This is a genomic window from Clostridium pasteurianum BC1, assembly GCF_000389635.1.
In the GTDB taxonomy this organism is placed as follows: domain Bacteria; phylum Bacillota; class Clostridia; order Clostridiales; family Clostridiaceae; genus Clostridium_I; species Clostridium_I pasteurianum_A.
The window spans coordinates 115,343-173,013 of sequence record NC_021182.1 but is presented as its reverse complement, the minus strand read 5'-3'; the positions used below and the strand labels follow the sequence as shown (position 1 = coordinate 173,013).

Annotated in this window: 34 protein-coding genes, 3 tRNA genes and 11 rRNA genes (2 of these 48 running past the window's edge); 10 read left to right on the top strand and 38 right to left on the bottom strand. The window is 35.3% G+C overall.

The features are described 5' to 3' along the window. From CLOPA_RS00825 to CLOPA_RS00815, 3 genes are all read right to left on the bottom strand, one after another. Window positions 1-2,440 (bottom strand): 23S ribosomal RNA (locus tag CLOPA_RS00825); it reaches 460 nt to the left of the window's first position. A gap of 239 nt (window positions 2,441-2,679) precedes the next feature. Continuing rightward, a 16S ribosomal RNA gene (locus tag CLOPA_RS00820) occupies window positions 2,680-4,186 on the bottom strand. The 16S and 23S rRNA genes sit together here, the layout of an rRNA operon. Window positions 4,187-4,769: 583 nt before the next feature. After that, window positions 4,770-5,516, bottom strand: a complete 747-nt coding sequence (locus CLOPA_RS00815; protein ID WP_015613572.1) for a peptidylprolyl isomerase — start codon at window positions 5,514-5,516, stop codon at window positions 4,770-4,772. Between the two features lie 298 nt (window positions 5,517-5,814). Here CLOPA_RS00815 and CLOPA_RS00810 point away from each other — a divergent pair, with 298 nt between their 5' ends. After that, window positions 5,815-7,155 (top strand): CCA tRNA nucleotidyltransferase, encoded by a 1,341-nt coding sequence (locus tag CLOPA_RS00810; RefSeq protein WP_015613571.1) that lies wholly within the window; start codon window positions 5,815-5,817, stop codon window positions 7,153-7,155. Window positions 7,156-7,202: 47 nt separating this feature from the next. On the opposite strand, the gene CLOPA_RS00805 is transcribed toward CLOPA_RS00810, so the two are convergent. Together CLOPA_RS00805 and CLOPA_RS00800 are read right to left on the bottom strand one after the other, a co-directional pair. Continuing rightward, window positions 7,203-7,547 (bottom strand): CPBP family intramembrane glutamic endopeptidase, encoded by a 345-nt coding sequence (locus CLOPA_RS00805; RefSeq protein ID WP_051115591.1) that lies wholly within the window; start codon window positions 7,545-7,547, stop codon window positions 7,203-7,205. A 55-nt stretch (window positions 7,548-7,602) separates the two neighbouring features. After that, a complete protein-coding gene (locus CLOPA_RS00800; RefSeq protein WP_015613570.1) occupies window positions 7,603-8,169 on the bottom strand; it encodes a biotin transporter BioY in 567 nt (188 codons plus the stop codon). Window positions 8,170-8,744: 575 nt separating this feature from the next. Here CLOPA_RS00800 and CLOPA_RS00795 point away from each other — a divergent pair. After that, window positions 8,745-10,778 (top strand): penicillin-binding transpeptidase domain-containing protein, encoded by a 2,034-nt coding sequence (locus CLOPA_RS00795; RefSeq protein ID WP_015613569.1) that lies wholly within the window; start codon window positions 8,745-8,747, stop codon window positions 10,776-10,778. 265 nt (window positions 10,779-11,043) lie between these two features. After that, a complete protein-coding gene (lepB, locus tag CLOPA_RS00790; protein ID WP_015613568.1) occupies window positions 11,044-11,589 on the top strand; it encodes a signal peptidase I in 546 nt (181 codons plus the stop codon). Between the two features lie 15 nt (window positions 11,590-11,604). Here lepB and CLOPA_RS00785 read toward each other — a convergent pair whose 3' ends face one another. The 4 genes from CLOPA_RS00785 to CLOPA_RS00770 form a co-directional block, all read right to left on the bottom strand. Beyond that, window positions 11,605-12,693, bottom strand: coding sequence for an HD-GYP domain-containing protein (locus tag CLOPA_RS00785; protein WP_015613567.1), 1,089 nt, complete (start codon window positions 12,691-12,693; stop codon window positions 11,605-11,607). A 703-nt stretch (window positions 12,694-13,396) separates the two neighbouring features. Further along, window positions 13,397-14,113 carry a pyruvate formate-lyase-activating protein gene (gene pflA / locus CLOPA_RS00780; RefSeq protein ID WP_015613566.1) on the bottom strand — a complete coding sequence of 239 codons (717 nt, stop codon included), beginning with the start codon at window positions 14,111-14,113 and terminating at the stop codon, window positions 13,397-13,399. A 176-nt stretch (window positions 14,114-14,289) separates the two neighbouring features. After that, window positions 14,290-16,512: a formate C-acetyltransferase gene (gene pflB, locus CLOPA_RS00775; protein WP_015613565.1), complete on the bottom strand. Its 2,223-nt coding sequence runs from the start codon at window positions 16,510-16,512 to the stop codon at window positions 14,290-14,292. Window positions 16,513-16,850: 338 nt separating this feature from the next. Then, window positions 16,851-17,702, bottom strand: a complete 852-nt coding sequence (locus CLOPA_RS00770) for a DUF6414 family protein (protein ID WP_015613564.1) — start codon at window positions 17,700-17,702, stop codon at window positions 16,851-16,853. 120 nt (window positions 17,703-17,822) lie between these two features. Between CLOPA_RS00770 and CLOPA_RS00765 the strand changes: the two genes are divergently transcribed. Beyond that, window positions 17,823-18,215, top strand: coding sequence for a zinc ribbon domain-containing protein (locus tag CLOPA_RS00765; protein WP_015613563.1), 393 nt, complete (start codon window positions 17,823-17,825; stop codon window positions 18,213-18,215). Between the two features lie 279 nt (window positions 18,216-18,494). Here the strand turns inward: CLOPA_RS00765 and CLOPA_RS00760 are convergent, their stop codons facing one another. The 14 genes from CLOPA_RS00760 to CLOPA_RS24660 all read right to left on the bottom strand — a co-directional run bounded on the left by CLOPA_RS00760 (window position 18,495) and on the right by CLOPA_RS24660 (window position 33,289). Beyond that, a complete protein-coding gene (locus CLOPA_RS00760) occupies window positions 18,495-19,781 on the bottom strand; it encodes an O-acetylhomoserine aminocarboxypropyltransferase/cysteine synthase family protein (RefSeq protein ID WP_015613562.1) in 1,287 nt (428 codons plus the stop codon). A 16-nt stretch (window positions 19,782-19,797) separates the two neighbouring features. Further along, window positions 19,798-20,715, bottom strand: a complete 918-nt coding sequence (locus CLOPA_RS00755; RefSeq protein ID WP_015613561.1) for a 4Fe-4S binding protein — start codon at window positions 20,713-20,715, stop codon at window positions 19,798-19,800. 192 nt (window positions 20,716-20,907) lie between these two features. Further along, window positions 20,908-21,591: an ABC transporter permease gene (locus CLOPA_RS00750; protein WP_015613560.1), complete on the bottom strand. Its 684-nt coding sequence runs from the start codon at window positions 21,589-21,591 to the stop codon at window positions 20,908-20,910. Then, window positions 21,566-22,576 carry an ABC transporter ATP-binding protein gene (locus CLOPA_RS00745; protein ID WP_015613559.1) on the bottom strand — a complete coding sequence of 337 codons (1,011 nt, stop codon included), beginning with the start codon at window positions 22,574-22,576 and terminating at the stop codon, window positions 21,566-21,568. The genes CLOPA_RS00750 and CLOPA_RS00745 overlap by 26 nt, the downstream gene beginning before the upstream one ends. A gap of 414 nt (window positions 22,577-22,990) precedes the next feature. After that, window positions 22,991-23,917: a glycine betaine ABC transporter substrate-binding protein gene (locus tag CLOPA_RS00740; RefSeq protein WP_015613558.1), complete on the bottom strand. Its 927-nt coding sequence runs from the start codon at window positions 23,915-23,917 to the stop codon at window positions 22,991-22,993. A gap of 27 nt (window positions 23,918-23,944) precedes the next feature. Continuing rightward, on the bottom strand, window positions 23,945-24,583 hold the full coding sequence (locus tag CLOPA_RS00735; RefSeq protein ID WP_015613557.1) for an ABC transporter permease: 639 nt from the start codon (window positions 24,581-24,583) through the stop codon (window positions 23,945-23,947). Window positions 24,584-25,050: 467 nt separating this feature from the next. Continuing rightward, window positions 25,051-25,854 carry an MBL fold metallo-hydrolase gene (locus tag CLOPA_RS00730; RefSeq protein WP_015613556.1) on the bottom strand — a complete coding sequence of 268 codons (804 nt, stop codon included), beginning with the start codon at window positions 25,852-25,854 and terminating at the stop codon, window positions 25,051-25,053. Between the two features lie 211 nt (window positions 25,855-26,065). Beyond that, window positions 26,066-26,974 carry a DMT family transporter gene (locus CLOPA_RS00725; protein WP_015613555.1) on the bottom strand — a complete coding sequence of 303 codons (909 nt, stop codon included), beginning with the start codon at window positions 26,972-26,974 and terminating at the stop codon, window positions 26,066-26,068. A gap of 260 nt (window positions 26,975-27,234) precedes the next feature. Beyond that, a complete protein-coding gene (locus CLOPA_RS00720) occupies window positions 27,235-27,561 on the bottom strand; it encodes a hypothetical protein (RefSeq protein WP_015613554.1) in 327 nt (108 codons plus the stop codon). A 432-nt stretch (window positions 27,562-27,993) separates the two neighbouring features. Further along, window positions 27,994-28,069, bottom strand: a tRNA-Lys gene (locus CLOPA_RS00715). Window positions 28,070-28,121: 52 nt separating this feature from the next. Further along, window positions 28,122-28,238, bottom strand: a 5S ribosomal RNA gene (gene rrf / locus CLOPA_RS00710). Between the two features lie 119 nt (window positions 28,239-28,357). Then, window positions 28,358-31,257, bottom strand: a 23S ribosomal RNA gene (locus CLOPA_RS00705). A gap of 239 nt (window positions 31,258-31,496) precedes the next feature. After that, a 16S ribosomal RNA gene (locus CLOPA_RS00700) occupies window positions 31,497-33,003 on the bottom strand. Between the two features lie 79 nt (window positions 33,004-33,082). Beyond that, entirely contained in the window at window positions 33,083-33,289 is a 207-nt protein-coding gene (locus CLOPA_RS24660) for a hypothetical protein (RefSeq protein ID WP_155241847.1), read from the bottom strand. Window positions 33,290-34,098: 809 nt separating this feature from the next. Between CLOPA_RS24660 and CLOPA_RS00695 the strand changes: the two genes are divergently transcribed. Beyond that, on the top strand, window positions 34,099-35,196 hold the full coding sequence (locus CLOPA_RS00695) for an SIR2 family protein (RefSeq protein WP_015613553.1): 1,098 nt from the start codon (window positions 34,099-34,101) through the stop codon (window positions 35,194-35,196). Window positions 35,197-35,215: 19 nt separating this feature from the next. Here the strand turns inward: CLOPA_RS00695 and CLOPA_RS00690 are convergent, their stop codons facing one another. The 4 genes from CLOPA_RS00690 to CLOPA_RS00675 all read right to left on the bottom strand — a co-directional run bounded on the left by CLOPA_RS00690 (window position 35,216) and on the right by CLOPA_RS00675 (window position 39,632). Then, complete coding sequence (locus CLOPA_RS00690) at window positions 35,216-35,878, bottom strand: NUDIX hydrolase (RefSeq protein WP_015613552.1); 663 nt, start codon at window positions 35,876-35,878, stop codon at window positions 35,216-35,218. Window positions 35,879-36,068: 190 nt separating this feature from the next. Beyond that, the gene (locus CLOPA_RS00685; RefSeq protein WP_015613551.1) at window positions 36,069-37,370 is read right to left on the bottom strand and encodes a metallopeptidase TldD-related protein; all 1,302 of its coding nucleotides are present in this window, start codon (window positions 37,368-37,370) and stop codon (window positions 36,069-36,071) included. Then, on the bottom strand, window positions 37,367-38,794 hold the full coding sequence (locus CLOPA_RS00680; RefSeq protein WP_015613550.1) for a TldD/PmbA family protein: 1,428 nt from the start codon (window positions 38,792-38,794) through the stop codon (window positions 37,367-37,369). The genes CLOPA_RS00685 and CLOPA_RS00680 overlap by 4 nt, the downstream gene beginning before the upstream one ends. Window positions 38,795-38,903: 109 nt before the next feature. After that, complete coding sequence (locus CLOPA_RS00675; protein WP_015613549.1) at window positions 38,904-39,632, bottom strand: HAD-IB family hydrolase; 729 nt, start codon at window positions 39,630-39,632, stop codon at window positions 38,904-38,906. A gap of 265 nt (window positions 39,633-39,897) precedes the next feature. Here CLOPA_RS00675 and CLOPA_RS25475 point away from each other — a divergent pair, with 265 nt between their 5' ends. Together CLOPA_RS25475 and CLOPA_RS00670 are read left to right on the top strand one after the other, a co-directional pair. After that, the gene (locus CLOPA_RS25475; RefSeq protein WP_015613548.1) at window positions 39,898-40,068 is read left to right on the top strand and encodes a hypothetical protein; all 171 of its coding nucleotides are present in this window, start codon (window positions 39,898-39,900) and stop codon (window positions 40,066-40,068) included. Between the two features lie 567 nt (window positions 40,069-40,635). Beyond that, window positions 40,636-41,091, top strand: coding sequence for a peroxiredoxin (locus tag CLOPA_RS00670; protein WP_015613547.1), 456 nt, complete (start codon window positions 40,636-40,638; stop codon window positions 41,089-41,091). 231 nt (window positions 41,092-41,322) lie between these two features. Here CLOPA_RS00670 and CLOPA_RS00665 read toward each other — a convergent pair. The 6 genes from CLOPA_RS00665 to CLOPA_RS00640 all read right to left on the bottom strand — a co-directional run bounded on the left by CLOPA_RS00665 (window position 41,323) and on the right by CLOPA_RS00640 (window position 48,967). Further along, window positions 41,323-41,398, bottom strand: a tRNA-Phe gene (locus CLOPA_RS00665). Window positions 41,399-41,407: 9 nt separating this feature from the next. Continuing rightward, window positions 41,408-41,524: ribosomal RNA gene (rrf, locus tag CLOPA_RS00660) — 5S ribosomal RNA — on the bottom strand. Window positions 41,525-41,643: 119 nt separating this feature from the next. After that, a 23S ribosomal RNA gene (locus CLOPA_RS00655) occupies window positions 41,644-44,543 on the bottom strand. A 239-nt stretch (window positions 44,544-44,782) separates the two neighbouring features. Beyond that, window positions 44,783-46,289, bottom strand: a 16S ribosomal RNA gene (locus CLOPA_RS00650). A 580-nt stretch (window positions 46,290-46,869) separates the two neighbouring features. Next, window positions 46,870-48,003: a pyridoxal-phosphate-dependent aminotransferase family protein gene (locus CLOPA_RS00645; protein WP_015613546.1), complete on the bottom strand. Its 1,134-nt coding sequence runs from the start codon at window positions 48,001-48,003 to the stop codon at window positions 46,870-46,872. A gap of 91 nt (window positions 48,004-48,094) precedes the next feature. Beyond that, a complete protein-coding gene (locus CLOPA_RS00640) occupies window positions 48,095-48,967 on the bottom strand; it encodes a hypothetical protein (protein ID WP_015613545.1) in 873 nt (290 codons plus the stop codon). A 323-nt stretch (window positions 48,968-49,290) separates the two neighbouring features. Here CLOPA_RS00640 and CLOPA_RS00635 point away from each other — a divergent pair, with 323 nt between their 5' ends. Both CLOPA_RS00635 and CLOPA_RS00630 read left to right on the top strand, forming a co-directional pair. Further along, window positions 49,291-49,887 carry a uracil-DNA glycosylase gene (locus tag CLOPA_RS00635; protein WP_015613544.1) on the top strand — a complete coding sequence of 199 codons (597 nt, stop codon included), beginning with the start codon at window positions 49,291-49,293 and terminating at the stop codon, window positions 49,885-49,887. Window positions 49,888-49,947: 60 nt separating this feature from the next. Further along, window positions 49,948-50,352, top strand: coding sequence for a LysM peptidoglycan-binding domain-containing protein (locus CLOPA_RS00630; protein WP_015613543.1), 405 nt, complete (start codon window positions 49,948-49,950; stop codon window positions 50,350-50,352). A gap of 191 nt (window positions 50,353-50,543) precedes the next feature. Here CLOPA_RS00630 and CLOPA_RS00625 read toward each other — a convergent pair. The 5 genes from CLOPA_RS00625 to CLOPA_RS00605 form a co-directional block, all read right to left on the bottom strand. Beyond that, window positions 50,544-50,619: transfer RNA gene (locus CLOPA_RS00625), tRNA-Lys, on the bottom strand. A gap of 52 nt (window positions 50,620-50,671) precedes the next feature. After that, a 5S ribosomal RNA gene (rrf, locus tag CLOPA_RS00620) occupies window positions 50,672-50,788 on the bottom strand. Between the two features lie 119 nt (window positions 50,789-50,907). Further along, window positions 50,908-53,807, bottom strand: a 23S ribosomal RNA gene (locus CLOPA_RS00615). Window positions 53,808-54,046: 239 nt separating this feature from the next. Then, a 16S ribosomal RNA gene (locus CLOPA_RS00610) occupies window positions 54,047-55,553 on the bottom strand. Between the two features lie 441 nt (window positions 55,554-55,994). Beyond that, window positions 55,995-56,933, bottom strand: a complete 939-nt coding sequence (locus CLOPA_RS00605) for a GNAT family N-acetyltransferase (RefSeq protein ID WP_015613542.1) — start codon at window positions 56,931-56,933, stop codon at window positions 55,995-55,997. Window positions 56,934-57,387: 454 nt separating this feature from the next. Here CLOPA_RS00605 and CLOPA_RS00600 point away from each other — a divergent pair, with 454 nt between their 5' ends. Next, on the top strand, window positions 57,388-57,671 hold the beginning of the coding sequence (locus CLOPA_RS00600; protein WP_015613541.1) for a class I SAM-dependent methyltransferase. Its footprint extends 883 nt past the window's final position; only the first 284 of its 1,167 coding nucleotides appear in the window; it begins with the start codon at window positions 57,388-57,390; its stop codon lies beyond the right edge, outside the window.

The window sequence follows — 57,671 nt, the reverse complement described above, 5'->3', positions numbered from 1 at the left end:
TAGCTTTTATCCGTTGAGCGATGGCCCTCCCACGAGGAACCACCGGATCACTAAGCCCGACTTTCGTCCCTGCTCCACTTGTTTGTGTCGCAGTGAGGCTCCCTTATGCCTTTGCACTCTACGCGCGATTTCCAACCGCGCTGAGGGAACCTTTGGGCGCCTCCGTTACTTTTTTGGAGGCGACCGCCCCAGTCAAACTGCCCATCTAGCAATGTCCCGTGACCAGCTTCATGGCCTCCGGTTAGAATTCCAGTACTGTCAGGGTGGTATCCCAAGGACGACTCCACAGCAGCTGACGCCGCTGTATCCCAGTCTCCCACCTATCCTGTACAGACAATACCGAAACTCAATGCTAAACTACAGTAAAGCTCTACGGGGTCTTTCCGTCCAATCGCGGGTAGCAAGCATCTTCACTTGCACTACAATTTCGCCGGATTCGTTGTTGAGACAGTGCCCAAATCATTACGCCATTCGTGCGGGTCGGAACTTACCCGACAAGGAATTTCGCTACCTTAGGACCGTTATAGTTACGGCCGCCGTTTACTGGGGCTTAAGTTCACCGCTTCGATTACTCTAACGGATCCCCTTAACCTTCCAGCACCGGGCAGGCGTCAGCCCCTATACATCAGCTTACGCTTTAGCAGAGACCTGTGTTTTTGCTAAACAGTTGCTTGGGCCTATCCTCTGCGGCCTACGTTAAGTAGGCACCCCTTCTCCCGAAGTTACGGGGTCAATTTGCCGAGTTCCTTAACAACGATTCTTCCGATGGTCTTAGGATTCTCTCCTCACCTACCTGTGTCGGTTTGCGGTACGGGCACCTTAATTCCTTGATAGAGGCTTTTCTTGGCAGTGTGAAATCAGATACTTCGCTAAAAATTAGCTCCCCATAACACCTCAACTAAGCAGGCGGATTTGCCAACCTGCACGTCTTAGTGCTTAGACGCACATCCAATAGTGCGCACATCTTATCCTTCTGCGTCACCCCATCTCTCAAAACGGAAAAAGGTGGTATCGGAATATCAACCGATTATCCATCACCTACGCCTTTCGGCCTCGGCTTAGGACCCGACTAACCCTGAGCGGACGAGCCTTCCTCAGGAAACCTTAGGTTTTCGACCACTAAGATTCTCACTTAGTTCTCGCTACTTATGCCAGCATACTCACTCCTGTATAGTCCACCGCTCCTTACGGTACGACTTCAATCCATACAGGAAGCTCCTCTACCGCTCTTACGAGCCCATAGCTTCGGTGGTAAGTTTTAGCCCCGGACATTTTCGGCGCAGGATCTCTTGACTAGTGAGCTATTACGCACTCTTTAAATGAGTGGCTGCTTCTGAGCCAACATCCTAGTTGTCTTAGAAATCCCACATCCTTTACCACTTAACTTACACTTAGGGACCTTAGCTGATGATCTGGGCTGTTTCCCTTTTGACTACGGATCTTATCATTCGCAGTCTGACTGCCGAAATAAAAGTATATGGCATTCGGAGTTTGATAGAGTTCAGTAACTGTTGTCAGCCCCTACCTCATTCAGTGCTCTACCTCCATAACTCAATTAATCGACGCTAGCCCTAAAGCTATTTCGAGGAGAACCAGCTATCTCCGAGTTCGATTGGAATTTCTCCGCTATCCACAGCTCATCCCATGGTTTTTCAACACCAATGTGGTTCGGTCCTCCACGGAATTTTACTTCCGCTTCAACCTGGCCATGGATAGGTCACCCGGTTTCGGGTCTACAGCATGCAACTAGTCGCCCTATTAAGACTCGGTTTCCCTTCGGCTGCGCACCAGAAGTGCTTAACCTTGCTGCATACCGTAACTCGCTGGCTCGTTCTACAAAAAGCACGTCGTCACACATAAAAAGTGCTTCGACCGGTTGTAGGCACACGGTTTCAGGTTCTATTTCACTCCCCTTCCGGGGTTCTTTTCACCTTTCCCTCACGGTACTGCTTCACTATCGGTCACTAGAAAGTATTTAGCCTTGGGAGGTGGTCCTCCCAGCTTCCCACAAGGTTTCACGTGTCTCGTGGTACTCTGGAATAGATCCGGCCATTTTCTCTTTTAATCTACAGGACTGTTACCTTCTACGGTAGAGCTTTCCAGAACTCTTCGATTAAGATATTAGGCTTTAATGATCTATCCACAACCCCAGGAACAAAGTTCCTGGTTTGGGCTCATTCCATTTCGCTCGCCGCTACTAAGGAAATCGATATTTCTTTCTCTTCCTCCGGGTACTTAGATGTTTCAGTTCCCCGGGTATGTCTCTATATACCTATGTATTCAGTATAAAGTACATGTCGTTAAGACATGTGGGTTGCCCCATTCGGAAATCTCCGGATCACAGGCTATTTGCGCCTACCCGAAGCTTATCGCAGCTTGTCGCGTCCTTCTTCGACTTCTAGTGCCAAGGCATTCACCATGCGCCCTTTGTAGCTTGACCTGTTATACTCTTAAGCGTTAGCTTTTCGAGTTTAGTCTTTTATTTTGTTTTAATCTTCATTTTATTAAAGATAAAGATTAATTATACAAAGGATATTTGTTTTATTATTTTACTTTACTTTTTGTTTCACTATGCAATTTTCAAAGTACATTTAAGAGATATTGATCTCTCAAAATTAAACAGAGATAAGAGTTAAACAACCATATCACAGTAGTTATCCTACCATGCTTACTCCTTAGAAAGGAGGTGATCCAGCCGCAGGTTCTCCTACGGCTACCTTGTTACGACTTCACCCCAATCACTAATCCCACCTTCGGCCGCTGGCCCCATAAAGGTTACCTCACGGACTTCGGGTGTTACCAGCTCTCATGGTGTGACGGGCGGTGTGTACAAGGCCCGGGAACGTATTCACCGCGACATTCTGATTCGCGATTACTAGCAACTCCAACTTCATGTAGGCGAATTTCAGCCTGCAATCCGAACTGGGATGAGTTTTCAAGTTTGGCTCCACCTCGCGGTATTGCATCTCGTTGTTCTCACCATTGTAGCACGTGTGTAGCCCTAGACATAAGGGGCATGATGATTTGACGTCATCCCCGCCTTCCTCCCGGTTAACCCGGGCAGTCTCACTAGAGTGCTCAACTTAATGGTAGCAACTAATGATAAGGGTTGCGCTCGTTGCGGGACTTAACCCAACATCTCACGACACGAGCTGACGACAACCATGCACCACCTGTCTTCCTGCCCCGAAGGGCTTCACGTATCTCTACGCTATTCAGGAGATGTCAAGTCTAGGTAAGGTTCTTCGCGTTGCTTCGAATTAAACCACATGCTCCGCTGCTTGTGCGGGCCCCCGTCAATTCCTTTGAGTTTTAATCTTGCGACCGTACTTCCCAGGCGGAGTACTTATTGTGTTAACTGCGGCACAGAAGGAGTCGATACCTCCTACACCTAGTACTCATCGTTTACGGCGTGGACTACCAGGGTATCTAATCCTGTTTGCTCCCCACGCTTTCATGCCTCAGCGTCAGTTACAGTCCAGAAAGCCGCCTTCGCCACTGATGTTCTTCCTAATCTCTACGCATTTCACCGCTACACTAGGAATTCCGCTTTCCTCTCCTGCACTCTAGATACCCAGTTTGAAATGCAGTCCCCAGGTTAAGCCCGGGGCTTTCACATCTCACTTAAGTATCCGCCTACACATCCTTTACGCCCAGTAAATCCGGACAACGCTTGCCACCTACGTATTACCGCGGCTGCTGGCACGTAGTTAGCCGTGGCTTCCTCCTTTGGTACCGTCATTATCGTCCCAAAAGACAGAGCTTTACAATCCGAAGACCGTCATCACTCACGCGGCGTTGCTGCATCAGGCTTTCGCCCATTGTGCAATATTCCCCACTGCTGCCTCCCGTAGGAGTCTGGACCGTGTCTCAGTTCCAATGTGGCCGATCACCCTCTCAGGTCGGCTACGCATCGTCGCCTTGGTGAGCCGTTACCTCTCCAACTAGCTAATGCGCCGCGGGTCCATCTCAAAGTGGATTACTCCTTTAATTACTGCTTCATGCGAAGCTGTAATATTATGCGGTATTAATCTCCCTTTCGGGAGGCTATTCCCCTCTTTGAGGCAGGTTACCCACGTGTTACTCACCCGTCCGCCGCTAGAAACCCGAAGGTTTCTCGCTCGACTTGCATGTGTTAAGCACGCCGCCAGCGTTCGTCCTGAGCCAGGATCAAACTCTCAATTTATAAGTTTGATGTTAGCTCATCGCTTCTCTTCATTTTACTGAAGAATTTGTTACTCTTGATTTTAATTTCTTAAAATCTAAAGAATTGCTGGTTTGTTTTATTCTTATACTCTGTTTAATTTTCAAAGATCAATTCCTGTCATCTGACAGCTTTTATAGTTTATCATCATCAATACAATTTGTCAATAACTTTTTCATGTTGATTTGAAGTTATTTCGTATATTGTTTTTCACAACGTCATTTATTGTATCATTAATAAATTAATTATTATATTTGTATATGTATAATAATTTAGCATTAAGTATAGATATCTAATTATTATACTTTATTCCTCCTAATTTCATATACTGACACACTAGGTATAGTATACTACAATTTATCATATAAAAAGTGAATTTTTAATTTTAAACCACAGTAAAGGCACTATGAAAATTTTTCTATAATAAAATTCTCATAGTGCCTTTACATATCCTCATGCATATTGTGAAAACAAGCTACTATAACTTAGCTTCCTAAAAATAAACAAAGTTTAAGATTAATTCCATAAATAATTAAATACAATTTTAATCTAAAAATGTGATTACTTATTTTATTTCTACTGGATATTTTTCCTTGAGTTCTTCCATATACTTAGTATATTTCATATTTTGTCTTTCTTTAGTTAATCCATTAATTATATTTTCTTTTACTTCTTCAAAAGTCTTAGGTATATCTTCAGTTCTATTCTCAACCTTTATAATATGATAACCATATTGAGTTTTTACAGGATCACCTACTATTCCTATTTCCTGTGTAAAAGAAGCTTCTTCAAACTCTACAACCATCTGTCCCTTTGTAAAAGTTCCAAGATTACCTCCCTCTTCTTTTGATGGACAAGTTGAATACTCTCTTGCAGCATCTTCAAAGGATTTTCCTGCCTTTATTTCACCACTTACTTTTAAAGCATCTTCTTCTGTATCTAATAATATGTGTTTAGCTGTTGCAGTTGCTGCTGTCTTAAACTTATCCTTATTTAATTCGTAATAGTCTTTAGCCTCTTGTTCAGTTACTACTGCAACTCCACTAAGAGCTCTCTTCATACCTATTTGAGTTAAAATTTCCTTTTTCATTGTTTCTAACTGACTCTTATATTCATCGTCATTCTCAAGACCCTTATCTTTTGCATCGTTATATATTAATTCAAAAGATACAAGTTGATCAAGTAATCTTTTTTTACCTTTTTCAGTTAACAATTGGTGCCTTTTATCTTGTGGAAAACTCAAAATAACTTGGTCAATATCATTTTCTGTAATTTCTTTACCATTTACTGATGCTAATATCTTATTCTCCATTTTAATTCTCCTCAAAAAAAATTTGAACTTTCTTTGCTCATATTATAGATGATAGCATTAATCTATTTTTACTACAAGAAAAAATACATAATATATAGCAAAGTTAGATAGTCATATAATATTTACTTTATTTATGAGAATATCTATAATTACACTTAGTAGACTTTACATAAAATATGAACTAAAATACTCTTTATGTAGTTCTAGGTAATTTGTTAGCTTATTCTATAGATCATAGAATAAAAAACCTATCTTTACCACAAAATATTATTAACACTTTAAAATAAGGAGGTCACCTATGAAAATAACTTTACCAAAAGATGTTGAATATATAATTGATACATTAAATAAAAATAATTTTTCTGCTTATGCTGTAGGTGGCTGCATTAGAGATAAGCTTATACATAGAGAACCTAAAGATTGGGACATAACCACCAGTGCCTTACCAAAAAATATAAGTGAAATTTTTGAAAATACCATACCTACGGGAATTAAACACGGAACCATAACTGTATTGATTAATAAAACTCCCTATGAAGTTACTACTTTTAGAATAGATGGCAAGTATAGTGATAATCGTCATCCAGATGAAGTCATATTTAGCAATTCTTTATATGAAGACTTAGGCAGAAGAGATTTTACCATAAACTCTATGGCCTATAGTCATAATGAAGGATTACAAGATCCCTTTAATGGCGAAAAAGATTTGGGAAATAGATTAATTCGCTCTGTTGGTAATCCCGATTTAAGATTTAGTGAAGACTCATTGAGAATACTTAGAGCCATTAGATTTTCCACAGAACTCAGTTTTCAAATAGATAAAAATACTGAGGATTCCATTAATAGAAACTATTTACTTATAAAAAATGTGAGCATGGAAAGAATTAGAGATGAAATTTCAAAAATACTTTTAAGTAATACTCCAAGCATAGGTTTTCATGAATTGAATAAGTCAGGGCTATTAAGAATAATTTTCCCAGAATTATATGTCTGTGTAGGCTTTAATCAGCGCAATCCCCATCACCATAAAGATATATTTGAACATACTATGCTGGTTTTAGATAATACACCTAATAATTTAATAATAAGAATTGCAGCTCTACTCCATGATATTGGTAAACCAGGTTGCTTCTCTATAGATGCAAATGGAATTGGCCATTTTTACATGCATGCTATAGAAGGAGCAAAAATTTCTCAGGAAATATTGAAAAGATTAAAATACGATAATAATACTACAAAAATAGTTTATAAACTTATAAAAGAACACTTAGTAAATAGAAACAACTTAAAATTACCCTCAATAAAAAAATTTATAAATAGAGTTGGTATAGATAATCTTAATTATCTATTTGATTTACAAATAGCAGATATAAAAGGGCACAACCCTCCCCATGATTTTTCACCAGTGATAAGTTTAAAAAATTCTGTACAAGAAGTTTTATCTAGAAAAGATCCTCTTTCTTTAAAGGATCTAGCTATAAACGGCAATGATTTGATAGATATAGGCTATCCAAAAGGCATTACCCTTGGAAAAACCTTAAATGAATTACTAGATCTTGTAATAAAAAATCCTGAATTAAATAAAAAAGATATATTAATTGATAGAGCAACTAAAAAATTAGATATCTTCAATAAATAATAATAGAATATTACGACATAACTATAAATGAAGATTATACTCAAAATCTACAACAAAATACAGCTTAATATCAATATATAAACATCATGGAGACCGTGAGCAATACCCAAGGATAATGTTGAACAGTTTTTAATTTTCAACATTGCTAATCCATATATTGCTCCAATTAATGCAGTCAAAATTACTTGTAAAAAATCTTGTCCATTGGGGAAATGCCAAATACCAAACATAAGAGCAGACATCACTACAGCCCATATCCATGAATCAGTCAGAGTGCGAAAGCGCTCCATAAAATAACCACGAAACAGCATTTCCTCACCCATCCCAACAAATAGCATATCAAAAACTATGTAATATATAATGATACAAATCCCATTCTTTTTTATACTCAATAATATCTCACTATTCCGAATTAAAGCTAGATATATTATAGTGAAATTACTATTATTACCTATTTTCTAACATTCCCTGCCTTCTAAGTATAGGTATTACCTTTACTGCTAGTAAAGAAGCTATTACAACCTTTAATAAATCTCCTGGTATAAAAACTAAAAATCCTATTTTAAGTGCATATTGAAAAGTTATTTCCTTAAATAAAACATTTTTTAATATTACATACAAATAAGGTATTCCTATAAGATAAATTATAATGATTCCCAAAATACAAATAGCAAACATTTTAATAAAAGTGATTTTCTCGCTGCGTTCAACTATTTTTCCTATGACAAAAGCTGAAATTATAAATCCAATCAAATACCCAAAGCTTGGACTAACAACATGAGTAAGTCCACCTGTTCCATCAGCAAATATAGGTAACCCTATAAGACCTAATAATACATATATAAGTTGTGACATAGCACCAACCCTTGCACCTAAAATTATACCCGCTAAAATTGTAAATAAAGCTTGCATGGTTATTGGTACTGGCCCTATAGGTATTCTAATGAATGCACCTACCGCTGTTAACGCCGCAAATAATGCTGTTAAAATCATTCCTCTTGTGTTAAACTTCAAAAATCTGCACCTCCGCACTAATTAATTTAATATAGAGTTTATTACTAGGTTTATATTAATATATTAAAGAAATATTGTCAACTATTATATATATATTAGTTGACAATATAAACATAATTATAACAAATCTTCTTTATTATCAATGAATCTTACTCAGTGGAAGTTTGTATTCCCACTGAGTTTAGATGAATTATCCAGGGACGTGCCGATGTTATCTCTACCTTTAGAAAAGTAGAGAACCAAAATCTTGATTTTGTGTGAATCGCTTTCGCTGTGTGCAAGCAGACAAAACAAAATTTATTTTGTATTTGGTCGCTTTCACAGAGTGCGGTGGAGTGTTACAGCGGCTAGCCATCGGATAAATGGATATCTTCCTAAAATTTTGTATTCATATACTATTTATTAAGTGTATATATATTTCAATAAATATTACAAAACTTAGCATTATTTTACATATAATCAGTATACCTTTACAAAATACAATTTTTGTGACAAACTGTATAATAGTAGTAGATAAATAGACCTTTAGACTGTACTTACAGTGAATTTTATAAGAAATGAGGTATCCCGCAACTATGAAAAAAAAAATTTTATTAAGCCTTCTATTAATCTCTGTTCTTATGCTTGTATTTGGATGCAGTAATACCAACACTGCTAAAGACTCTTTTGATAAATACGTAAAAGCTTGGAGTAAAAGTGATTTCAAAAACATGTATTCTTATTTAAGTTTAGATAGCAAAAAAAACATTACAGAAAAAGATTTTATTGAAAAGTACAAAAATATATATGATGGTATTGATTTAAGTAAAATATCTGTAACTCCTGAATATCCAAAATCTTTGAAGAAAGATGGAAATGGCAATGTAAGCATACCCTTTAAAGTATCAATGAATACCTCTGGTGGAGCAATAAATTTTGAGGATACTGCCTATTTAAAACAAGAAGAAATAAATAACTCAAAAGCTTGGACTATAGTCTGGAGTAATAAAATGATTTTCCCAGATTTAGGTGATGGAGAAAAAGTTAGAGTAGATAAAAAGCTAGGTAATCGTGGTGAAATCCGTAGTGAAAATAGTTCTTATCTTGCAAAGAATGGTTTTGTTGCACAAATAGGAATTATATCAGGAAAATTTAATGCTAATGACTCAAATACGAAAAATAATATTGCACAAATTCTAAATGTTACTTCAGATAGTATTGATAAAAAACTTTCCGCTTCTTATGTTAAGCCAGATATGTTTGTACCTATTGATACTATATCCAAAGATGACTCTGCTAAAATATCAGCCCTTTCACAGATTTCTGGTATTATGATACAAGATAAAGCTGCAAGAGTGTATCCATTAAAAGAAAAAGCAGCTTTCCTTACAGGTTATGTACAACCCATTAGTGCCGAAGAACTTACCAATCTTAAGAGCAAAGGATATACACAGGATGATGTAATAGGTAAAAGTGGATTAGAAAAAATATACGAAAACCAATTACGAGCAGAAGATGGTGCTGAAATATATATAGTAGATAAAAACGGTAATAAGAAAAAAACTTTAGCAAAAAAGGATCCTAAAAATGGTACTGATTTAAATATTACAATAAATACAGATATTCAATCTGCCTTATATGACCAATACAAGGGTGACTCTGGTACCTCTATTGCAATGCAGCCTAAAACTGGAGAAGTATTGGCTCTTGTAAGTTCACCCGCTTATGATCCAAATGATTTTGTATTAGGAATGTCCTCAGATAAATGGAATTCACTTAATAACGATCCTAAAAAGCCTCTTTTAAATAGATTTGAGTCTGCCTTTGCACCAGGCTCAACCTTTAAACCTATTACTGCTGCTGTTGGTTTAAAAACTAATAAGCTTGACCCTAATGCAGCTAAAAATATAAGCGGATTAAAATGGCAAAGAGATAGCAGTTGGGGAGGATATTTCGTAACAAGGACTGAGCAGTATTCGGAACCTTCTAACCTGTTAAACGCATTAGTACATTCAGATAATATATACTTTGCTCAAGCAGCATTAAATATAGGCAAAGATACTTTTGTTTCTGAAGCTAAAAATTTTGGAATAGGTGAAAAGATACCTTTTGAATATGGAATGACAACTTCAAAATTATCTAAAGACAATACAATTAATACAGATATTCAATTAGCAGATTCAGGCTATGGCCAAGGTGAGATGCTCATAAACCCATTACAGCTTACTTCCATTTATACTTCTTTTGTTAATGGAGGTAATATTATAAATCCTTATTTAAACGCTGACAAAAAATCCTCTTCTCAAAGTAAGATATGGAAATCTAATGTCTTTTCCCAGGATATATCCAATACAATATTAAATGACTTAAGTCAAGTTGTATCAAATCCTGAAGGCACTGGACACGGTGCATATATACCAAATATTCCTTTAGCAGGGAAAACTGGCACAGCGGAAATAAAAGCTAATCAAAATGATACCAATGGTACCGAAAATGGTTGGTTTATAGCCGTAAATACTAATAATCCAAAGCTACTAGTATTAGAAATGTATGAAGATGTTAAAAATAGAGGGGGTAGTCATTATGTGGTTCCTAAAGTAAAGGACATCTTCCAGCAATTCTGTAAATAATATAATTAAGGACTTATAGATATCCAAGTTGAAATATAAATCTTATATTTCTTAAATAATGACAGTAAGCTATTTGTGCTTATTAATATTTAATTACGAAATTGGATATCTATAGTTAAGAATTTTGATTTACTGCTTAACTAAGTCCTTCACTTTTAATAGTTATACTTTTATTTAATTTTTTCTATATTTTCATTATATTTACAAAAATAGTTGAATAATTACTATAACATTTGTTAATATATTAAAGTATAGGAGGGATTTTATGGAAAAAAATAATCAGCATAGAATTTTTAAAACTTCAACACAACTTATATTTACTCTTATCCTTGCAATATTATTTGCCATTGGAATAAATAAATACATATTAGCCAGGGCTGATATAGAGGGAACTTCTATGCTCAATACTCTTAATGATAAAGACATAACCTTTGTAGAAAAAATAAGTTCAATGGCTCATATTATAAAAAGAGACGAGATAATAATATTTAATTCTAGAGATGAAAACAATGATCTTTTTATAAAAAGGGTCATTGGCATAGCAGGAGATAAAATACAGATAAAAAATGAGAAAGTGTACATTAATGGCCATATTCTATCCGAACCATATCTAGCCAATAACACCATAACTGACTCTGGTCCATTTATTGGTGACAAAATTTATACTGTTCCAAAAGGCTACGTATTTGTGTTAGGGGATAATAGAGGTAATAGTACTGATAGTAGATTCTTTGGCCCCGTAAATATTAATGATATAAAAGGACATGCAATACTACGAGTTTATCCTTTTAAAAAGATATCACTATTATAAGATGCTAAGCTTAAATTATATTGATTCATAATAAACATCCTTAATTACTATATCAAGTTCTTTCTCTAGATCAATAACCCTATTAGTTCTTCTACTGTCACTGCTCCGTATAATTTTAACATTTGGTCTCAGTGGAAAATTTATATTTATCTTTTCAACAACTGCTATTTCTCCATTAGTTAGATTTACTAAAGTACCTTCTGCGTAAGGTACTATTATTTTCGAGAATACTTCTATATACTTATAATCAAATTGAATTCCACCACTGGCCATAAGATACTCTAGCGCTTCGTTGGGACTCATAGCTTTTCTATAAGGTCTATGAGCTGTTAATGCATCATAAGCATCTGCAATAGCTACAATTTTAGCAAATTTACTTATATGATCTCCCGCTTTACCAGTTGGATATCCTTGTCCACCTGTTCTTTCATGATGCTGTAATGCAATCAAAAGAGAGGTCAATGGAATTTCAAAACTCTCTCTTAAAAACTCGTAACCCTTTTTTGTATGTTGTTTTACTATTTCATACTCCTCATAAGTAAGTTCTGATTCCTTATTTACTATTTCAACAGGAACAAAAACCATGCCTATGTCATGTAGTATAGCTCCAATACAAAGGTCTATTAAATCAAATTTATGTAAATTAAGCTTTATTCCAATTATTAATGATATTATTGCTACATTTACACTATGTTGGAATATATAGTTACTACTACTTTTTATGTCTACCAAATTGATCATTATATCATCTTTTGATAATATCTCTTCAATCAATTCTTTTGTGATATAGACAATTGAATTAAACTCTCCTACCTTATCCTTATAATTAAATACTTCCAATTTATCATCATCAATATTTATGAAACTTTTCTTTATAGCTATTACTGCTTTTTCCCTTATTTCAGGTTTTATTACTTCTTCTATTATTTTATTACTATATTCATCAAATATATATATTGAATATATATCTAAATCTCTTATTTTTTTTATAATAGCATCTGTAAGTATAGCTCCCTTTTTTAGTAATATTTTCCCCTCATTATCGTATATAGATTTTGCCAATTTAGTATTTTCTTTTACACATTGTATAGGAATTAACCGCATCTTGCATCACCACCTAATGTAATAATCTATTAATTAAACTACATATGAATTACAATTTATCCGATGACTAGCCGCTGTAACACTCCACCTTGTAAAAAAGTGGAGATAACATCGACACGTCCTTGGATAATTCATCTAAACTCAGTGGGAATACAAACTCCCACTGAGTAAGATTCATTGATAAAATTGATTAGATTAATATCTTTTTTTACGTATATATCAGATAAAATAATCATTTAAATATATATGCTGCATTAAGATTTAAAGAACTATAAGAACTTTTTCTAAACAACTACATTATACATCAGATAAAAACAAATTTCTCTATATACTTTATTGATATTAATATTTACAAATAATTTTTTAATCTATATATTATAAATCGTTATAATATTAATAATAATTATACCTTTTATCTTACATTTAACACTTTTATCCGATGACTATCCCCTCTGGTACTCCCATCGTACTCTGTGAAAGTGGGAGTAAAGAGTGGCTATGTCCATGGATAACGATTTACCCTAAAGAACAACGATTTCTAAATATCAAAAATACCGATACTAAGAACTCTGTTTATACCATTTGATAAAAATTACATAATGAAAAATATTAATTGTCCCAAAATAGTGAATCTCTTTTTAGCTATTAATAACAGCATATTTTCAATATTATTGTATAATCTATAAAGAATAATTAGAATAACCTATTCCAGTAAATCCGTTAAATACTTTTCAAGTTCTTTACATTTTTCTCTATCCATAGCTTCAATATCCTTAAGTCTATAATCTATACCTAATTTTTCGTATTTATTTATACCCAAGGTATGATAAGGCAAAAGCTCCACTTTCTCTACATTTTTTATGTTTTTAATTATATTAGCTAATTTTTTTATATGATCTTTAGAATCAGTTAAATTAGGAACTACTACATGCCTTATCCAAATTTTTGTACTTGTATTTTCTAATGCTTTTAAAAATTCATTCAAATCCTTTTTTCCTTTACCTGTAATATTTTCGTATCCCTTTTCATCTACATGCTTTATGTCAAGTATAACTAAATCCGTATATTTTAAAATTTCTTCATAATTATCCTCTCCATAGCCAGCAGTATCAATAGTTGTATGAATATTATTTTCTTTGCATAATTTCAATACTTCCACTAAAAATTCTGGTTGTAAAAGTACTTCTCCTCCTGAAAAAGTTACTCCTCCTCCTGACCTTTCAAAATATGGTTTAAATCTTAATATTTTTTTCAATAATTCTTCCGCAGTTATCTCTTCTCCTCCTGATGTATTCCATGTATCAGGATTATGACAGTATGCACATCTTAATCTGCAACCTTGAAAAAATATAACTGTTCTAATACCAGGGCCATCAACCAGTCCCATACTTTCTATTGAGTGAATTCTCCCTCTTATCATAATTACTTCCCCTTCTTATTAATAAATCTTACTTAATTGCAGTTTCTATTTTCTATATCCTACTAGGCTTAGGTAGATTATCTAGAGACTTTTCGTTATTATATATACCTAAAAAAATCTTATTATAGAAACTAGCTGTAGAAGAAATTAAGCAGGCTAATAGCCTGCTTTAATAATTACAATTTTTCGTGGAAAGTTCTGCTTATAACTTCTTTCTGATGCGCCTTTGAAAGCCTATTAAAATTAACAGCATATCCTGACACTCTTATAGTAAGTGTTGGATATTTATCTGGATGATCCATAGCATCTATTAATGTTTCTCTATTGAGCACATTAACATTTAAATGGTGGGCACCCTGACTAAAATATCCTCCCATAACACCAACTAAGTTGTTTATTCTTGCATCATGATCATTTCCCAACGCATTTGGTACTATAGAGAAAGTATTTGAAACACCATCTTCACAGCAAGCATAAGGAACTTTGGCCACAGAATTCAAAGATGCTAATGCACCTTCCATATCTCTTCCGTGCATTGGGTTAGCTCCTGGTGCTAATGGTTCTCCAAGCTTTCTTCCATCAGGAGTTGTACCTGTCTTCTTACCATACATTACATTTGATGTAATAGTAAGTACTGAAAGTGTGTGCTTGGCATTTCTATAAGTTGGGTGCTTCTTTAATTCGGCAGAGAATTTTTCAACAATTTCTCCAGCAATGCTATCTACTCTATCATCATCATTACCATATTTAGGGAAATCCCCCTCTTTAACAAAATCTACGGCAATTCCATTTTCTCTTATAGGCTTTACTTTAGCATATCTTATTGCACTTAGGGAATCAGCAGCTACAGAAAATCCCGCAATACCAAAGGCCATAAGTCTTCCAACCTTCGTATCATGTAATGCCATTTGACTACCTTCATAGGCATATTTATCGTGCATAAAATGTATTATATTCATAGTATTCACATAGAGACCTGCCATATATTCAAGAACCTTAAAATAATTAGCTTTTACCTTTTCATAATCTAATATGCCATCTGTAATAGGTTCAATGTCCGGAACAATTTTTATGCCTTTCTTTTCATCTATACCACCATTTATTGCCAGGAGAAGACATTTAGCTACATTACATCTTGCTCCGAAAAATTGCATCTGTTTTCCAACCTGCATTGCAGATACACAGCAAGCAATTGCATAATCATCTCCATAAATAGGTCTCATTATATCATCATTTTCATACTGAATTGAGTCAGTTAAAATAGACATTTCTGCACAGAATTTTTTAAAACTTTCTGGTAAATTTTCTGACCAAAGTACTGTCATATTAGGCTCTGGTGCAGATCCAAGATTTATAAGTGTATGCAAATATCTAAAGGAATTCTTTGTAACAAGAGTTCTTCCATCTACTCCAACACCAGCTATGGATTCAGTAACCCAGGTTGGATCTCCTGCAAATAACTCATTATATTCTGGAGTTCTTAAATGTCTTACCATTCTCAATTTTATAATAAATTGATCTATTATCTCCTGTGCTTCATCTTCACTAATTAATCCATTTTCCAAATCCCTTTCAATATAAATATCTAAAAAAGTACTTGTCCTTCCAAGTGACATTGCCGCTCCATTATTTTCTTTTACACCAGCTAAATATCCAAAATATAAAAATTGAACTGCTTCCCTTGCATTTACCGCAGGTTTTGATATATCTATTCCGTAGGAAAGAGCCATATTCTTAATTTCTCCAAGAGCTCTTATTTGTTCTGATACTTCCTCTCTAAGCCTTATTAATTCGTCGAGCATATCTCCTTTTAGGGTACTTAGATCTTTTTTCTTTTCTTCTATTAGAAAATCTATTCCATAAAGAGCTATTCTTCTATAATCACCTATTATTCTTCCTCTACCATAGGCATCTGGAAGCCCAGTTAAAACCCCTGCTGATCTAGCTATTTTTGTTTCTTCTGGATAGGCATCAAACACTCCTTGATTATGTGTTTTTCTATAGTTTGTAAAAACATTGTGCATTTCATCACTAATTTTAAAACCATATTCTTTAAGAGATTGCTCTGCCATCCTTATTCCACCAAAAGGATTAGTAATTCTTTTAAGGGGTGCATCTGTCTGAAAACCAACTATAACTTCATTGTCTTTATCTAAGTATCCTGGTTTAAAAGTGTTTATTCCAGAAATTGTTTCCGTATCTACATCAAGTATTCCTTTTTTTAATTCTTCTAAAATAAGAGTAACTGCTTTATCCCAAACCTTTTTAGTTTTTTCTGTAGATCCTTTTAAAAAGCTTTTATCGCCAGTATACTCTTTATAATTTTTTTGAATAAAATCTCTTACGTCAATATTATTGGTCCAGTTTCCTTCTTTAAAGCCTTCCCATTGTTTAATCAAAAATATCAACTCCTTATTCTATAATATTGCTCTATAATATAATCAATTTGTAAAAATTACTAATTAATAATTTTTATTGTAAAATTATTATAACTGATTAATTTAATTATTTCAATACAATAAATAATGTTATTACGAACATTATTTACATTTTCAATTTTCACATTTCACATTATATCATACATTTATTTGTAATTAAAACTATTTATTCGTTATAATTTATTTAAGAATCTAAACTACTGTTGAATAATACAAATATAAAGATTATCACCACTCATGTACAAAGGTCTCTAAGCATTAGATTGAATAAAGACTCTGCCTGACGCTGAGAACTTTGTTTATACAAATATAGCTATAGGTAATATTTCTATCATATTGCCCTCATTGACAATGAATTTATTGCTAAAAGTCTCTATAGAATTTTCAATATTGTTTAATCCCATAAAATCTGTAAAGTAATTTTCATTTATGAAATTCAAGGAGTTATCTCCAAATAAATCCATATAATTATAATTTTTATTATCTATAAAATTTACTACCTTCCCCATTATGCTCACTCCACAACGTCCCGTGTAATCAAATCTGCTTATATTATAGGTTGGATCAACAGGAACAATAAATCTAGATTTAGGAGAACAGAGTTCAGTAGTTACACATCTAATACAATTTTTATTTTTCCATGAATCCATATAAGTTTTTAGATTACTAATTACGTCGACTTTACTGCTATTTACACTTTTAATGTTTCCAAATACATTCTGTATCTCCATATTGTTTATTAAATTCTGAACATAGTAAAATATAGGATTTTGAATAAGTCTGCACTTAACTGTTACAAAATCATTTTCATGTATATTGTTAACCATTTCATTTGAAGATATGTCTTTAAGCAAGTTATTTTTAGACAATAAATTTCTTAAATTCATGAATACTTCTATATCCTTGGAAATAGCAACTTGAGTTTTTTGTTTTGAAAATTCATTTAATATTTGAACATTAACCTCTCCTTGAACATATTTCCCAAAAAGCTCCTGAGAAAATTCGCTTATAGGTCCTCTATAATTAATACTAATTTGCTCTTTTGTGTTTATACTCTTTGATTCAACAAACTCTTGTACAACTACAGTAAAAAGATTATTAACCATATCATTATTTAAATATAAAGGTATAAACGCTTTATTTTCTGTCATCTATCATCACTCCAAATTAATAAATCATCCCATTTATTAATTTTATGATTTTTTAGAACATAATATTTAATTATTTCGTATAATATTATAGCTACCTTGTATAAAGTAGGAGGGATAAACATGCCTATACCTTACAATTTTACAAAAATAAAAGATTCTATAGAAAATAGTGCTAATTCTGCTGTGAAAAAGACAGGTGAATTTATAGAAACTTCAAAATTAAATTTTGAGATCTCAGGAGAAGAAAAGGAAATTCAAAATCTATATAAAAAAATAGGAGAAAGAATATACAAACAATATGAAAAGAATAAACCTGTAGATAATAATCTTATAAAATACTGTAAAGAAATTAAAGAAATCAAATACAAAATTACTGCCATAAGGAAAAAGATAACAAAAATTCAAGACAAAAGAATATGCCCTTTATGTGGAAAGGAAATTGAAAATACTGCTACTTACTGTGAATATTGTGGTTTTAAACAAAAAAATAGAAAAAATTCTTCTAAAGTGTGATTTTAACTTAGATTCTATAAATAGTTATTATAAGCATTACTATTTATACATTTATTTATAATTTTTTTGTCTAATGACTAGCCGCTGTATTACTTATGTGTTCCTAAAATATAATGGACACAAATACAAAATCAATTTTGTTTTGCCTACTCTTCTTAGGAAAGAAATAACAGCGGCACATCTATATATAATTCATCAAAACTGATCTTAACAGTATTTATACTATTTTTCATTTAACCATACCTATTACTCTAAAAATCTTAAATTATTTTCAGCTGCCTAGTTTACCTTTGAGAAGGCTTGATCAAGATCAGCAATTAAATCTTCAGCTTTTTCTAGACCTATAGATAATCTTATTGCCTCTGGAAAGGCTCCGGCTTTATTTCTATTTTCTACACTTAAAGATCCATGAGTTGCTACACATGGCTGAACTAATAATGATCTGGCATCTCCTATGTTAGCAAGAAAACTAAATAGCTCCAAACTATTTATAAACTTGTTAATATCATGCTGATTTCCTTTAAAGCCAAAAGTAAATATAGTACCATAACCATTAGGAAGATACTTTTCTGCTAATTTATTGTTCCTATTACCTTCTACACCAGGGTAGTTAACCCAAGATACTTTTGGATGTGCTGATAAATATTTTACTATTTTTTCTGTAGTCTTCACTTCTTCATTTATTCTCACTGATAGTGTTTCAATACCCTGTAGAATTAAAAATGAATTAAATGGACTTATAGCTGCTCCAAAGTCACTTAAATATCTAAGTCTTATTCTTGTTGTAAAAACTGATGTGGGAACCAATTCATATAAACTTTCATTTTTTGCACTATAATCCGGTGCAGTAAAGTGAGGGAATTTACCATTTTCCCAATTGAATTTACCACTTTCAACAATTATTCCCCCAATTGCTGTTCCATGTCCACCTAATGCCTTTGTAGCCGAATGTACAACTATATCAGCTCCATACTTAATAGGATTTAAAAGATGAGGGGTAGGAAATGTATTATCAATTATAAGAGGAATATCATTCTCATGGGCTATTTTTGCTACCCCCTCTATATCCAGTACATTAATTAACGGATTTCCTATAGATTCAGCAAATATTGCTCTTGTATTAGGCGTAATAGCTTTTCTAAAAGAATTAAGATCATAGGGATCATCAATCCAGTTTACCTTTATACCAAACTGAGGCAAAATATGATTAAAAAGATTGAAGGAGCCTGAATATAAAGTATTTACTGCTGCAATTTCTCCTCCGCCTTCTGCTACATTAAGCAGTGAATAAGTTATTGCTGCCATACCAGAAGCTACTGCAACTGCTGCTGTTCCTCCTTCTAAAGCCGCTATTCTCTTTTCTAGTACATCCGAGGTAGGATTACTTATTCTAGTGTAGTAAAAACCACCCTCCTTAAGAGAATATATTTTTTCTAACCTCTCCGTATCTCCAAAATTAAAGGCTGTTGTCTGATAAATTGGCACAGTTGCAGCATAATTGTGTTCTTTTGGATCATAACCAGCTCTTATCTGCAGTGTTTCAAATCCATATTCCTTTTGTGACATTTAGTAACACACTCCTTTATAGTTTTTCTAGGTGCAAAGCTTCTTTAGGGCAGGTATTTACACATAACCCGCAGCCTACACATTTTGAATTATCCATATAAATAACGACCTCTTTCTTTTGGAATACATCTAATTGGCATCGTTTAGTACATATACCGCAATTTACACATTTATTCTTATCCATAATTGCAACATAGCTTACCAAAGGCCATTTTCCTTCAATACCCAATGCCTTTGATGCTCTTAGAGGATAACAGCAGCAACTACAGCAATTACAAATTGCACCATTTTCTACTGAATGGATAAGGCCCTCTCTATCTGCATGTTTTAATAGTTCTATAGCTTCTTCCTTATTCAATTTTTTTCCATGTCCTCTATCAGAAGAACTATTTAAACCACTTCCCATACTCATACACACATTTCTATCAAAGCTGCAATTTTCTGTTATGGCCTTGCAATCACAGGGCATAACATATATATCATTTTTTGCAGTATTTAAATAATCTATAGCTTCATTTAAGGGCAGTATCTTATTTCCATTCTCAGATATTTTCTCAATGGAACTATTTCTCTTAGCTTCTAAATAATCATTGAAAAGCCAATCTGCTATTTTCTTTCTATCTTCTGATTCTATACAACTCCATTTGTCTCCTTCAAAGGTCGCCATTTTATCAAGTCTATTAGCCAGAGAGCTAAGTTGATATTTTATTATTTCTTCCTCTATAACCTTATCAACCACAGCAGCTTTATAAGCATTGTCCAATAAAACACCTGCAGATTTTCCTAAAATGGTTTCAATTTCCTCTTTAGATAATACTTTATTCCTAATAACAGTTATAAGTTTTAACTGATCTTCGGTATAAATCAAATTCAAGTATGGTATTACAATTTCAGGAATATTTAAAAGTTTTATAATCTCCGCATCATTTGACATATCTTTCTCCTTATATAGTATTGTAATAATGTTCAATAGAAAATCTTATAACATCAGAATCTAATATAATCTGCAATAATAGTGTTGCCATGAAAATCTGCTCAACCATTTTTCTATTTGTTTAGAATACTGTGTGTGCATATAATATCGTTCATAAAAACTATCTTGATTTCTGACAAACATTACAACTAATTATTTAAGAACTACTCCATCTAGTGCTTCTTTTCTATCTTTGCTGTTATATTCTCCCTTAGCTTTCCTATCAGCAATTTTTTCTATAAACAATAATATCTGATTTGCTATTAAGGCCAGACCAGCAGCCATAATGGTACCCCACAAGATTTTTGTTATATAATTCATTCTTAGTCCATCAAATAATATAACTCCTAATCCACCAGCATTAATTACAGATGCAATAGTAGCTATACCTATAGTGGATACAATAGCTATCCTTGTTCCTCCAATTATTATTGGTGCAGCTAAAGGTAATTGAATATATATAAACAACTGCCTGGAATTTAGTCCCATGCCCCTTGCAGCCTCAATAATTGAAGTATCTATTGATTGAAAAGCCATAAGTATATTTCTTACAAGTATATATTGATTATATATTATAAGAACCACCACAGCTGTTTTTTCTCCAAGACCTAAAACCGGAATTAAAAATGCAAACATTGCAAGGCTTGGTATTGAATACAACACTCCAAACAAGGATAATACAATCATAGATGCCCATCGTGAACGTAAGACTAAACTTCCTAAAGCTATTGCAATAAGTAAAGATATTACAACACTTATTACTACTAATTGAATATGCTGCAATAACAATGAAAGCATATCCTCATAATTTTCAAATAGATATTTTATCACAATCATCACCTGGCTTCTCATAAATATCTTGTTCTCTCTGTACAGCCTTAATATTTAGCTGACTCCAATTTATTTTTCCTAAAACATGATGCTTATCATCTTCAACTATAACTGTCTTTACATTATTATTAAGAAAAGTAGTTAACACATCATATAAACTTTCTTCTTTTCCAACTCTTATAGCTTCATGATCAACAGGCAAGTCTAACGGAAGCATGGCAAGTTCTGCTTTTAAATATTTTAGCTTTTGAAGGGCATCCTCTGAAGAGACTAATCGAGCAACAAAATCATTTGCAGGATTAAATAGAATATTATAAGGACTATCAAATTGTTGAATCTTACCTTTATTCATTACGATAACCTTGTCCCCAAGTTTAAAAGCTTCATTAACATCATGAGTTACAAAAACAATTGTCTTGTTAAGCTTTTTTTGTATATTAATTAATTCATCCTGGAGCTTCTGCCTTGTTATAGCGTCAATAGCTCCGAAGGGTTCGTCCATTAACATTATTTCTGGATCTGCCGCCATTGCCCTAGCTAGACCAACTCTCTGCTGCTGTCCACCGGATAATTGCCTAGGATATCTTTTCTTAAAGTCATCTGAGGAAAGGCCCACCAGCTTTAATAAATACTCAACACGCTCAGCTATTTTCTTTTTATCCCAATGCAATATTTTAGGTACTGTTGCTATATTTTGTTCCACAGTCATATGTGGAAATAATCCAATCTGTTGAATAACGTAGCCTATTTTCCTTCTATGTATCTCTACATTCAAGTTTTTTATATTCTCACCAAAAAACAATATTTCCCCAGAAGTAGTTTCATATATTCTATTAATCATCTTTAATAATGTAGTTTTTCCCGAGCCGGAAGTTCCCAAAATAGTTATAAAATTTCCTTTCTCAATACTTAAACTCACTTCTGAAACAGAATACTCTTTAGAATTATTAAATTTTTTACTAACCTTTATAAACTCAATAGCTGTTGTCAATATTTATGTCCCTCCCTTTATTAAAATTTATTTATTTTACTGCAAAATTCTAATCCATTGAATTTCTACGCTGCTATTCTGCAATAATCTATTAAAATATGTTTTATCCGATGACTAATCGCTGTAATGCTCCACCGATTCACACAAAATTAAAAATTTTGGTTCTCTACTTGCACTCTGTGAAAGTGATTCACACAAAATTAAAGATTTTGGTTCTCTACTTTTCTAAAGGTGGATATAACAGCGATACGTCACTGGATAATTCATCTAAACTCAGTGAGAGTACAAACTCCCACTGAGTTTAGATGAATTGATAACTTACCTCCTACAATAATTATATATGAATAAGGTAACTTCTTTTCATCCTCTCAATAAAGGCATGAAATCAAACTACCTATTTAAATTATAAATTTTTTATTTACCAAACTCTTGATTGTAGAATTCATTTGCTACAGTTTTATACTCTTTTTTATCTATGTCCACCTCTGCATTTAATTTTATTAAAGTCTTATTGTCCAATTTAGCAGTAACTTTATTTAAAATATCTTTTATGTCAGGATTCTTATCAAGAATATCCTGTCTCACCACTGGCGCAACGTTGTATGGAGGCCATACATGCTTGTCATCTTCTAATACTACAAACTGGCTATCACTTAATTGGCCTTCTGTAGTATAGGCTACAGCAAGATCTGCTTTATCATTTTTAAGTACATCATACTTTAAGCCATTATCATATAATTTTTCATCTTTGAAATTAAATGGACCATATGCCTTTATTAAAGCCGGAAGTCCATCAGACCTCTTGTCAAATTCTCCCTGTGAGGCAAATCTAATTTTACTTGCATTCTTTTGCAAATCAGAAATTGTATGTATGTTATACTGATCTGAAGCTTTTTTAGTTATAACTAATCCTTGAGAATCATTAGCTGCAGATGGATCTAGCCAAATCAATTTAAATTTATCTTTGTATTTTGCAGAAACTTCATCGTAAACTTCCTTTGAATCATATTTTGGTGCTTCTTTTAAAATTGATAATAAGCCCGTACCTGTATATTCAGGATATAGATCTATATCTCCATTTACCAAAGAAGTATGAACTACTGCATCACCTAAATTCAATTTTCTATCAACCTTATATCCAGCATGCTCTAGTGCATCTGCATATAGTTCTCCTAAAATTAGAGATTCTGTAAAGTTCTTGGAACCAACCTTTATTGTAGGTTTAGAGCCTGAACCATTGGCTGTATTAGTATTATTACCAGTGCTTTTACCGCAGCCTGTAAATATCACAGCAGTAAGTACTGCCACTAGCAAAGGTACTGCAAAAAATTTTTTATTCATATTTAACACTCTCCTAAATAATTATTTTCAATCTCTTTGATATCTTGTAATTCCCTGTTGTAAAAAAAATAATATCATTTCTGCAATAACAGACAAAATTGCCACGGATATTCCTCCTACAAGCAGCATGGTATAATCATTCATGCTTAACCCAGTAAATATAAAATCGCCTAATCCTCCAGCACCTATATAGGATGCCAGCGTAGCACTAGCTATAACCTCCACAGAAGAAGTTCTAACTCCGGTAATTATCAAAGACATTGCCAATGGAACTTGGATTTTAAAAAGTAATTCTCTATAGCCCATACCCATTCCCTTTGCACTTTCAATAATTGATGGAGTAATATTTTTAAAACCCAAATATGTGTTAATAAGTATTGGAGGTACTGCGAGAATTATTAAAGCAACCAATGCAGGAGTAAAACCTGTTCCAAGTATAGGCAATGCCAAAACCAGTATGGCAAGGCTCGGAATAATTCTTAGGAAATTAAAAAAATTCATTACCGGATAGAGAATCTTTGAACTTTTTGAGCATAATATTCCTAAGGGAACAGCTATGGCAGTACTTATCAATACAGCTGTTATACTTATGGATATATGTATAAGGACAGCTGTATAATATTGCTTGGCATTACTTAGTAAAAATTTAATAATTTCATTTAACATTAATGCATATCCTTTCTAAAGATTGGAATTAATTAGATACATAATTAAAAATTATAGATAAAAGCCAGGCTTATATTTATATTAAAATATAGGCTTGGCCTACATGTTATCTGATCAGTCAAATTTCATAGTATTCTTATTTGTTTACTTTTTGTAAGTATACCACGTAGGGTAAACATTGTCAATAATTTATAATTTTCCCTCTGTATACCTTATAATATTTAGCCCATAATATTATTCTTAAATTTCCTATTCACTTATTCTAATTCATAGTAAATAGAATAGGCATAAAAAGTTAGCACTAGCTTTTTATGCCTGTTTTATTAAAAGTCTATAAATATGATTAAACCACAAAAAATTGTAAATTAATTTCCAATATACGATTTATAGCGGTTTCAATGTGAAATCTTCACTTTATATAGTATATATCTTTTATTAAATATACTTTTTGTGAGATAATCATTATCTTAAAGTTCTATAACCTCAAGATCATTAGGAACTATTATTTTACCCTTAAAGTATTCTTGTCCCTCTTCTGAATACAATTCTTTTCTCTTACTTAAATTTTTATCTTCTGTATGAAATAATATAACATTTTCTACTTGTAATTTTGAAGCATTCTCACAGGCATCCTTTACTGTGGAATGATGTTTTTCATAAGGGTTGAACTTTTCTCTCTGAGAATACAAACAAAAGGCCTCATGCATAAGGTAGTTTGATTTATTCGCATAATCAAACACACTTTCATTAAAGGGCTCATCTCCAAGAAAAGTTAACTTCTTCCCATCGCTAAGCTTAGCTGTAAATCCAAATTGAAGAAGTTTTGTACTTCTAATATCAAAGCATTGAAGATGCATATCCAATATATCAAGTATACATTTATCATATATTTCTATAAAAATTATATCTTTATCAATATGATCCACAAATTTTTTCTGTAATAATAAATTGCTTATGGTTCTTATTATATCTATTACATCTTTATGACAATAGATATAAAGCTTACCATGATAATTCCCATTAATAATCTGTTGTGCCACTGCCCTTATTATCCATACAATCCCAGTTATATGATCATTGTGGCTATGGGATATAAACACATTGTGAATTTTATTTATAGGTATATCTGCTTTTTCCAAGTTTGAAAGAATCATATTGCCGCCGCCTGTATCCACAAGAAAATACTCATCTTTACTTGAAATTGTAAAGCAAGTATTATAGCATTTTGTAACCATTGCAGCTCCAGTTCCCAACATTGTTATTTCATTCAATTTAAAGACTCTCCTTTCAATAGCTAAATTATACTATCATATTATTACTCATAAAAAATGCAGTAAAAAAATTTATTCACCATATATACAAATAATTAATGCAGTAAATATTATAGATTGTGTAATAAAAATTTATTTACATCTTATTGCGATTTAATTATTTCTATAGATTAAAACTTTTTTACTCTATAGAATGATTAGAAGATTATATTTAGCAGGCAGATTCAATTTCTACATCCTCTTGCCTATTGCTTTTTAATTGAGATAATATCATTCCCGTAAGCATAAGTAGACATCCTATACTTCCTTTAACTCCCAACTGCTCATTTAGAATCAAAATTCCTCCAATAGTAGCAAATACGGTTTCCATGCTACATATAATTGCTGCATGGGAAGGCTCAGCATTCTTTTGCCCAACAATTTGTAAGGTATAAGCTATCCCTACAGAGCATATACCTCCATAAAGAATAGGTATTAATGCTTGTAAAATTCCACTGGCAGTTATATGTTCAATAAATACAGCCGTTATCATACTTAAAATTGAACAAGTTATAAATTGGAAAAATGCCAATTTTAATACGTTAATTTTTTGAGAAAAATAATCTATCAAAAGTATATGTATTGCAAAAAGAAAAGCGCTGGCAAGTTCAAGCATATCGCTATATGATATACTAAATCTATTTGTAACACATAAAAAATACAAGCCTACTACTGCTATTAGAGCACCAATCCACGTATTAGCTTTAATATGATGTCTTAAAAACAGTCCAAGTATTGGAACAAATACTATATATAGTCCTGTTATAAAAGCCGCCTTTCCTGCCGATGTACCTATGAGTCCAACTTGTTGAAAGGATGCTGCAAAAAAAAGAACTATACCGATAATAACTCCACCTAGTAAATTATTATTACCTTTGATATTTTTAATCTTCACCTTTTCATCTTTATTATTATAAAAAATCATGAGCGGAATTAATGATATGGCCCCTAATGCAAATCTTATACCAGTAAAGGTAAATGGTCCAATATATTTCATGCCAACTCTTTGTGCAACAAAGGCAAATCCCCATATAGCAGCCGCAATTAAAAGTGCTAAACTAGATCCTGTCCCTTTCCTCATTAAAAGTCTCCTTAGAAATTCATTATTTATTTGTTTTATAAACTAGTTATATAAATTTTATTACATATGTTGTAATAATCAGCGTCACCATAAAATGGCTATTTTTTAGACTTCCTCTATTAAATATTATTGATTAAATTTACAATCTTAATTGCAACTTATATATAAACATTAAAATGACAAAAACTTACCTATAATGGATATAACTATTTAGTAAAAGTTTTAATTTTTATTTAAATAGCTCATCCATTATATAATAATTATCTGATTCCTGTTACTTTTCCCTTGAGTGCCTTTAATCTAGAATTTACATATCCAATAAGTTCATTTCTATTGTCCTTTATATCTGCTGGGGCATTAGTAACTATACTTATAATATCTAAGGTATTGCCCTTTACAACATCTGCAATAGCATATCCTAGACACTTATTTTTAACCTTCCAGTAAATATTATTAAATTCATCAGCCTGCCTTTTATTATAATACCCTTTTTCTATTCCAAATTGAAATAAATCTGCTGCTGATTCTAATTCTTCTAAATCACGAAGTTCTAATGTTTCTTTAACAAGATCTTGAAACACTTTCATTTTAAACACTCCTTTTCTATAAGCCATACTTAAATAAATATGGCTACTTTTTCATATACCAAACCTAATAAATATTTTAGACCTATAACTTAATTCATATACCATTTAAATAGGTTAAATATTACACTAGTATAAATTAACTTTCTAATTTATATTACAAGAAAATAAAAAATTAATCTACATATTTAAATAAAATAACCTATAATCTTGTTCAGAATATAGGTCATTTTTAATAATTTCCCTAATGTTATTATACATTTTTATTTTAAAATTTACCACAAGTTTTAAATTTATATATGATTTTAGGATTATAGCCATTAATATATTACTCGTAAAATAAGTAAAAATATTAAATGTTTAAATTTTATTTTTTATTTAAACACATTTAGTCAGTAAATAAATAAAAAACATCCTTAGAATAAGGATGTTTCTTGGTGGCTTACCGGGGAATCGAACCCCGGACAACATGATTAAAAGTCATGTGCTCTACCAACTGAGCTAGTAAACCAAATATTAATTTAGAATAAAATATTGAAAGAGAGAAATCTCTTTCAATAAGAACCCAGCATCGACCTACTCTTCCACAGGGCTACCCCTGCAGTACCATCAGCACATAAGAGCTTAACCTTCGTGTTCGGAATGGGAACGGGTGTTACCTCTAAGTCATAGACACTGGATATATTAAATTGAGAGTTAAAATTAAGAATTAAAATGTACTCTCAAAATTGCATAGTAAAGGGTAAAAGTAAAATATAATATTGTATACTAATATACACTTTAGTAATTTATTTAAATATTGGTCAAGCCCTCGACCTATTAGTATCAGTCAGCTGAATACATTGCTGCACTTACACCTCTGACCTATCAACCTGATGTTCTTTCAGGGGTCTTACTAGCTTACGCTATGGGAAATCTAATCTTGAGGTGGGCTTCACGCTTAGATGCTTTCAGCGTTTATCCCATCCCGACATAGCTACCCAGCTGTGCCACTGGCGTGACAACTGGTGCACCAGAGGTCAGTCCATCCCGGTCCTCTCGTACTAAGGACAGCTCCTCTCAAATTTCCTACGCCCGCGACGGATAGGGACCGAACTGTCTCACGACGTTCTGAACCCAGCTCGCGTGCCGCTTTAATGGGCGAACAGCCCAACCCTTGGGACCTACTTCAGCCCCAGGATGCGACGAGCCGACATCGAGGTGCCAAACCTCCCCGTCGATGTGGACTCTTGGGGGAGATCAGCCTGTTATCCCCGAGGTAGCTTTTATCCGTTGAGCGATGGCCCTCCCACGAGGAACCACCGGATCACTAAGCCCGACTTTCGTCCCTGCTCCACTTGTTTGTGTCGCAGTGAGGCTCCCTTATGCCTTTGCACTCTACGCGCGATTTCCAACCGCGCTGAGGGAACCTTTGGGCGCCTCCGTTACTTTTTTGGAGGCGACCGCCCCAGTCAAACTGCCCATCTAGCAATGTCCCGTGACCAGCTTCATGGCCTCCGGTTAGAATTCCAGTACTGTCAGGGTGGTATCCCAAGGACGACTCCACAGCAGCTGACGCCGCTGTATCCCAGTCTCCCACCTATCCTGTACAGACAATACCGAAACTCAATGCTAAACTACAGTAAAGCTCTACGGGGTCTTTCCGTCCAATCGCGGGTAGCAAGCATCTTCACTTGCACTACAATTTCGCCGGATTCGTTGTTGAGACAGTGCCCAAATCATTACGCCATTCGTGCGGGTCGGAACTTACCCGACAAGGAATTTCGCTACCTTAGGACCGTTATAGTTACGGCCGCCGTTTACTGGGGCTTAAGTTCACCGCTTCGATTACTCTAACGGATCCCCTTAACCTTCCAGCACCGGGCAGGCGTCAGCCCCTATACATCAGCTTACGCTTTAGCAGAGACCTGTGTTTTTGCTAAACAGTTGCTTGGGCCTATCCTCTGCGGCCTACGTTAAGTAGGCACCCCTTCTCCCGAAGTTACGGGGTCAATTTGCCGAGTTCCTTAACAACGATTCTTCCGATGGTCTTAGGATTCTCTCCTCACCTACCTGTGTCGGTTTGCGGTACGGGCACCTTAATTCCTTGATAGAGGCTTTTCTTGGCAGTGTGAAATCAGATACTTCGCTAAAAATTAGCTCCCCATAACACCTCAACTAAGCAGGCGGATTTGCCAACCTGCACGTCTTAGTGCTTAGACGCACATCCAATAGTGCGCACATCTTATCCTTCTGCGTCACCCCATCTCTCAAAACGGAAAAAGGTGGTATCGGAATATCAACCGATTATCCATCACCTACGCCTTTCGGCCTCGGCTTAGGACCCGACTAACCCTGAGCGGACGAGCCTTCCTCAGGAAACCTTAGGTTTTCGACCACTAAGATTCTCACTTAGTTCTCGCTACTTATGCCAGCATACTCACTCCTGTATAGTCCACCGCTCCTTACGGTACGACTTCAATCCATACAGGAAGCTCCTCTACCGCTCTTACGAGCCCATAGCTTCGGTGGTAAGTTTTAGCCCCGGACATTTTCGGCGCAGGATCTCTTGACTAGTGAGCTATTACGCACTCTTTAAATGAGTGGCTGCTTCTGAGCCAACATCCTAGTTGTCTTAGAAATCCCACATCCTTTACCACTTAACTTACACTTAGGGACCTTAGCTGATGATCTGGGCTGTTTCCCTTTTGACTACGGATCTTATCATTCGCAGTCTGACTGCCGAAATAAAAGTATATGGCATTCGGAGTTTGATAGAGTTCAGTAACTGTTGTCAGCCCCTACCTCATTCAGTGCTCTACCTCCATAACTCAATTAATCGACGCTAGCCCTAAAGCTATTTCGAGGAGAACCAGCTATCTCCGAGTTCGATTGGAATTTCTCCGCTATCCACAGCTCATCCCATGGTTTTTCAACACCAATGTGGTTCGGTCCTCCACGGAATTTTACTTCCGCTTCAACCTGGCCATGGATAGGTCACCCGGTTTCGGGTCTACAGCATGCAACTAGTCGCCCTATTAAGACTCGGTTTCCCTTCGGCTGCGCACCAGAAGTGCTTAACCTTGCTGCATACCGTAACTCGCTGGCTCGTTCTACAAAAAGCACGTCGTCACACATAAAAAGTGCTTCGACCGGTTGTAGGCACACGGTTTCAGGTTCTATTTCACTCCCCTTCCGGGGTTCTTTTCACCTTTCCCTCACGGTACTGCTTCACTATCGGTCACTAGAAAGTATTTAGCCTTGGGAGGTGGTCCTCCCAGCTTCCCACAAGGTTTCACGTGTCTCGTGGTACTCTGGAATAGATCCGGCCATTTTCTCTTTTAATCTACAGGACTGTTACCTTCTACGGTAGAGCTTTCCAGAACTCTTCGATTAAGATATTAGGCTTTAATGATCTATCCACAACCCCAGGAACAAAGTTCCTGGTTTGGGCTCATTCCATTTCGCTCGCCGCTACTAAGGAAATCGATATTTCTTTCTCTTCCTCCGGGTACTTAGATGTTTCAGTTCCCCGGGTATGTCTCTATATACCTATGTATTCAGTATAAAGTACATGTCGTTAAGACATGTGGGTTGCCCCATTCGGAAATCTCCGGATCACAGGCTATTTGCGCCTACCCGAAGCTTATCGCAGCTTGTCGCGTCCTTCTTCGACTTCTAGTGCCAAGGCATTCACCATGCGCCCTTTGTAGCTTGACCTGTTATACTCTTAAGCGTTAGCTTTTCGAGTTTAGTCTTTTATTTTGTTTTAATCTTCATTTTATTAAAGATAAAGATTAATTATACAAAGGATATTTGTTTTATTATTTTACTTTACTTTTTGTTTCACTATGCAATTTTCAAAGTACATTTAAGAGATATTGATCTCTCAAAATTAAACAGAGATAAGAGTTAAACAACCATATCACAGTAGTTATCCTACCATGCTTACTCCTTAGAAAGGAGGTGATCCAGCCGCAGGTTCTCCTACGGCTACCTTGTTACGACTTCACCCCAATCACTAATCCCACCTTCGGCCGCTGGCCCCATAAAGGTTACCTCACGGACTTCGGGTGTTACCAGCTCTCATGGTGTGACGGGCGGTGTGTACAAGGCCCGGGAACGTATTCACCGCGACATTCTGATTCGCGATTACTAGCAACTCCAACTTCATGTAGGCGAATTTCAGCCTGCAATCCGAACTGGGATGAGTTTTCAAGTTTGGCTCCACCTCGCGGTATTGCATCTCGTTGTTCTCACCATTGTAGCACGTGTGTAGCCCTAGACATAAGGGGCATGATGATTTGACGTCATCCCCGCCTTCCTCCCGGTTAACCCGGGCAGTCTCACTAGAGTGCTCAACTTAATGGTAGCAACTAATGATAAGGGTTGCGCTCGTTGCGGGACTTAACCCAACATCTCACGACACGAGCTGACGACAACCATGCACCACCTGTCTTCCTGCCCCGAAGGGCTTCACGTATCTCTACGCTATTCAGGAGATGTCAAGTCTAGGTAAGGTTCTTCGCGTTGCTTCGAATTAAACCACATGCTCCGCTGCTTGTGCGGGCCCCCGTCAATTCCTTTGAGTTTTAATCTTGCGACCGTACTTCCCAGGCGGAGTACTTATTGTGTTAACTGCGGCACAGAAGGAGTCGATACCTCCTACACCTAGTACTCATCGTTTACGGCGTGGACTACCAGGGTATCTAATCCTGTTTGCTCCCCACGCTTTCATGCCTCAGCGTCAGTTACAGTCCAGAAAGCCGCCTTCGCCACTGATGTTCTTCCTAATCTCTACGCATTTCACCGCTACACTAGGAATTCCGCTTTCCTCTCCTGCACTCTAGATACCCAGTTTGAAATGCAGTCCCCAGGTTAAGCCCGGGGCTTTCACATCTCACTTAAGTATCCGCCTACACATCCTTTACGCCCAGTAAATCCGGACAACGCTTGCCACCTACGTATTACCGCGGCTGCTGGCACGTAGTTAGCCGTGGCTTCCTCCTTTGGTACCGTCATTATCGTCCCAAAAGACAGAGCTTTACAATCCGAAGACCGTCATCACTCACGCGGCGTTGCTGCATCAGGCTTTCGCCCATTGTGCAATATTCCCCACTGCTGCCTCCCGTAGGAGTCTGGACCGTGTCTCAGTTCCAATGTGGCCGATCACCCTCTCAGGTCGGCTACGCATCGTCGCCTTGGTGAGCCGTTACCTCTCCAACTAGCTAATGCGCCGCGGGTCCATCTCAAAGTGGATTACTCCTTTAATTACTGCTTCATGCGAAGCTGTAATATTATGCGGTATTAATCTCCCTTTCGGGAGGCTATTCCCCTCTTTGAGGCAGGTTACCCACGTGTTACTCACCCGTCCGCCGCTAGAAACCCGAAGGTTTCTCGCTCGACTTGCATGTGTTAAGCACGCCGCCAGCGTTCGTCCTGAGCCAGGATCAAACTCTCAATTTATAAGTTTGATGTTAGCTCATCGCTTTGCGGCATCTTCAAAGAAATAAATAGCCAGTATGCTAGTCTATTTTAAATCCTACTACGTCAACAGAACCTTCAGATAGCACTGACTATCATCAGAACCTGTTTCCTTGTATGATTCAAAATATACGTCGCATCTTTGCTTATTATTTATTTTCAGATGCCTTCTCCATTTTACTGAAGAATTTGTTACTCTTGATTTCAATTTCTTAAAATCTAAAGAATTGCTGGTTTGTTTTATTCTTATACTCTGTTTAATTTTCAAAGATCAATTCCTGTCATCTGACAGCTTTTATATAATATCATTATTTAGACATCCTGTCAACAATTTTTTCAAATTTATTTTATAATCTATAATTTACTTTTTATGAATGACTAAAAACAATTATTATAACCATTATTATGTTTGACTTATATGTAAATATCTTTTATTTTTAAATTTTTCTCAACAAACCTTCAGCAAGCCTAATGTATAGATACATTTATTTAAATAAACACTCTCTGTAACCAACACACATGACAGATAATTTTCATCCATAATATCAGTTTTATTTTTAATTCCAAGCTATATTTTATGTTATCTTGATATGATACATTATAAAATCACAGCACCATAAATTACAGGCTAAATTATTTTTAAAACTTAAGTATAATATATTTTTTCATAATGGTAAAACTATCAATGAATCTTACTCAGTGGGAGTTTATATTTCCACTGAGTTTAGCTGAATTATCCAGGGATGTGCCGATGTTATCTCCACCTTTAGAAAAGTAGAGAACCAAAATTTTTAATTTTGTGTGAATCACTTTCACAGCGTGCAAGCAGAGAACCAAAATCTTGATTTTGTGTGAATCGCTTTCCCTGTGTGCAAGCAGGCAAAACAAAATTTATTTTGTATTTGTTCGCTTTCACAGAGTGCTGTGGAGTGTTACAGCGGCTAGCCATTGGATAAATAAAATTATAGGAAGGAAATAACTGCTATATAACATATTAAAACTTCATTGAAGATATAATTTTTCATAATAATATCTTTAATGTTATACTAATATCTCTTTTAAGCAGTAAAAAACGATATGATAAAAAATGGAACTACTTACATACTAGGAGCTGGCTTTAATCAATGCGTAAAAAATATTAACGGATTAAAGCCACCTCTTTCAACAAACTTTTTCAACAATATATTAAAGAATAAAAAATCAAATATTTCAGAGGAAAAAACACAACTGGTATACGATTATATATATAAATATTGGAAAAAGTCAAAAAAAAGTCTTCTCTATGGTGACTTTGATTTAGAGGAATGTTTTACATTACTACAACTGCAACTATTGGAAGCCTCCAACAATAATGACCAAGAACTGATAACTAATTTGCTAAAGATAAATTCCACATTAAAATTTATTTTTATAGAAAGCCTATGCGAATTTGAATCTTTCAGTAATTCATCCAATTTAATGCTAAGTTTTGCTTCACTTATATACAGCAGGGAACCAAACATTCTTACCTTTAACTATGACTGCAACCTAGAAACAGCAATAGAAACTGTATCCAGCAATAAGTGGAATTCATTTCTTAGCTATGGAGTGAAATTTGATAAAATACAAAGAATAAAAAATAATGGTATAACCTATATAAAGAAAGAGGATTTTTATAATATGTCAAACAGTTCTTTATATAATTGGAATATTTTAAAACTTCATGGATCGTTAAATTGGTTCAAATGTATACCTGCAAGTGAATACACTTTATTTAAAAATTATAGAAATGATGTGAATTGTAAAAAAGCTCAATTTATATTAGCTGATACCAACAGATACTTTAATGAGCACACTGACAATAATTTAATAGTAGACCCTCTTATAATACCTCCCGTCTTGTATAAAGATTATTCTCAAGACATAATCTCCACTTTATGGGATGGCGCTAAAGAGATTTTATCTTGCTGCAAAACTCTTATAGTTATCGGTTATTCTTTTCCTCCAACAGATTTTGGCATAAAAAAACTTTTATTGGAGGCCTTTGAATTTAACAGACTAGATAATTTAATAATTGTAGATCCAAATACTTCAGTTATAAATACAGTAAAACAACTTACTCATTATAATAAACCTGCACTTGTATGCAATGATTTGAGTGAATTTCTAGACAATACCCAAGTTATGTCAATTTGAAATATTTATTTTATTATATTTAATTTTTTAATATTTCAATAATATCAAAAATAAACCTTGCTGTTAATCCCCATATAACTTCTTCTTTATATTTATACGCATAAATGCTATGTTTATAATTTCCCCAAGGCTTTGAATAAATCTTCGGCAAATTAAGTTCATCATAAGGTAGTAATAAGGTTTCTTTTCCATTGCTATCAATAATAGATGGATGGGCCTTTATATTAACATAGTATTTTTCGGGTTTGTTTTTTTCAAAAAATGATACAGGCACAGTAAAAATATATTGAACCTCAGAAATATTAATTTTTATTTCTTGTAAATCTTTAATATTTAATATACCTACATATCCATCTACCATAGCTCCTATTGGTGAAAATACTGTATTCATCCTGCCTATAATATTTATTTTTTCTTTTCTTATGGAAAATTCTTCATAAGTTTCTCTCAATGCAGTTTCTTGTGAATCCTTATCAATTGCAGGATCAATTTTACCACCTGGAAAACATATTTCCCCTGCTTGACTTATGTTTTTACTTCTCTTTTGGAATATAAAATAATATTCTTCTTTTATTAGAATCAAAGGAATCAAAACCGAAGAATTAAAAAATTCACCTCTCCCGCTTATATCTATAATTTTAGGAAAAGATTTTTTTAGCTTATTTAAATTATCATTATTCATCCCTTCACACTCCGTTAATTCAATAATAATTGATCATTTGCAGAATTATAATTATGGAATTTCAAGACTTTCAACCATCAATCTACTTTTTCATGCACTTTTAAATACAACTGTACCACTGGTCATAAAAGTTTTTAAAAAGTCTTGAAATTCCACCCTAATATTTACCTGCAAATTACTTATTCACTAATTACTTTCCAGCAATAGACACATTAAACATTTCAATTGCCTTAGGGCCAATAAAACCATCACTATTTTGTAATTCCTTAGATAAAAATATATTAGACTGGATGTTATTTATGTTTCCTGACAATGATCCCCCCGTTATTACCATAATATCATTTCCATCAAAGTACCATCCTAATCTTATCTCTCCTCCAAAATTTCCTGTTACTGAATCCAATTGAAAATCTGAAAAAGCTACTAATTCCACATATTCTTCCTTCTTCATATCACTTATATTCTTAGTTCCCGGTTTTATTTTAAAGTTACTTATACTTCCCGTTACTTCAGTATTTAAATAATGGCTGTACCTAAAATCTCCATGGTATTTTTTTAATTTTCCATCTTCAATTATATTAATCTTTGATAGACTAATACCTTCATTATCAAAAGGCTCTGAATATATGGAATTTTTAAAGTTTGGATCAAGTTCTAAATTTATCAAATCACCCTTTATTTTATCCCCTTGAATATAATCACCAATTTTTAGATTAGATAGCTTATTATACACTGCATCTGCTCTTGTTTTATCAACATAATATTTTAATATTTCCTTTACTGGTTCATCTCTCAAAATGACTTTATATTTCCCTGATTTAACAGTTTCTTTGGCATTTGCTCTTTCTTTAGCTAAAAATATTGTTTCTTTAACTGCATCAGAAATAAACCCAGGCTCATAGTCAGAAAAGGTAAGCATTTTATATAATTCTATCTCTTCCTCCTCTTTCCAATTTATTACAAATTCTATCATACCTTTATAATTCTCAAAACTCTTATCTATTCCTTCTGAGGTAATAATCCTTTTATATATTTTATTAAGAAATACTTCTGCTGAATTTATGCCTCCTTTTTCTTCTTTATCATTAATATATAAAGCTTCCGTAAGCTTTGGCATCCAATCACTTAATTCCTTGGTAGAAAATTTGCTTTCAATATTAGAAATAATTTTATTATCTTTCTGAGGCAATGTATAATACTGATTTTTCACAAATTGAGCAGCAAAGATATTATTTTCTACAATTTTTTGTATCTCATTATCATTCGTACCAGGATGAACATCAAAAGTTGAACTACCTGTATACTTTTCTCCATTCTCTTGAAAATGTTTATAAACAGTAACTTTAAAATGTTGCACCTCTTTACTTCTAGTAATATCCAGTTCTTTCTTTATAAAAAACAATTCTTCAGAATTAGTTTTTATCTCAATTATCTTATATCCATCTAATTCGTTAAGATTGTCTAATACATTTTTAATTTTATCTATCATCATCCTAACCTCACTCTTGCCTTAATATATGGTCCACCACTTGATACTTTTACAAATTCCTTATATCCCTTACCACAAGCACCTGAACCTTTTAATTCAGCCTCATCAGAAACCATTGAAATAGACTTTAAAAGATCTGGAACATATCCTGTCATAACTACAGGTGACACAATATTGCCCGTAAATTTTCCGTCTTTAATTTCTAGACCATAATTAACCATGCATTGAATTCCCCAATTCTTAGGATCTTCCATACCACTTGTAGGGCAGTCTAAAAAATACCCATATTTTATTGAAGCTATCATATCCTCTAATTTATCTGTTCCATTTTCAAAAAATGTATTTGTCATTCTTGTATAAACTTTTCTCTCAAAAGACTGCCTTTTTCCATTGCCTGTTGGCTTTATTCCCAGTCTTAAAGAAGATAGCAGATCGCATATACCCGTTTTTAAAATCCCATTTTTTATTATTGTTGTATCCCCTCCCAGGATACCTTCATCATCAAAAAGATAAGAAGATACTTCCATGGCCGAGGCTGCACCGTCTCTCATGGTTACAATAGGTGAAGCAACTGGTTTATCTATATATTCCCTTGCTTTAGCTCTATTTTTAACAAACATATCCATCTCTACTCCATGACCAAAAGCTTCATGAGCAATTATTCCAGATACATCTGGTGAACATACTGCATCATATTCACCCGGCTCTAATGGTTTTGCATCTAATAATCTAACTGCCATATCAACTGTTTCATCAACTTTAGAATCCATTTCTTCTAAAATTTCTGCACCTTTAAGTCCAGAAAATGAACAAAAGTTAAACTTTGTATTCTCTTCTTTTCTAGTTATGGGAAAAATATATCCTTCACTCCAAACATAAGATTGACTTAATTTTTTTTTATTCGTAATAAATATTTTGGAAACATGCACTTGTTGTAATTTAAATTTACAATCAATTAAAAACTCAGAAATTAAAGCTGCCTTTTTATTTAATCCCGTTAATTTACCTATTATCTCTTTATCGCTAATTTTCTCAAAGGGAATCTCAACATCTCCTAAAAAACTTTTACTTATTTCTTCTTCAGATATAATTGGATATGATGTTATATTTACTGATGACCTCATTTTTTCTATTTGGTTATTTACTCTCGTTTTTATATTTTTTGCTATTTTTTCAATGCTTATGGCATCAATATCATTGAAAGAGTATTCCGAATAACCTATATCATTATATACTCGAACAACAAAACCCCTTTCATTCCAAAAAGAATCTTCAACAGAAATACCTGTCTTTTGAACTAAATACTGTTTTCCAAAGGAATCTGTTCCTAATACAGATACGTATTTAAACTCTATAGACAAAATATCTATTAATTTTTTTAGCATGGACTTCTTTTCTAATAAAAAGTTTGATATTTTAACTTTCATACTTTATCACCTCTATTTTTTCATTATAAATAAAATGCTTAATTTAAACAATATATTAAAATAATAGATAAAATCCACTATTAGTTATATACAAATAAATTTACACTTTCTATATGTTAGCTTTAATACAATTTATATTAAGCTTATATATCATATCCTTTCGTTCTACTACTATACTTATCTTTTTACCAAGTGATTCATTCAATAATATTTTTTCTAGGAGTTCCCTGGTTGGATTTATACAAGTAGGATATCTTACAGCATCCAGCATGGTTAAATCACCAGAAGTATCTCCATAAGCATAAGATTTATTTAAATCTATATCATAAAGCTTAATTAAATCATTTATAGCTTTCTTTTTACTATTACTATCCCACATTGGAATAACTTCACCTGTATATATATCTCCATCTAATAGATATTTAGCCCCTCTATAGTCATCAAACCCATGCTTCAGTGACATTTCTTTTACTAGTTCTAAAGGGCTACCTGATATTGTTATTATCTTATGTCCTCGTTCTTTATGCCATTTTATTCTATCTCTAGTATAAGTATAAACTCTATCTCCTTTTTGGGATACAACCTGCTTTGCTATAAATTCAACTTGAGACTTATGCAATCCTTTAACTGCCCCAACATATATATCTGCCATCTTTAATAAATAATTATCATAATTACCTATTCTTATATCCCATTTTTCATACTCAGGTTTAACTTCTTCAAACCAAGTTCTTTCTTCAATTATTTCATATTTTATAAGTTTTTTAAATACTTCTGTAATAAGAGCTTCCCTATATAAAGTTCCATCTATATCAAAAAAAGCTGCTATAGTCTTCACGTATATCCCACCTTTTAATACTTAATCTATACTATAATTTATTTTTTAAAATTATCACTGCATAAAATCAATTATACAACTAATAAATAAAATATACTTTCTCATATTATTCCTCATATATTTCTTAAGCATTTTGGTTAAATTAATATTAAATCATATTTGCAAATATATGAAGACTTTATTCCATGCTATCTTAAGAATCATTATTTATCAAGATAGTTTTCTATTAAATACTATGACTACATTATATTAAGGAGTAATGAAAATGGATAATAATAAAAATTTAAACAAAACACAACCAAAATCTAATCCTGAACTTAGAAAAATATTTTTTAAAAATGGAGGAAATATAGGCATTGAAAACGGAGAGAAAGTTGGCGCTGACGCAAATTCTAAAAAATACACAAAACGTTCAAAACTCTCCCATAACAAATAATACTAAATTAATACTACTAGCCTTAAAAATATCTGTTACACTATAAACAGAGTTCTTGGCATCAGGTGGGGTTTTTAGTTATGACCTCTGATGCTTAGAAACCGTTATCCAGGGACATAGCCACTCTTTACTCTCACTTTGAAGAAAAGCAGACAAAACAAAATTTATTTTGTATTTGGTCGCTTTCACAGAGTGCGATGAAAGTATTAGAGTAGGTACTCATCGGATAAATTTAAGATAGAACACTATGAAATTATTATATCAATGAATCTTACTTAGTGGGAATTTGTACTCCCACTAAGTTTAGATGAATTATCCAGGGACGTGTCGCTGTTATCTCCACCTAAAAAAACAGAGGACTAAAATTTTAAATTTTGTATGAATCTCTTTAACAGAGTACGATGAGGTATTACAGCTACTAGTCATCGGATAAATTAAAATTCATAGTGTTTTATTAGTTTATTCTTGTTAATTATAAAATATTCAAATCAATATACTATTGATATTTAATATTAATTATTATATAATAATTATAGTGATATAAAATATATAAAGTTGGTGATTCAAATGGATATAAAAGAAGGTTCAAAAGCACCAGATTTTATTTTAATTGGTTCCGATAGAAAGCAGCATAAATTAAGTGATTATATAGGCAAAAAAGTAATCCTTTATTTTTACCCTAAGGATAATACTCCAGGATGTTCTAAGGAAGCTACTTGTTTTGTTGATGGTATTGAAAATTTTAATAATTTAAATGCTATAATTTTAGGAGTAAGTAGAGATACCTTAGATTCACATGATAAATTTATAAAAAAATTAAACATACCTTACATACTACTATCAGATGATAACGAACATGTATGTAATTTATATGATGTATTAAAAGAAAAAACTCTGTTTGGAAAAAAGAAAATTGGTATTGAACGCAGCACATTTATAATTGATGAAACTGGTAATATAAAAAAAATATATAGAAAAGTAAAAGTAGATGGTCACATAGAAGACATACTTAAAAATATTTAATAAAGCTGGGCTTTATATACTAAACTCCTGCAAACTAATAATATTTGTAGATTTCAAAGATTCCTCATTTTCTGGATTTATAATATATATTTACACTTGCTATTATACTTTTTATATTGATATATAATTAATTTATTATCCCCCAAAGATTAGTTTTGTTTAAGTATAGGATTTTTCCTATACTATTTTTTTATAATAGAAAAAGACTTAAGTTATAAACTTAAGTCTTTTTGGTGGCCAATCCAGGAATCGAACCAGGGACACGAGGATTTTCAGTCCTCTGCTCTACCGACTGAGCTAACTGGCCAAAAATAAGACCCAGCATCGACCTACTCTTCCACAGGGCTACCCCTGCAGTACCATCAGCACATAAGAGCTTAACCTTCGTGTTCGGAATGGGAACGGGTGTTACCTCTAAGTCATAGACACTGGATATATTAAATTGAGAGTTAAAATTAAGAATTAAAATGTACTCTCAAAATTGCATAGTAAAGGGTAAAAGTAAAATATAATATTGTATACTAATATACACTTTAGTAATTTATTTAAATATTGGTCAAGCCCTCGACCTATTAGTATCAGTCAGCTGAATACATTGCTGCACTTACACCTCTGACCTATCAACCTGATGTTCTTTCAGGGGTCTTACTAGCTTACGCTATGGGAAATCTAATCTTGAGGTGGGCTTCACGCTTAGATGCTTTCAGCGTTTATCCCATCCCGACATAGCTACCCAGCTGTGCCACTGGCGTGACAACTGGTGCACCAGAGGTCAGTCCATCCCGGTCCTCTCGTACTAAGGACAGCTCCTCTCAAATTTCCTACGCCCGCGACGGATAGGGACCGAACTGTCTCACGACGTTCTGAACCCAGCTCGCGTGCCGCTTTAATGGGCGAACAGCCCAACCCTTGGGACCTACTTCAGCCCCAGGATGCGACGAGCCGACATCGAGGTGCCAAACCTCCCCGTCGATGTGGACTCTTGGGGGAGATCAGCCTGTTATCCCCGAGGTAGCTTTTATCCGTTGAGCGATGGCCCTCCCACGAGGAACCACCGGATCACTAAGCCCGACTTTCGTCCCTGCTCCACTTGTTTGTGTCGCAGTGAGGCTCCCTTATGCCTTTGCACTCTACGCGCGATTTCCAACCGCGCTGAGGGAACCTTTGGGCGCCTCCGTTACTTTTTTGGAGGCGACCGCCCCAGTCAAACTGCCCATCTAGCAATGTCCCGTGACCAGCTTCATGGCCTCCGGTTAGAATTCCAGTACTGTCAGGGTGGTATCCCAAGGACGACTCCACAGCAGCTGACGCCGCTGTATCCCAGTCTCCCACCTATCCTGTACAGACAATACCGAAACTCAATGCTAAACTACAGTAAAGCTCTACGGGGTCTTTCCGTCCAATCGCGGGTAGCAAGCATCTTCACTTGCACTACAATTTCGCCGGATTCGTTGTTGAGACAGTGCCCAAATCATTACGCCATTCGTGCGGGTCGGAACTTACCCGACAAGGAATTTCGCTACCTTAGGACCGTTATAGTTACGGCCGCCGTTTACTGGGGCTTAAGTTCACCGCTTCGATTACTCTAACGGATCCCCTTAACCTTCCAGCACCGGGCAGGCGTCAGCCCCTATACATCAGCTTACGCTTTAGCAGAGACCTGTGTTTTTGCTAAACAGTTGCTTGGGCCTATCCTCTGCGGCCTACGTTAAGTAGGCACCCCTTCTCCCGAAGTTACGGGGTCAATTTGCCGAGTTCCTTAACAACGATTCTTCCGATGGTCTTAGGATTCTCTCCTCACCTACCTGTGTCGGTTTGCGGTACGGGCACCTTAATTCCTTGATAGAGGCTTTTCTTGGCAGTGTGAAATCAGATACTTCGCTAAAAATTAGCTCCCCATAACACCTCAACTAAGCAGGCGGATTTGCCAACCTGCACGTCTTAGTGCTTAGACGCACATCCAATAGTGCGCACATCTTATCCTTCTGCGTCACCCCATCTCTCAAAACGGAAAAAGGTGGTATCGGAATATCAACCGATTATCCATCACCTACGCCTTTCGGCCTCGGCTTAGGACCCGACTAACCCTGAGCGGACGAGCCTTCCTCAGGAAACCTTAGGTTTTCGACCACTAAGATTCTCACTTAGTTCTCGCTACTTATGCCAGCATACTCACTCCTGTATAGTCCACCGCTCCTTACGGTACGACTTCAATCCATACAGGAAGCTCCTCTACCGCTCTTACGAGCCCATAGCTTCGGTGGTAAGTTTTAGCCCCGGACATTTTCGGCGCAGGATCTCTTGACTAGTGAGCTATTACGCACTCTTTAAATGAGTGGCTGCTTCTGAGCCAACATCCTAGTTGTCTTAGAAATCCCACATCCTTTACCACTTAACTTACACTTAGGGACCTTAGCTGATGATCTGGGCTGTTTCCCTTTTGACTACGGATCTTATCATTCGCAGTCTGACTGCCGAAATAAAAGTATATGGCATTCGGAGTTTGATAGAGTTCAGTAACTGTTGTCAGCCCCTACCTCATTCAGTGCTCTACCTCCATAACTCAATTAATCGACGCTAGCCCTAAAGCTATTTCGAGGAGAACCAGCTATCTCCGAGTTCGATTGGAATTTCTCCGCTATCCACAGCTCATCCCATGGTTTTTCAACACCAATGTGGTTCGGTCCTCCACGGAATTTTACTTCCGCTTCAACCTGGCCATGGATAGGTCACCCGGTTTCGGGTCTACAGCATGCAACTAGTCGCCCTATTAAGACTCGGTTTCCCTTCGGCTGCGCACCAGAAGTGCTTAACCTTGCTGCATACCGTAACTCGCTGGCTCGTTCTACAAAAAGCACGTCGTCACACATAAAAAGTGCTTCGACCGGTTGTAGGCACACGGTTTCAGGTTCTATTTCACTCCCCTTCCGGGGTTCTTTTCACCTTTCCCTCACGGTACTGCTTCACTATCGGTCACTAGAAAGTATTTAGCCTTGGGAGGTGGTCCTCCCAGCTTCCCACAAGGTTTCACGTGTCTCGTGGTACTCTGGAATAGATCCGGCCATTTTCTCTTTTAATCTACAGGACTGTTACCTTCTACGGTAGAGCTTTCCAGAACTCTTCGATTAAGATATTAGGCTTTAATGATCTATCCACAACCCCAGGAACAAAGTTCCTGGTTTGGGCTCATTCCATTTCGCTCGCCGCTACTAAGGAAATCGATATTTCTTTCTCTTCCTCCGGGTACTTAGATGTTTCAGTTCCCCGGGTATGTCTCTATATACCTATGTATTCAGTATAAAGTACATGTCGTTAAGACATGTGGGTTGCCCCATTCGGAAATCTCCGGATCACAGGCTATTTGCGCCTACCCGAAGCTTATCGCAGCTTGTCGCGTCCTTCTTCGACTTCTAGTGCCAAGGCATTCACCATGCGCCCTTTGTAGCTTGACCTGTTATACTCTTAAGCGTTAGCTTTTCGAGTTTAGTCTTTTATTTTGTTTTAATCTTCATTTTATTAAAGATAAAGATTAATTATACAAAGGATATTTGTTTTATTATTTTACTTTACTTTTTGTTTCACTATGCAATTTTCAAAGTACATTTAAGAGATATTGATCTCTCAAAATTAAACAGAGATAAGAGTTAAACAACCATATCACAGTAGTTATCCTACCATGCTTACTCCTTAGAAAGGAGGTGATCCAGCCGCAGGTTCTCCTACGGCTACCTTGTTACGACTTCACCCCAATCACTAATCCCACCTTCGGCCGCTGGCCCCATAAAGGTTACCTCACGGACTTCGGGTGTTACCAGCTCTCATGGTGTGACGGGCGGTGTGTACAAGGCCCGGGAACGTATTCACCGCGACATTCTGATTCGCGATTACTAGCAACTCCAACTTCATGTAGGCGAATTTCAGCCTGCAATCCGAACTGGGATGAGTTTTCAAGTTTGGCTCCACCTCGCGGTATTGCATCTCGTTGTTCTCACCATTGTAGCACGTGTGTAGCCCTAGACATAAGGGGCATGATGATTTGACGTCATCCCCGCCTTCCTCCCGGTTAACCCGGGCAGTCTCACTAGAGTGCTCAACTTAATGGTAGCAACTAATGATAAGGGTTGCGCTCGTTGCGGGACTTAACCCAACATCTCACGACACGAGCTGACGACAACCATGCACCACCTGTCTTCCTGCCCCGAAGGGCTTCACGTATCTCTACGCTATTCAGGAGATGTCAAGTCTAGGTAAGGTTCTTCGCGTTGCTTCGAATTAAACCACATGCTCCGCTGCTTGTGCGGGCCCCCGTCAATTCCTTTGAGTTTTAATCTTGCGACCGTACTTCCCAGGCGGAGTACTTATTGTGTTAACTGCGGCACAGAAGGAGTCGATACCTCCTACACCTAGTACTCATCGTTTACGGCGTGGACTACCAGGGTATCTAATCCTGTTTGCTCCCCACGCTTTCATGCCTCAGCGTCAGTTACAGTCCAGAAAGCCGCCTTCGCCACTGATGTTCTTCCTAATCTCTACGCATTTCACCGCTACACTAGGAATTCCGCTTTCCTCTCCTGCACTCTAGATACCCAGTTTGAAATGCAGTCCCCAGGTTAAGCCCGGGGCTTTCACATCTCACTTAAGTATCCGCCTACACATCCTTTACGCCCAGTAAATCCGGACAACGCTTGCCACCTACGTATTACCGCGGCTGCTGGCACGTAGTTAGCCGTGGCTTCCTCCTTTGGTACCGTCATTATCGTCCCAAAAGACAGAGCTTTACAATCCGAAGACCGTCATCACTCACGCGGCGTTGCTGCATCAGGCTTTCGCCCATTGTGCAATATTCCCCACTGCTGCCTCCCGTAGGAGTCTGGACCGTGTCTCAGTTCCAATGTGGCCGATCACCCTCTCAGGTCGGCTACGCATCGTCGCCTTGGTGAGCCGTTACCTCTCCAACTAGCTAATGCGCCGCGGGTCCATCTCAAAGTGGATTACTCCTTTAATTACTGCTTCATGCGAAGCTGTAATATTATGCGGTATTAATCTCCCTTTCGGGAGGCTATTCCCCTCTTTGAGGCAGGTTACCCACGTGTTACTCACCCGTCCGCCGCTAGAAACCCGAAGGTTTCTCGCTCGACTTGCATGTGTTAAGCACGCCGCCAGCGTTCGTCCTGAGCCAGGATCAAACTCTCAATTTATAAGTTTGATGTTAGCTCATCGCTTTGCTTCTCCATTTTACTGAAGAATTTGTTACTCTTGATTTCAATTTCTTAAAATCTAAAGAATTGCTGGTTTGTTTTATTCTTATACTCTGTTTAATTTTCAAAGATCAATTCCTGTCATCTGACAGCTTTTATATTATATCAAGTCAATTCAATAATGTCAACTACTTTTTTACGACTTTTTACTCATTTAATCCACTATTTCTCGACAACATGTGTTAGTATATCATAATCTTCTTATTATACAAATTAGTATGTGCTTATTATTTAATATTATATTAAAATTAATCAATTTATCTCATTATTTCTAATTATATTTCATAATGATACACTAGGATAAGTATTTATCCCAAATACACAATTTTTTAAAATAAATACTTTATAATAGCAAAAAGTGGCTATCTTAAAAGAAATAAATATTTATCAGATTTGAGAATGACCTCATTTGTTTATTAAAAATCAGATTTTAATTATTACTTTTAATTGTAGAATAGTTAAAAAACTGCCTCACAATACATAGATATGCATTGTGAGGCAGCCTCTTTCTTTTAGGTAGTTAAATTTTTTCGAAAAATACACTAGCCATATCTTTATAAAGCTTAAAGCCATAGTGCTCTAAAGCCCTCTGTAAAGCAAACAAAGTATATCCTACTTTTCCTGCTTTAGCATTTTCACCCATATGTCCTATTCTCAACACTCTTCCTTCTAAGTATCCAAAGGATCCTGTAATCATAACTCCATAATTATCAAGCATATATTTTATTATTTTTTTATCATTAATTCCATGTGGTACATCAATTACTGTCACTGTATTTGAATATCCATCCTCTATATGAATCTTTAATCCAGAGGAAACCACCGCTGCCCTTGTAGCACTAGCAATTATATCATGTCTTTCAATTATATTATCTTCTCCTAACAGGTTGTCTACAGCCTTTTTAAGTCCAATAATATCACTTATAGGTGGAGTGTATGGAAACCATTTATCTTTATAATAATCTTTCCATACTAAAAGATTACAATAAAATGATGCTATTGGTGTTTGTCTATTTTCCATTGCGCTAAAAGCATCTTCACTTATACTTAAAAATGTAAGTCCTGGAGGTGCAGATAAACACTTTTGAGAACCTCCTAAAACTATATCTATTTTCCAATCATCTACTCTTATTTCTTCGCCACCCATGCCAGCTACACTATCAACTACTGTTAATATGTTTTTTTCCTTAAGTATAGGACATATTTTATCTATATCATTTAAAACTCCAGAAGGAGTATCACAATGAACTACTGTTGCATATTTAAAATTACTATCCTTGTCTAAAAAAGCTTTTAATTCTTCTATATCTATTTTTCGCTTTCTATTATTTCTAAAATAAAAAGGTTCCCCTCCATAAATCTTTACAAAATCTCCAAAACCTTCACCAAAAATGCCATTTTCAATTATTAAAACTCTGTCTCCTTGTTCAGTCAAAGATGCACAGGCAGCTTCAAGACCAAGTATTCCTTCCCCACTTAAAATTCTTACTTCATTACTTGTTTTTAAAAAAGTTCCCAATCTATAACAGGTTTCTTTATAAAACTCATAAAATTCTTCATCTATATCCGGATTCGTAGTTTCTTCTGCTCTAGCAAGTCTAACATTTTCTCTAACTGCAGTAGGCCCTGGTGTCATTATAAGTGGCTTTTTCATTATATCACTCCTATGCATTACTAAATTGTTCATTCTAAATTTATATTATAATATCATATCAATTTTTTGTTAAATGTTTGGATACAATTATTTATTTTTTTCTCCAATCACTAATACTTTCATATTTATCATTTACAACATCATAATATAATATTTCCTTAGTATCCTTATTAATAGCAAATCTGTATATATTTACATTATGATCAGTATGCTCTTCACCAACATACAGCCCATAATAATCTCTTATATATACATTACTTGAGTTTTTATCTGGATAGCGCTCCACATATACGATACCTTTTGCATTTTCATTATTTTTTAATGAATTGATAAAACTTTTCACTTCACTTACATTATTGATTAAATAATTTATAAGTTCATTATCTGTGTTCTTAGTATCATTTTTATCGTTTTGAGATTCAGCGAAGTAATTATTATCTTTGTTATATATTATTTGCTTTACATTACCCTTACTTCTATCACAAATTACTTTGATATCAATATCCTTTTTTGTATCTATTATTTCATAATCCCAGTACCCATTAGCAGTTGCCAGTTGATTTATTAAATTTTTATAATAGGTTTTATTATCAAAATCTATATTTTTTGTTAAATCAATATAAAATATAGGGTATGTTTTATTATTCTTAAAATTCACTTTTTCAATTTGAATATTTGCATTCTTAAACACATATTTTACTGGATGATTCCAATTACTTATATCATTTATAGTATTTGAACTTGTATCTATGTTACTACTAGGACTATTAACCTCTAAGCCTTTACCTCGAGTATTATTAATCTCACCGGAAACTATATTCACAGAATTAGCAGTATTCACAGTATTACTAGTATTACTAGTATTACTAGTATTAGATTTATTTTCTGCCACAGTTTTGTTACTACATGCCGATATTTGTAATAAAGCTAAAACTAATATTATAACTATAATTATTTTTTTCATTTTATTCCTCCTTAGTAATTAAAATTAAATATATTTTGTAAATTATTTTTCTATGCTATTATTATAACGTAGCTTATCATTATTTTATTTATTATGAACATTATACCTTAAAATATTATAAATACAATTTATTATTATATATTAAGTTGTACTAAATCACATAAATTATAAAGCTTTTTATTTGAATAGAATAATTAACTTTAAGCAATGAATTTTATAATTATTCTTGAAACTGTATATATAATTTTTTAAAAAGTATTATTTTAATTAAAAAAATATAGTTCAAACTTTACTTTACGTTAAGAAAATAGGAGATACGAATTATGACATTAGACGATTTAAAAGAACAAATTAAAAATATATCAGAAAATTATAAAGATGAACCTATCGCTGGCTGGATAACAGGTGATGGTCCTTCACCTTGTAGTATACTATTTGTTGGAGAAGCACCAGGTAAAACTGAAGTAGAGACTGGTAAACCTTTCGTAGGATTAGCTGGTAAAACTTTTGAAAAATATCTAAATACCGTTGGTCTATGTCGGAAAAATGTAAGAATCACAAATACCTGTTTTTTCAGACCTGTAAAATTAAAAATTGGTAATAACAATAAAACAACTGTAAGCAACAGAGCCCCTAAAGTTTCAGAAATAAATTTATTTAGGGAAGTTCTAGACCAGGAAATTAATATTGTTAATCCTAAATTGATAATAACTTTAGGTAATACACCGTTAAAAAGACTAACAAACTTTAATAGTATTGGTGAATGTCATGGCAAACTTATTTTTAATGATCATATAGGCAGATACATTTTTCCCATGTATCACCCTTCTGCTTTAACCTATAATAGAAATGATGAATTTTTAAAAATGTATGAAAATGATTGGGTAAATTTAAAAAATGAACTAAGTGGATATGTATAATTTTATTTTTTTAGTCAATAATTACCAATATATAATTTAATATTATGAGGTGATTTTATCATGACTAAAAACAAGTTATTATTAATTTTATCATTAATTCTTATATTATTAGTTTGCAGCAGTTTAGTATATAAAGATCAGCAAAATGAGGAATCTTTGAAATCTACAAGATCTAGTTACAATGTAATAAATGATTCTCCATTAAACTCCAAGCCTACTCTTGCGGAAGAATCGAATAAAAACATTATTAAGATAAGAAATGATAATTTAGACTACACTTATATAAACTACAAAATAAAATCTGGAGATGATCTATACAGTTTAGCTAGAAATTTTATGCCCACTTATGTTCCCAGTGGAGTTATAAAAGAAATTAAAGAAAAAAACAATTTAAAGAATGAAACAATACCAGTTAATAGTATACTATCAATACCTGCAGAAAAAAATGTTATAAATCAAAAATAATTAATTTTTCACTGTCTACTTTTCTTAATCAGAAGGTAATATTTAGATAATTCATCTAAAATGAGTGTGAGAAATAAAATTTCACTTAGCAAGATTTATTGATAATCATAGTGATTAATACCAATTATAAATTTAAAATGACTATATTCTTAATAAGAAATAAAAAACATCCTTAGAATAAGGATGTTTCTTGGTGGCTTACCGGGGAATCGAACCCCGGACAACATGATTAAAAGTCATGTGCTCTACCAACTGAGCTAGTAAACCAAATATTAATTTAGAATAAAATATTGAAAGAGAGAAATCTCTTTCAATAAGAACCCAGCATCGACCTACTCTGCCACAGGGCTACCCCTGCAGTACCATCAGCACATAAGAGCTTAACCTTCGTGTTCGGAATGGGAACGGGTGTTACCTCTAAGTCATAGACACTGGATATATTAAATTGAGAGTTAAAATTAAGAATTAAAATGTACTCTCAAAATTGCATAGTAAAGGGTAAAAGTAAAATATAATATTGTATACTAATATACACTTTAGTAATTTATTTAAATATTGGTCAAGCCCTCGACCTATTAGTATCAGTCAGCTGAATACATTGCTGCACTTACACCTCTGACCTATCAACCTGATGTTCTTTCAGGGGTCTTACTAGCTTACGCTATGGGAAATCTAATCTTGAGGTGGGCTTCACGCTTAGATGCTTTCAGCGTTTATCCCATCCCGACATAGCTACCCAGCTGTGCCACTGGCGTGACAACTGGTGCACCAGAGGTCAGTCCATCCCGGTCCTCTCGTACTAAGGACAGCTCCTCTCAAATTTCCTACGCCCGCGACGGATAGGGACCGAACTGTCTCACGACGTTCTGAACCCAGCTCGCGTGCCGCTTTAATGGGCGAACAGCCCAACCCTTGGGACCTACTTCAGCCCCAGGATGCGACGAGCCGACATCGAGGTGCCAAACCTCCCCGTCGATGTGGACTCTTGGGGGAGATCAGCCTGTTATCCCCGAGGTAGCTTTTATCCGTTGAGCGATGGCCCTCCCACGAGGAACCACCGGATCACTAAGCCCGACTTTCGTCCCTGCTCCACTTGTTTGTGTCGCAGTGAGGCTCCCTTATGCCTTTGCACTCTACGCGCGATTTCCAACCGCGCTGAGGGAACCTTTGGGCGCCTCCGTTACTTTTTTGGAGGCGACCGCCCCAGTCAAACTGCCCATCTAGCAATGTCCCGTGACCAGCTTCATGGCCTCCGGTTAGAATTCCAGTACTGTCAGGGTGGTATCCCAAGGACGACTCCACAGCAGCTGACGCCGCTGTATCCCAGTCTCCCACCTATCCTGTACAGACAATACCGAAACTCAATGCTAAACTACAGTAAAGCTCTACGGGGTCTTTCCGTCCAATCGCGGGTAGCAAGCATCTTCACTTGCACTACAATTTCGCCGGATTCGTTGTTGAGACAGTGCCCAAATCATTACGCCATTCGTGCGGGTCGGAACTTACCCGACAAGGAATTTCGCTACCTTAGGACCGTTATAGTTACGGCCGCCGTTTACTGGGGCTTAAGTTCACCGCTTCGATTACTCTAACGGATCCCCTTAACCTTCCAGCACCGGGCAGGCGTCAGCCCCTATACATCAGCTTACGCTTTAGCAGAGACCTGTGTTTTTGCTAAACAGTTGCTTGGGCCTATCCTCTGCGGCCTACGTTAAGTAGGCACCCCTTCTCCCGAAGTTACGGGGTCAATTTGCCGAGTTCCTTAACAACGATTCTTCCGATGGTCTTAGGATTCTCTCCTCACCTACCTGTGTCGGTTTGCGGTACGGGCACCTTAATTCCTTGATAGAGGCTTTTCTTGGCAGTGTGAAATCAGATACTTCGCTAAAAATTAGCTCCCCATAACACCTCAACTAAGCAGGCGGATTTGCCAACCTGCACGTCTTAGTGCTTAGACGCACATCCAATAGTGCGCACATCTTATCCTTCTGCGTCACCCCATCTCTCAAAACGGAAAAAGGTGGTATCGGAATATCAACCGATTATCCATCACCTACGCCTTTCGGCCTCGGCTTAGGACCCGACTAACCCTGAGCGGACGAGCCTTCCTCAGGAAACCTTAGGTTTTCGACCACTAAGATTCTCACTTAGTTCTCGCTACTTATGCCAGCATACTCACTCCTGTATAGTCCACCGCTCCTTACGGTACGACTTCAATCCATACAGGAAGCTCCTCTACCGCTCTTACGAGCCCATAGCTTCGGTGGTAAGTTTTAGCCCCGGACATTTTCGGCGCAGGATCTCTTGACTAGTGAGCTATTACGCACTCTTTAAATGAGTGGCTGCTTCTGAGCCAACATCCTAGTTGTCTTAGAAATCCCACATCCTTTACCACTTAACTTACACTTAGGGACCTTAGCTGATGATCTGGGCTGTTTCCCTTTTGACTACGGATCTTATCATTCGCAGTCTGACTGCCGAAATAAAAGTATATGGCATTCGGAGTTTGATAGAGTTCAGTAACTGTTGTCAGCCCCTACCTCATTCAGTGCTCTACCTCCATAACTCAATTAATCGACGCTAGCCCTAAAGCTATTTCGAGGAGAACCAGCTATCTCCGAGTTCGATTGGAATTTCTCCGCTATCCACAGCTCATCCCATGGTTTTTCAACACCAATGTGGTTCGGTCCTCCACGGAATTTTACTTCCGCTTCAACCTGGCCATGGATAGGTCACCCGGTTTCGGGTCTACAGCATGCAACTAGTCGCCCTATTAAGACTCGGTTTCCCTTCGGCTGCGCACCAGAAGTGCTTAACCTTGCTGCATACCGTAACTCGCTGGCTCGTTCTACAAAAAGCACGTCGTCACACATAAAAAGTGCTTCGACCGGTTGTAGGCACACGGTTTCAGGTTCTATTTCACTCCCCTTCCGGGGTTCTTTTCACCTTTCCCTCACGGTACTGCTTCACTATCGGTCACTAGAAAGTATTTAGCCTTGGGAGGTGGTCCTCCCAGCTTCCCACAAGGTTTCACGTGTCTCGTGGTACTCTGGAATAGATCCGGCCATTTTCTCTTTTAATCTACAGGACTGTTACCTTCTACGGTAGAGCTTTCCAGAACTCTTCGATTAAGATATTAGGCTTTAATGATCTATCCACAACCCCAGGAACAAAGTTCCTGGTTTGGGCTCATTCCATTTCGCTCGCCGCTACTAAGGAAATCGATATTTCTTTCTCTTCCTCCGGGTACTTAGATGTTTCAGTTCCCCGGGTATGTCTCTATATACCTATGTATTCAGTATAAAGTACATGTCGTTAAGACATGTGGGTTGCCCCATTCGGAAATCTCCGGATCACAGGCTATTTGCGCCTACCCGAAGCTTATCGCAGCTTGTCGCGTCCTTCTTCGACTTCTAGTGCCAAGGCATTCACCATGCGCCCTTTGTAGCTTGACCTGTTATACTCTTAAGCGTTAGCTTTTCGAGTTTAGTCTTTTATTTTGTTTTAATCTTCATTTTATTAAAGATAAAGATTAATTATACAAAGGATATTTGTTTTATTATTTTACTTTACTTTTTGTTTCACTATGCAATTTTCAAAGTACATTTAAGAGATATTGATCTCTCAAAATTAAACAGAGATAAGAGTTAAACAACCATATCACAGTAGTTATCCTACCATGCTTACTCCTTAGAAAGGAGGTGATCCAGCCGCAGGTTCTCCTACGGCTACCTTGTTACGACTTCACCCCAATCACTAATCCCACCTTCGGCCGCTGGCCCCATAAAGGTTACCTCACGGACTTCGGGTGTTACCAGCTCTCATGGTGTGACGGGCGGTGTGTACAAGGCCCGGGAACGTATTCACCGCGACATTCTGATTCGCGATTACTAGCAACTCCAACTTCATGTAGGCGAATTTCAGCCTGCAATCCGAACTGGGATGAGTTTTCAAGTTTGGCTCCACCTCGCGGTATTGCATCTCGTTGTTCTCACCATTGTAGCACGTGTGTAGCCCTAGACATAAGGGGCATGATGATTTGACGTCATCCCCGCCTTCCTCCCGGTTAACCCGGGCAGTCTCACTAGAGTGCTCAACTTAATGGTAGCAACTAATGATAAGGGTTGCGCTCGTTGCGGGACTTAACCCAACATCTCACGACACGAGCTGACGACAACCATGCACCACCTGTCTTCCTGCCCCGAAGGGCTTCACGTATCTCTACGCTATTCAGGAGATGTCAAGTCTAGGTAAGGTTCTTCGCGTTGCTTCGAATTAAACCACATGCTCCGCTGCTTGTGCGGGCCCCCGTCAATTCCTTTGAGTTTTAATCTTGCGACCGTACTTCCCAGGCGGAGTACTTATTGTGTTAACTGCGGCACAGAAGGAGTCGATACCTCCTACACCTAGTACTCATCGTTTACGGCGTGGACTACCAGGGTATCTAATCCTGTTTGCTCCCCACGCTTTCATGCCTCAGCGTCAGTTACAGTCCAGAAAGCCGCCTTCGCCACTGATGTTCTTCCTAATCTCTACGCATTTCACCGCTACACTAGGAATTCCGCTTTCCTCTCCTGCACTCTAGATACCCAGTTTGAAATGCAGTCCCCAGGTTAAGCCCGGGGCTTTCACATCTCACTTAAGTATCCGCCTACACATCCTTTACGCCCAGTAAATCCGGACAACGCTTGCCACCTACGTATTACCGCGGCTGCTGGCACGTAGTTAGCCGTGGCTTCCTCCTTTGGTACCGTCATTATCGTCCCAAAAGACAGAGCTTTACAATCCGAAGACCGTCATCACTCACGCGGCGTTGCTGCATCAGGCTTTCGCCCATTGTGCAATATTCCCCACTGCTGCCTCCCGTAGGAGTCTGGACCGTGTCTCAGTTCCAATGTGGCCGATCACCCTCTCAGGTCGGCTACGCATCGTCGCCTTGGTGAGCCGTTACCTCTCCAACTAGCTAATGCGCCGCGGGTCCATCTCAAAGTGGATTACTCCTTTAATTACTGCTTCATGCGAAGCTGTAATATTATGCGGTATTAATCTCCCTTTCGGGAGGCTATTCCCCTCTTTGAGGCAGGTTACCCACGTGTTACTCACCCGTCCGCCGCTAGAAACCCGAAGGTTTCTCGCTCGACTTGCATGTGTTAAGCACGCCGCCAGCGTTCGTCCTGAGCCAGGATCAAACTCTCAATTTATAAGTTTGATGTTAGCTCATCGCTTTGCTTCTCCATTTTACTGAAGAATTTGTTACTCTTGATTTCAATTTCTTAAAATCTAAAGAATTGCTGGTTTGTTTTATTCTTATACTCTGTTTAATTTTCAAAGATCAATTCCTGTCATCTGACAGCTTTTATATTATATCATTATTATTATTTGGTGTCAATACTTAAAAAAATATTTTTCTTACACCTCTTAATAAAATATTGCCTTGTTCTTTGCAACATGTAGTATGATAACATAGTAATCTATAATATATTATTATTTAAACGTCATTCAACAGAATTACTTTCTGCATAATACTATTATCATCAAAATTCATTAAATTACTATTATTGATACACCTGGACAAGTATATACTAATTTTTATAGACTCATTAAACATTATAGAGTTTAGATATTCTCACTATGACGTCTTATTATTCTTTAGTTTTGTAAAATGTAATATGATCCTTCCATTCCCCATTAATAAAAAGATATTTTTCATTAACTCCTAATTCCTTAAATCCACAACTTTTTAATACTGATTGAGACTTTTTGTTATCAATTAAAGTAGATGCTTCTAATCTGTGGAGCTCCATTTCTTTAAAGGCATATTCAATAATCTTTGCTAATGCCTCTTTCATGTATCCTCTTCCTTCATATTCTCTATCCATAGAATATCCTATTATTCCACTTTTAAAAACACCATAGATAACACCAGATATCTGTATTTTACCTATAAATTTTTTATCTTTATATATACCAAAACAAGCTGCTGTTCCATTTATAAACTGCTTATAATTGTCCATTAATATTTGATGTTGAGCCTCAATTGAATAAAAGCTATCCTCTCTTTTAGGCTCATAGAGTTTTAAGTGCTGCTTATTTCTAATATAATATTGTAATAAATCTATTGTATCATCAGGAGTTACTATCTTTAAACTTATATTATCAGCTTTAAGTCTTACAATATTTATAGTATTCAAGCTGCCATAAATATTGTAATTTATTCCAAATAACAATTCACTTTTTCTTAAATTATTATAAAAAATACTATCCGTTATTATACCTTCCAAAATGAATCCTAAATCAATAAAAGGCCTTTTAGAGATTTCTTCATCCACAGATATATTTATTTTATATATCTGTTTATCCCTAAATAAAGAATCTATAAAAAGCTTAACTACTTCCTTAAGATATAACACTCCCTCGGAATCATCTCTATAAAATTTAATTTTAGCATAACAGTACTTATTTTCTTTAGAAGCATAAATAATATTTATTCTCCCAATTGTTATACCTAACTTGTCTCTTATTATATATTCGTTTTTAGAGCCCTTGGCTAACTCCATATTTATGTTCATATCTTTAAGCATTATAATATCACCTGATTTTTCATGAGATTTATTCTAATTTACTCCATTGAAACATTATATCATAGATTTTTTATATTGTATCATTAATTATCTTTGAAAAGCTACTAATACCTTGAGTATTTTTTAGCTTTAATCTACGAAACCAATCATAGTATTTATAGCTAGTCATCATATCAATGAATCTTACTCAGTGGGAGTTTGTATTCCCAATGAGTTTAGATGAATTATCCAGGGACGTGCTGGTGTTATCTCCACCTTTGGAAGGTGGATTGTTACAGCGGCTAGTCATCGGATAAAAATTTTCATAAGTTAATATATATCACCTTACAAGGATTAATTAATCAATCTAGGTTAAAATAATAGCTGTTAACCCAAATAATTTTATGCAGATAATTTTAATCCTATTGTATAATAAGCTTATATATTCTTGAAAGGCATAAAGGTGATAATTAATATGAATAAGCAAAATTTAAATAAGTTAAAACTATTTCTTGTTGGAATTAAAAGTAGATTTCAAAGTGATAGTTCGATATTTAATGGTATAACAGTTTCATATACTGCAGGTTTAAAGGAATTTAATGGTAACGGTATATATTCTAATGATAAAATCAAATATAATTTTAATGGCAAAACAGAAAATCTATCTATAGATGAATTAATAGATAAAATAATACTTAATGCAATTAATTATGACTCCCTATCATTAGTATACAGTGAAAGAGGTTCAAATCTATTAAT

Coding starts and splice junctions, on each gene's coding strand:
- CLOPA_RS00815 (WP_015613572.1), bottom strand. CDS start 5,516: ATGGAGAATAAGATATTAGCATCAGTAAATGGTAAAGAAATTACAGAA.
- CLOPA_RS00810 (WP_015613571.1), top strand. CDS start 5,815: ATGAAAATAACTTTACCAAAAGATGTTGAATATATAATTGATACATTA.
- CLOPA_RS00795 (WP_015613569.1), top strand. CDS start 8,745: ATGAAAAAAAAAATTTTATTAAGCCTTCTATTAATCTCTGTTCTTATG.
- lepB (WP_015613568.1), top strand. CDS start 11,044: ATGGAAAAAAATAATCAGCATAGAATTTTTAAAACTTCAACACAACTT.
- CLOPA_RS00785 (WP_015613567.1), bottom strand. CDS start 12,693: ATGCGGTTAATTCCTATACAATGTGTAAAAGAAAATACTAAATTGGCA.
- pflA (WP_015613566.1), bottom strand. CDS start 14,113: ATGATAAGAGGGAGAATTCACTCAATAGAAAGTATGGGACTGGTTGAT.
- CLOPA_RS00770 (WP_015613564.1), bottom strand. CDS start 17,702: ATGACAGAAAATAAAGCGTTTATACCTTTATATTTAAATAATGATATG.
- CLOPA_RS00765 (WP_015613563.1), top strand. CDS start 17,823: ATGCCTATACCTTACAATTTTACAAAAATAAAAGATTCTATAGAAAAT.
- CLOPA_RS00760 (WP_015613562.1), bottom strand. CDS start 19,781: ATGTCACAAAAGGAATATGGATTTGAAACACTGCAGATAAGAGCTGGT.
- CLOPA_RS00755 (WP_015613561.1), bottom strand. CDS start 20,715: ATGTCAAATGATGCGGAGATTATAAAACTTTTAAATATTCCTGAAATT.
- CLOPA_RS00750 (WP_015613560.1), bottom strand. CDS start 21,591: ATGATTGTGATAAAATATCTATTTGAAAATTATGAGGATATGCTTTCA.
- CLOPA_RS00740 (WP_015613558.1), bottom strand. CDS start 23,917: ATGAATAAAAAATTTTTTGCAGTACCTTTGCTAGTGGCAGTACTTACT.
- CLOPA_RS00735 (WP_015613557.1), bottom strand. CDS start 24,583: ATGTTAAATGAAATTATTAAATTTTTACTAAGTAATGCCAAGCAATAT.
- CLOPA_RS00725 (WP_015613555.1), bottom strand. CDS start 26,974: ATGAGGAAAGGGACAGGATCTAGTTTAGCACTTTTAATTGCGGCTGCT.
- CLOPA_RS00720 (WP_015613554.1), bottom strand. CDS start 27,561: ATGAAAGTGTTTCAAGATCTTGTTAAAGAAACATTAGAACTTCGTGAT.
- CLOPA_RS00695 (WP_015613553.1), top strand. CDS start 34,099: ATGATAAAAAATGGAACTACTTACATACTAGGAGCTGGCTTTAATCAA.
- CLOPA_RS00690 (WP_015613552.1), bottom strand. CDS start 35,878: ATGAATAATGATAATTTAAATAAGCTAAAAAAATCTTTTCCTAAAATT.
- CLOPA_RS00685 (WP_015613551.1), bottom strand. CDS start 37,370: ATGATGATAGATAAAATTAAAAATGTATTAGACAATCTTAACGAATTA.
- CLOPA_RS00680 (WP_015613550.1), bottom strand. CDS start 38,794: ATGAAAGTTAAAATATCAAACTTTTTATTAGAAAAGAAGTCCATGCTA.
- CLOPA_RS25475 (WP_015613548.1), top strand. CDS start 39,898: ATGGATAATAATAAAAATTTAAACAAAACACAACCAAAATCTAATCCT.
- CLOPA_RS00670 (WP_015613547.1), top strand. CDS start 40,636: ATGGATATAAAAGAAGGTTCAAAAGCACCAGATTTTATTTTAATTGGT.
- CLOPA_RS00645 (WP_015613546.1), bottom strand. CDS start 48,003: ATGAAAAAGCCACTTATAATGACACCAGGGCCTACTGCAGTTAGAGAA.
- CLOPA_RS00640 (WP_015613545.1), bottom strand. CDS start 48,967: ATGAAAAAAATAATTATAGTTATAATATTAGTTTTAGCTTTATTACAA.
- CLOPA_RS00635 (WP_015613544.1), top strand. CDS start 49,291: ATGACATTAGACGATTTAAAAGAACAAATTAAAAATATATCAGAAAAT.
- CLOPA_RS00630 (WP_015613543.1), top strand. CDS start 49,948: ATGACTAAAAACAAGTTATTATTAATTTTATCATTAATTCTTATATTA.
- CLOPA_RS00605 (WP_015613542.1), bottom strand. CDS start 56,933: ATGCTTAAAGATATGAACATAAATATGGAGTTAGCCAAGGGCTCTAAA.